Raw genomic sequence first — 56707 nt, 5'->3', positions numbered from 1 at the left:
GCCCCTCCCGTCGCCGTCGCCCTGGCCGCCGTCGCCGGTGCCGTCGTCGAGTCCGACGGTGTCGAGACAGCCGGCCGTCGCTCCCATCGACACCGCCGCACCTGCGCCAGCGAGTTCGAGCAGTGCCCGCCGATCTAGTTCCATATCTCTCACATTTGAAAACTCGTTCTTATAGTCGTGTCGATTCGTGTAATCTTCGGCCCGTGGAGAAGGAGTCTCTCGATAATAATATATTATCGACCGCGTACGCGGGCCGATCGCGCCACGGTTCGATCTCTGTGACGGCGACGCTGATTTCGTTCCCCCTCTCGCTGATGGAGATCCGCTGTCGACGATGCGGAGTCGCCCTCGGCGGCACTGTCGCAGACCGACTCTCCGATCGTCGCTCCGGTCTTCTCGTCGATGTCGTCGCCTCCAATTAGTGCGGTCTAGTCGCCATTACTACCTGCTAGGGCGTCACAAAAGTCGGTTTCGCCTGGAATCCAATTTGTCTGTGAAGAACGCCGTTCCAAGACGAGTACCGCGCTCCCCTCTTGCGGTAATACCGAATTACGTACTGTTGGGAAAAACGATGTATAAGACAGAAAGCTTATTACGGACTTGGCGAAAGACCCGGATACCCCTACCCGGTGTGGGCTCACCATCACGACGGTAATCTCGGTGGTTGGTCCACTCTCCAGGCGAATCGTGCGCGAACTACTCAACACGAAATAATCACACAACACATGACAAGCGAAACGACCTATCGCGAAAAGGGACGTGCCGCGTTCCTGGCCGCGCTTATGGTACTTTCCGTTGTCGCGATGACGGCCTCCTTCTCGGGTGCCGCCGTTGCGAGCAGCGATTTCGACACAAAACTCGACGCAGATAGTATCGACGAAGATGACGTCTGGGCTGGTCAAACAGTCAAAGTCACCAACCTAGAATCGCCCGCTGACCTCGTCCAGGGCGACGAAGTCGTCAAAAACCTCCGTGTCGAGAGCGGTTCTGCCAAGTTCGACACGACCGATCTTGACCCTGGTCGATACTCGATCGAGCACGGTGAGAGCGACACCCCTACCGGCACGTTCTGGGTGAACGAGCACCAGATCGATGCTGAATTCGAGAACGGCGTCGTCAACGGTGGCGAAGTTAACCTCACCTACGAGGACGTCAGTGACGTCCCACGAAATGGTGAGGATGTCACCCTCCACATCAGCGCTGAGTACGACAACGAGTCGGTCAGTGCGGACGACCTCGAAGACATCTTCGGCGACGATACGCAGGTCGAAGACATGGACAAGGTCGCAGTCACCGTCAACGATGCCGGTGAAGGCGACAGCGTCACCGCTGACTTCTCCAACAAGGAAGTTGGCGACTACGTGTTCACGGTCGAAGTTGCCGACACCACGGCAGAAGACACCGCTGAAATCACGAACTCTGACACTGACGCCACCGCGAACTTCGACTCGAACACCTACGAAGAGCAAATCGGTGACGTCGGCGAGTTCACCGTCGAGCACGAAGCGACTGACAACCTCTGGGTCAACGTCACCGACTCAGAAGACTACTACAAAGCCAACATCCAGGTCTCGGGTGTTGATGACACGGAAAACGTGACGTTCGAGTTCAACTCGTACGCAGCAGGTCACGATGGCGAGACTCTCGTCACTGCCGAGGACGACGAGGGTAACGACATTACCTCTGACGTAACTGTCACGGAGTACCTCGATGGTGACAAAGTTGACAGTTCCAACACCTGGACCGACACGCGTCTCCTCAACGGTGACTACGAACTGGAAGTCGGCGTTACGAACGGTGGTCCCGAAACGGACGCCGCGATCATGCTCTTCACCGAGCGATCGACCGGCGACATGACCACGTGGGTCGCACCGTCCGACATCGCTGACGCAGACGACCTCGACGCTGAGACGGTCGCCGACTCCGCCACGGAGCGCGACTACGTCGCAACGGGCGACTACCTGGTCACCGAAGTCGAAGCGTCCGGTATCTACGGCTACGCGTTCGACGGCGGTGACTGGACCGGTGACGAGGGTCTCGAGTTCAACTTCAACGACACCGCCACGCCGCGCTACGGCTCCGCAGACAGCTTCTCCCTCAGCGACGAGACGAGTGGTAGCTACGACATCGTCGTTAACGAAGACGAGGACACGTTCTACGTCCTCGTTCCGGTCAACACGATCGAAGGACCCGCCGGCGAAACGCTTGACGCTGGCGAGACGTGGAACGCCTCGTTCCACGTGACCGACGCTAGCGCGTACGTTGCTGACGGCGAGAGCGAAATGGCCAACGCAGAGTTCGATGTCGAACAGCGGAACATCGAACTGGCCGGTAGCTACAACGACGACGAGCGCCTCGTCGTTGGAAACAGCGCGGAAGAGCAGCTCACCGCCGAAACGAACGTTGCACCCGGCACGGAAGGTACCTTCCGCCTGCGTGCAACCGCAGACATCTACACCGCCGAGTCTGAAGTCGACGCCGACGGTGTGATGACCACGACGTTCGACCTCAGCAGCCACGAGGCTGGCGAGAACATCCGCACCGTCAAGGCGTCGGTCGACGGTGCAGAACACAGCACGGAAGGCGCCTTCATCGCTGGTGACAAGCCGAAACCGGCTGACCTCCAGTGGAGCGTCGACGCCCCCGAAACCGCGAAGCCCGGTGACGAGGTCACAGGGTCCATCTCGGTCGAGAACGGCGGCGAAGAGACCGGTAACGCGTCCTACGAGTTCACCTTCAACGGCGAGACCGTGGACAGCGGCGAGGTCGAACTCGAGGGTGGCGCGTCCAAGGACGTGGCCTCCTTCGCCTCCACGCTTGACGAAGCTGGTGAGTACAGTTGGGAACTGCTCGTCGACGGTGAAACCGAGAAGTCCGGTACCCTGACCGTCGAAGAAGAGAAGAAAGACGACACCGGCGACGACGGTGACGGCGACGACGGCACCGGCGACGACGGTGACTCTGAAGACGACACCGGCGACGACGACGGCGACGACACCGGCGACTCGGACGGAACGCCCGGCTTCGGCGCTGCTGTCGCTGCACTCGCACTGCTCGCAGCCGCCATGCTGGCACTCCGCCGCCAGAACTAAGCTGTAGAACTACCGGAATTCGTTCCGGCCCTTGCGATTTCATTTTTATCGGCGACTACACCGGCCAGCGACGGCCACGCCGCCCGCCACGATCGACGCTCCTCGACGCTCTTCGGCGCAACGAAGCGACTCGGCGCGAGGAACCGACGTCCCGTGACGACGATCGACGACCGGCCGTCCGATCGGCCGCGACCGACCGTCCATCGGAGGCGCCGACGGTCGATACGCTCGTGACGGCTCGGCAGCGATCGATCGGTTCGAACGGCCGTCCGGACGGAAGCGGCGGTCCCGCGGTTCGTGAAACGATCGTTTCACCGTTCAACAAGCTTATACCGATCTGCCCGAGAGTCGTGACAGACGGACTCTCAACACAATGACACCGGATCGGCAACGACGCTCAACCGTACGGAATCGCATCACGAACGGCCTGGACCGACTCGCGGCGGGCGTCCAGCGTCGATTCGAGATCGATCGGCGAGCCCTCGCGGCGTTTCGAATCGCGCTCGGCGCGTTGTTGCTCGTCGACCTCCTCCGACGGGCGCGGAAGCTCGAGACCTTCTACACGGACGCGGGCGTGCTCCCGCGCGAAGCGCTGTACTCGGACTACTCGCCGCTTTACTCCTACTCCCTGCACGCGATCTCGGGTGAGGCGTGGGTGCAGGCGCTCCTGTTTTGCGTCGCAGGAGTGGTCGCCGTCGCGCTGCTCGTCGGCTATCGAACGCGGATCGCGACGATCGTCTCGTGGGTCCTGCTGATCTCGCTGCACCTTCGAAACCCGATGATCATCAACGGCGGTGACGTGCTATTCCGGATGCTCCTCTTCTGGGGGATCTTCCTGCCCCTCGGGTCGCGGTGGGCGGTCGACGCGCGGCGGGTCGATCGGGATCGGCAGAGTCCGACCGTGGTGTCCGTGGGGACGATGGCAGTCCTCCTGCAGGTCCTCCTCATGTACGTGACCAACGCCATCCACAAGACCCAGAGTGACGAGTGGATGGCGGGAGAGGCGGTCGTCTACATCTTCCAGGCCGATCACTTCACGTTTCTGCTCGGGAACGTCCTCGCGGACCAGGTCCTGCTGTTGCGCGCCTTCACGTACGCGTGGATGGGGCTCATTCTCCTGTCCCCGCTGTTGCTCCTTCTGACCGGATTCGGGCGGGCGGCGATCGCGTCGCTGTTCGCCGGGATGCACCTCGGGATGCTCGTCACGCTCCGGATCGATCTGTTCCCCCTGATCGTCGTTGCGGGCCTGCTGCTGTTTTACCCGCCTCGCGCCTGGGACGGCGCCGTCGCCGTGTCGGCGCGACTCGGGATCGCTGCACCCCTTCGTCGGGCCCTTGAGCGACTCCAGACCACGGTACCCGTTCTCGCAGTCCCCGAATTCGACGTTCCGGACGTGGATCGTCCGCGAGCGCCGTCGCTCTCGGCCGTCGCCGCTCGCGGTCGCGTCCTGTTCGCGACGGTGATCCCGTGGCTCTTGCTCGTCCTCGTCGTTCTCTCGAACGGGGAGGCGGTCGGCTACACCGAAGTCCCCGATCCGGGAGCGGAGATCCTCGACACGCTGCAAGCCGATCAGAGCTGGCGGATGTTCGCGCCCAACCCGACCTCGACGGCACAGTGGCTCGTCGTTCCGGGTGAACTGGAAGACGGGTCGAAAGTCGACGTCCTGCACGACTCGGAAGTCGACTGGGATCGGCCCCCGAACGTCGACACGACCTACGACACCGCGCGCGAGCGAAAGTACGTGTCGAACATGCGGTACGCCGACAACGAGAACCATCGATCGTACTTCGCGAACTACCTCTGTGAGCGCTGGAATAGGACCCACGAGACGAACGTCGAGACCCTCACCGTCTACGGCATGTCGGATCGATCCGGCCCGTACGACGAAGCCCCGGACGTCACCGAGTACCAGCTGATCGAGTACGATTGTTCGGGCGAGTTCGTACAACGCGACACCTGACACCGGGCCCGTCTCCGCGTCGCACATCGATCGTCGACTCTTACGGACGCTCGCGGGGACTCTTACGATCGCTCGAGGGCTTGAGATACGATCGGAGCGCTCGTCCCCGTTCTCGGCGCCCTCCGTATCGCGGACCGGTGGTCGGGCCGCGCCGGATCTGGAGGCCCTCGAGTCGGCCGCGGGCGGCGCTCCTGATCGCGTGGCCGAGAGATCGATCACGACGCACTCGGTGTGCGGTCGCGATCAGTATACTGAAGCCTCGGGACGGCACACGTACGTCCGTGCTGGGTTGGCAGACCGATCCGATCGAGCGGGTGGTGGGATGAACGAACGGGCGGAACGAACCGTCAAAGCGCTCGGTATCGGGTTGCCGATCGGGGGGCTGATCGGTGTGGCGTTCGTGCTCGCGTTCGACGATCCCGTTCTCGGGGCGTCGTCCGCCCTGACCTTCGGCGTCGTGATCGCGGCGCTGCTCGCCGATCGCTGGACGGAGGAGTAGTCGGTCGTCGTCAGTCGTCTGCAGCGGCGGGCTCGGCCTCGCTGCTCGAACTCGCCCGTTCGAGGTCCTCGAGGTACTCGTCGGCGTCGAGTGCGGCCTTGCTCCCCATGCCGGCGGCGGTCACCGCCTGCTGGTAGTGGTAGTCGACGACGTCACCGGCGCCGAAGATGCCGGGCACGTCGGTCTCCGTCTGGCCGCCCCCGTCGCCGCCCTGGGTGCGGAGGTAGCCCTCCTCGTCCATCTCGACCCCGGTGCCCTCGAGGTACTCCGTGTTCGGCGTGTGGCCGATGGCGAGGAAGACGGCACCGACGTCGAACTCGAACTCGTTGGTCTCGGGGTCGTCCAGCCGATCGGTCGGGTGGCCCTTCTCGTTCTCGACGAGGGTCACGGAGTCGACGCCGGCCTCCTGGGAGCCGTGGAGTTCGATCAGTTCCGTGTTCTTCATGATCTCGATATCGCCCTCCTCGACCTTCTCGTGGACGCGATCGACCCAGTAGTCCTCGGCGCGGAACTCCTCGCGTCGGTGGGCGATGTAGACGGTGTCGGCGAACTTCGTGAGGAAGGACGCTTCCTCCATGGCGGCGTCGCCGCCGCCGACGACGAGCATGTCCTCGCCGCGGAAGAACGCGCCGTCACAGGTCGCACACGTCGAGAGGCCGTAGCCCATGAGTTCGTCCTCGCCAGGGATCCCGAGCGTCCGCGCGCTCGCGCCCGACGCGGCGATGAGTGCGTCGGCGGTGTAGACGTCGCCGTTGGTCAACTCGACGCGGAACGGCCGACACGAGGCGTCGACCGACTCGACGATTCCGTTCTCGAGTTCGGCGCCGAACTGCCTGGCCTGCTCTTTCATGTTGTTCACGAGGTCGGGACCGCTGATCCCCTCGGGGAAGCCCGGGTAGTTCGCGACGTCGGTCGTGAGGGTGAGTTGCCCGCCGGGTTCGTCGCCCTCGATGACCAGCGGCTCGTTGTTCGCGCGGCCGGCGTAGATCGCTGCGGTGAGGCCGGCGATCCCGGTTCCCGCGATGATCAGTTTTCGGTGTTCGACCTCGTCTCCGCTCCCGTCCGCGATGCCCAACTTCTCGTCGAGTTCGCCCGTCTCCTCGAGTTCGCAGGTGTCGTCCCAGCCGCCGATCAGTTCGTCGTCGATGAAGACCTCGGGAGCGGTCTTCCGGCCGTCGGCCCGCTCGACCATCTCCTCGAAGCGCTCGTCGTCGCCAGTGACGTTGTACTCCTCGTACTCGATTCCCTTGCTGTCGAAGAGGGACTTCGCCTTGTCACAATAGGGACAGTCGTCCTTGGTATAGATCTCGACGCGGGGCTGGTCGTTCATGCCCATGCATTGGGAAACTGGGCCTAAACCGCTTGCGTTCTCAGCAACCTCTCCCGATTGCTACGACGGGGTAGCGTCCCCGTCCGGGGACGTCGACCCCTCGACGTACTCGACGACCACCGAGACGGTGTGGCCGGTTCGATCCTCGAGCGCCGCTTCGAGGCTCGTCACCAGCGTCGGGTACGGCACGTCCGCGGGCCGTCGAACGACGATCGTCACTTCGGTTTCGTCGCTCGCTGTTCCCCCGTCGTGGAACTCGGTCCGGAGTTCGACGAGCGTGAGGTCGTCGTACACGTCCTCGTCGAGGACGGTCCGGACCTCGTCGTTGGCGGCGTTCTCGAAGGCGACGTGCTGCCCGAGGACGAGACCCCCACCGACGAGAACGACGGCCCCGAGGACGAGAACGACGGCGAGCGTTCCGATCCGATCGCGCGCGACGTTCGCCCGGAGGTTCCCGCCCATCCAGCCTTCCGGTCGGTAGCCGAGGTACCAGAAGACGGCGAGTCCGGCCAGCAGAATCGACGTCGCGTTGACCGCGAGCAGGACGAACGCACCCATCGCGACGCCGGCGTTGCCCCACGCCAGTCCGATCCCGACCGCTGCAGCGGCGGGAATCAGCGCGACAGCGATCATCACGCCCACCAGCGACACGGGGATCGCCGTCGCGAGTCCGAACGCGCCCGCAGCACCGGCGGCAGCGCCGACGAGCAGCGAGAGTACTTCCGGCGAGATCCGCTGTTGCACCTGGGCGATGGCCGTGATGTCGATCGTCACCGGGACGATCCCGCCGGAGCGAATCAGCCACGAGAACGCGAAGGCCCCGAGGACGGCGACGACGAGGCCGACTACCAGCGACGAGAGGCCGTCGAGGAACATCCGGCGATCGTTCAGGACGAGGCCGACGGTCCCGGTCAGTGCGGCGCTGACCTGTGGGGCGATCACCATCGATCCCACGACGATCGCGGGCGAATCGAGCAACAGACCGGCGGTCGCGACGAGCGCGCTCAACAGCGTCATCGCGTAGTAGGTGGGTCGGCCGGGCGTCATATTCATCGCACGCGAACGAATCTCCTCGGGTGCGATGCTGTCGTCGGCTTCCGTTCCGTTGACGAACCGTTCTTCGAGGGTCTCGATTTGAGGCGTGCGAGCGGTCTCGATCGAGGAGACGATCACGAAGTCGTCGTCGATGCCGACCTCGCGTAGCGACGTCAAAACGTGTTCGACGGCCTGCGTCGGGACCGGGAACGTGACGAGTTCGGCGTCGAGATCGTCGCTGTGTTCGTCCGTCCGGACGTAGTCGATGTCCTCGCGGTCCAGTGCCCGGAGCGCCTCGTCCCGTTTGCAATTCGGGACGAGCACCTGAATCAGTCGCATTCACGACCGGTACGTCGGCATGGCTGAAACCTATCCACCGGCTAAAGCGGGTTCGACAGTCACTGAGGAAAGTGCCCGGTCTCGACGACGGACTTACGGGGCTGACCGACGAGTGCCGAACATGGCCGCGGACATAGACGAGAAAACGGATCGCTACGGGCGGTTACTCGCGGAGGCGCTCGACGAAGCGACGATCGCACCACCCGAGGGAACGCCGATGGCGGCGGCGGCCGCCGACTGCCGGGAGATGGCCGAGTCTTACCTGTCCGACGGGAACCACTTCCGGGAGAACGACGACCTCGTCAACGCCCTGGCGTCGTTTTCCTACGGGCACGCCTGGCTCGATGCCGGTGCGCGCGTCGGCCTGTTCGACGTGCCGACGGACGGCCACCTGTTCACCGTAGACGGCTCCCCGTGAGTCACCGCCGGGACAATCTACACGATTAATACCAATATAACCAAAACATATATACCAACAAAGGCGAGTAGTTTATAAAGTAGGCGAAATCTTTATATGCCTTACGGCCTAACGATATGTTAGCTGAGGCGACCGGGTTTCTTCTGGTTACCCCACCCGGGAGCCCCGAGTAACCCACCCGATATACCATGACAGATACGACCATCAGAACCTATACGGACGAGGAAGAGGCGGACCGAGAAGAGGAAACGACGGCGCGGTCCACCGAGCAGGAGCAGTGCCCGGAGTGTGGCGGCCGTCTGGTCTCGGACTCGGAGCACGCCGAGACGGTCTGTGAAGACTGTGGTCTCGTCGTCGAAGAGGACGAGATCGATCGCGGGCCGGAGTGGCGCGCGTTCGACGCCGCCGAGAAGGACGAGAAGAGCCGCGTCGGGGCTCCCACGACGAACATGATGCACGACCAGGGGCTCTCGACGAACATCGGCTGGCAGGACAAGGACGCCTACGGCCGCGCGCTCTCGAGTCGCCAGCGTCAGAAGATGCAGCGCCTGCGCACCTGGAACGAGCGGTTCCGCACCCGCGACTCCAAGGAGCGCAACCTCAAACAGGCGCTGGGCGAGATCGATCGGATGGCCAGCGCGCTCGGCCTCCCCGAGAACGTCCGCGAGACCGCGAGCGTCATCTATCGCCGCGCGCTCGAGGAGGATCTCCTCCCGGGCCGGTCGATCGAGGGCGTCGCGACGGCGTCGCTGTACGCCGCCGCCCGACAGGCCGGTACGCCCCGGAGCCTCGACGAGATCTCGGCCGTCAGCCGCGTCGACAAGATGGAGTTGACCCGCACGTACCGGTACATCATCCGCGAACTCGGACTCGAGGTCAAGCCGGCCGATCCGGAACACTACGTTCCCCGGTTCGTCAGCGACCTCGACCTCTCGGACGAGACCGAGCGGATGGCCCGCGAACTGCTCGAGTCGGCCCGACAGAAGGGCGTCCACAGCGGCAAGTCGCCGGTCGGCCTCGCCGCCGCGGCGGTCTACGCCGCAGCCCTGCTGACCAACGAGAAGGTCACCCAGAACGACGTCAGCGAAGTCGCGAGCATCTCCGAGGTTACCATCCGCAACCGGTACAAGGAACTGCTCGAGGCCTCGGATACCGCCGCACCGGCCTAAAGGCCCGGTACTCCCGACACAGCAGGTCGTCTGTCATCCGATCGGCGGTAATTTTCGTGCCGTCACACTCGAACGCGCGACAAAGCTTTTGCCGTCCCGTGTGCACATCGATAACATGGACGAAACGACTATTCAACTGTTGTGTCCAGAATGTGCGAAAGATTGGCAGACTTCTCCGGACGAACTCCCCACGCCCGCCGAAATGTTTCACTGCCCGAACTGTCACGCCTCGCGCCGGACGTCCGAGTTCATGCGGACGGACCGTGACCTCCAGACGTTGAAACAGCTCGGCTAACCGCGTCGCCGATCACCGTTCCGTCTCGCTGTCGTTCCCAGGGTAGCGACGGTTTAACTCTCCGACGGTCCAGTGTCAGAAATTGCGGAGAAAGCCGACCTTACGAGAGTAATATCGGACTACAACGGCGACGTGACGGTCGATCAGTTCGGGTAGGTGGCCCCTTCGCTCGCTCCCGAGCGTTGACACACCAGTATTCGGAGAAAGGGGCCGTGTTAACGCGACTCAAGATAATAATATAACCCTGCAGTGGGTAGGATTGGATGGTTATGAAGAAGCAGGAGCTCATTCACCTTCACGGCCTTCTTGCGGAGGTATCGAACCAGTGTGCAGAGTGGAACGATTGTCAGATCGACCTCGACGAGTACGAGTCGCGCGGTATTCGACCGACATCGATTCACAAATCGAAAACTGATCACAAGGCTGCTGTTTTTGCACTCGCAGGGGGAATCACGACGAACATGCGAGAGGGGGAGCAGGAAGCCGTCGCCGCAACCGCAGACTGAGTCTACCGTCGTATCCTCCGGCCCGACACAGATCGGCGAGAGCCGTCTCTCTCACGCTGGGAATTGGATCTCCCGTTCGAATATCGCACCTCTGCTTGCTCCTGCCGAATATCGACCCGTCACCGGACACCGGTCGCCGGTCGCCGATCGTCCGTCGACGGGTGAGCCACGACAGTCGCCAGCGGTGTCATCGGATATCGTCGCCAGAGAACGTCACTGCAGATCCGTTCGCGAACGTGGAAACGACGGTGTCGTCTTGCCGTCTCGACGGGAGAACGAGCAGTTACTCGACGAGGTCTTCGAACTCGGGGAGGATCTCGTCGTCCTCGTCACCCTCGTCGTTCGACGCCGTTTCGTCGTCCTCGGAACCGGTGTCAGGGGTGTCGGTCGAGTCGGCGTCGGCTGACGACGTCGTCTCTTCGTCTTCGTCCTCGTCGTCTTCGTCCTCCAGTACATCGACTTGCGTCACCTCGAGCGGGATGTTTTCGAGCCGTTGACCGATCTCCTTGCGTGCGATGCGCGAGGCGTGTTCCTCGCGCTCGACGTTGAAGACGGTCATCTCGAGTTCGAGGGCGACGAGCGCCTCGTCCGCGGCGATGAACGCGGGCGGGAGTTCCTCTCCCGATGGAGCGGTCCGCTCGCCCATGTTGATCTCGACGTAGTTCAGGTCAGGGTTCAACATCTCGCCCGTCTTCGAGATGGCGATCCGAATCGCCTCGTCCTCCGTCTCGACGTCGAATACCGGCACGGCAGCTTCGACGACAACCCTGCAGTTCATGTATGGTTATTGTATCGCATCCGGTATGAAGGTTCGCCCCGTGGGATCGATCGTGTTCGGATACGCCGGTTCCGTGCTGGAGTCGGTCGGTTGCGTCCGGATCAACAGTTGCGTACAGCCGGCACCGCTCGTCGTCGAGTCGGATCACGGATTCGTCGACCGGATGTGACCCGGAGCGATCGGTATCGAGTTGTCGATCGGCCTGTGGACGCAGTTATGGACGGGTGGTGTCGCTTTTCGTCCAGCAAACCTCGGATTAATCTGGCCGATACCAGGACTGAGGCGTGCGTTTTCGGGCGCAAATCTCGTAGCGAACGTCACGCCGTACTCCGGCAACCGTCTCCGAACGCCGCCGTCGAACCGAGGCCAATATTCAAGGTCACGTGATCGAACTGTATTGATAGTATGAACGTGTCGCTCCCAACCGGGGTGGGGAAGCGGTGAGCGAGCAGCGGGAGATCCACGTCGGCGAGAGCGCCGTCGGAACCGATCTGTACCTCCCCGTCGTCGAGATTCTGACCGGTCGCGGATTCGTCACCGGGAAGTCGGGGTCGGGAAAGTCGAACACGGCCTCCGTCCTGGCCGAAGAGTTGCTCGACGCGGGATACCCCCTGCTGATCGTCGACACCGACGGCGAGTACTACGGACTCAAAGAGGAGTACGAGATGCTCCACGCGGGGGCCGACGAAGAGTGTGACATCCAGATCGGGCCGGAACACGCCGAACAGATGGCGACGCTCGCGCTCGAGGAGAACGTCCCCGTCATCCTCGACGTCTCGGGCTACCTCGACGAGGAGGTGGCCGACGAACTCCTCCGGAAGATCGCGCGACAACTGTTCGTCAAGGAGAAGAAGCTGAAGAAACCGTTCCTGCTGATCGTCGAGGAAGTCCACGAGTACATTCCGGAAGGCGGCGGCGTCGGCGAAACCGGAAAACTCCTGATCAAGATCAGCAAACGCGGACGCAAACACGGACTCGGGATCCTCGGGATCAGCCAGCGACCAGCGGACGTCAAAAAGGATTTCATCACGCAGGCGAACTGGCTCGTCTGGCACCGGCTGACGTGGGACAACGACACGAAAGTCGTCGGTCGGATCATCGACACCGAGTACTCGGAACTCGTCTCGGACCTGAACGACGGACAGGCGTTCGTCCAGACCGACTGGACCGAAGTCGACGTCCGAAAGGTGCAGTTTCGCCGGAAGCGAACGTTCGACGCCGGTGCCACCCCGGGACTCGACGACTTCGAACGGCCCGAACTCAAGTCCGTCTCCGACGCCCTCGTCGGGGATCTACAGGACATCTCCGAGCGGAAAGAACGGGAGGAAAACCGGATCGTCGAACTGGAAAACGAACTCGAAAAGAAAGAGAAACGCATCGAAACACTCGAGGACGAACTCGAGTCCGCGCGGGACGTCTCGAGTGCAGCGAAGCAGATGGCCGACGCACTGACGCGGCCCGAGACCGTCCAGACCCACCTCCCGAACACCGACCAGGATCGGCGCCGACTCCACGACGAACTGGCCGACCTCGAGGCGGAACGTGACGACCTCGAAGCCGAACGTGACGATCTCGAAGCGAAACTCGCCGATCGGGACGACCGGATCGACGACCTCGCAGCGGAAGTCGCTCGACTCAGTTCGGTGAACGAACGGCTTCGCGAGCGCCTCGACGAAGCGGAGCGTGACTCCGGGAACGGATCCGAATCCGCGCCGACCGAGGACAGGATCGTGCAGGCCGCCGGTGAGGATCACGAGTTCGGATACGCGAACGTCGACGAGTCGAACCCGGAGGGGGAGATCCTCGTCGCGGACGCCGACACGAACGGCCGCGTCGAATTCGGACCGACGTGGCTCGACGACAGGATCACCCGCGCCTGCGATAATTCGCAGTGTTCGAAGCCGACGGCGCGGGAAATCGTGACCGAACTCGCCCGATCGGGCCCGCTCGAGTCGGAAGCGGTCGCACGGAGCGTCGGCCGGTCGCCGGTCGCCGTCCAGAGTTTGCTCTCGGAACTCCGGACCGAGTCCGTCCTCGATCGGCCCGCCGAACGAACCTACACGCTGAGCGAGACGGCCCGATCGAAACTCAGGTCGGCCGTCGCCGGGGACTGAGGGGCCGCGATGGCGATCGCGCTCTCAGGGGAGTCGCTTTCCGACCGATTCGATCGTCGCCGGATCGACGTACTGGGAGACCGGGAGGACGACCTCCCGCGCCGACCGTGTCGCGGTGCTGTACTGCGAATCCGCGATCACGATCGGCGATAACCGCGGCCACGGCGTGACGTTCGAGACGCCACAGCGCTCGCGGCGTGGGAAGAATCGCCCGGGCTCCGTCACACGCACTGGAAAGACTTGCGGACAGATACCGGGAAACGGGGTCTCGTACGGGATTTCGACGCCGTCGCGTGATCGGAGAACCCGTCGCCACGCGAGGTAGTTGTCACGACGAGCGCGGCGAATTGCCAGCGGATCCGCGTCGTCGACCACGGACGCCGAGAGCTTCGACATGGGGGCTTCGCCGGCCTCGTATCGCTCCGCCGGTCCGGGAACCGGCGACGTCACGCTGTCCGGCAGGATCGCGTCGATCGATCCCCGGAGCCGGCCGTTGCGATCGAGCACGTCGAAGGCGAACGACTCGAGAACGTGCCGGCAGTCGGCCGCAGTGAGCCGATCGGAACGTCGATACAGCCACGACGTCGTGAGGGTCGTCGACAGACAGTATAGTGAACTGTCACCGGTATCGACAGGCACGGTCTAGCAGTCTCGCTGCGGCGATCTCGGCTGTCGGCGTCGAACGCGAAGCGAGATCATACACCGACTCCAAGCGGTTGCATAACAAAGCCCGAACGGACGCACCACCCGCCCATGGAACGTGCGACGGACGACGGCGACCTTCGGCTCCTCGTACTCGGGCTGGACGCCGGCTGTCGACCGGTACTCGAGCCGCTGTTCGAGTCGGGGGTGATGCCGACGGTCCGGCGGTTGTTCGACGGGGGGACGAGCGGCCCGCTCGAGTCACAGATTCCACCGTGGACGGCGAGCGCGTGGCCGTCGTTGTATACGGGGAAAAACCCCGGCAAACACGGTGTCTACGACTTTCTCTCGTTCGACGGCTACGACTGGGACGTCGTCAATTCGACGTACGTTCGGGAACGCGCGATCTGGGAACTGTTGAGCGACCACGGACACAGCAGCGTCGTCGTCAACCTCCCGGTCACTCATCCGCCACGCGAGTTCGACGGCGCACTGATCCCCGGACTGACGGCACCCGAGGAACCGGCCTGTCACCCCGAGGGCATCCTCGCGGAGGTCGAACAGGCCTGCGGCGACTACCGGGTCTACCCCCGGAGCGGTCCCGAACCCGACCGATCGCTCGAGAGCTACGAACGAACGCTCGCGGACCGCGGCGCTGCGTTCAGGTATCTCTGTGACCGGTTCGAACCGGACTTCGGGTTCCTCCAGTTCCAGCTCACGGATTCCGTCTTCCACGAACGACCCGGCGACAGGCGGGCGATCGAAGCGGTCTATAGCGAAGTGGATCGACAGATAGCCGACACGATCGCGGAGACGGACCCCGAGAACGTCCTGGTCGTCAGCGATCACGGAATGGGGACAGTCGACGGCCACGAGTTCCGGATCAACGAGTTCCTGCGGGAGCGGGGGTACGTCAGCGCCCGGAGCGGCGGTGACGGAATGCCGAACTGGTCGACGGCGTGGGAAAACGACCTCCTCGAGGGCGAGGAAGCGAGCGAACGGGATCAGGGCCCCCTCGAGCGAGCGATGAACGTCGCCGCGACGGTGGGGCTGACGACCCAGCGAGTCGCCGCCGCACTGGACCTGATCGGCCTGAAGGAACCGATCGGCACGCGCGTTCCGAACGACGTGCTCAGGGCGGCGAGCGAGCAGGTCGATTTCCCGAACTCGCGCGCGTACGTACGATCGAAGAGCGAACTCGGCGTCCGGATCAATCTCGAGGGTCGGGAGCCGAACGGGCAGGTTCCGCGAGCGGAGTACGATCGAGTTCGGGCGGAACTCGTCGACGAGCTATCGGCAGTCGAAACGCCGGCCGGCGAGGCGATGTTCGAGACCGTCGTCCCCAGGGAGACCGTCTTCCAAGGACCCCACGTCGACGAGGCCCCGGACGTCGTGACGGTACCGACCGATTTCGACAACGCGATCGCCGCCGACCTCGAAAAAGACCGGTTCGGCGAGCCGATGGAACCCTGGAACCACAAGCGGACCGGCGTCGTCGCTGCCGCCGGGCCGGCGTTCGACGAGTCGGTCCCGCTCACCGACGCGTCGATCTTCGACGTCGCGCCGACGATCTGTTCGGTCTTCGACGTGGCCGTCGACGCGGCGATGGACGGCGAACCGTTACCGATCGTCGACGGGAGTTCGACGACGGAGTATCCGGCCTACGACGCGGACGCGATCACGGCCACCGACGACGCGGCCGTCGAAGATCGACTGTCCGATCTCGGGTACCTGTAACGATGAGTGTCGAGGTAACAGTACTCGATCCGCGGCACGACGCGGCGGATTGGAACCGTTACGTCGAACGATCGGACGGGACGAACCCGTTCTACCGGGCCGAAGCGCTACGGTTGCAGGCCCAGGACACCGGCACCACGCTGCACCTCCTGGCCGGGTTCAAGGGACAGGAGGCCGTCGGACTCTTTCCGATCTTCGAGTACTCGAAGGGGCCGATCACCGGCGTGTTCTCCCCCGCACCGCGGTCGTGGTCGTGTTACCTCGGTCCGTCCGTCCTGAACGTCGCCAAACTCAAGCGACGGAAGGCCGATCGGCGCATCCGGCGGTTTCTCGACGGCTGTCTCGAGTGGATCGACGAGGAAATCTCGCCGCTGTACACCAAGTTCGTCGCCGCCGAGTTCGAGGACGTCCGTCCGTTCGTCTGGAACGAGTACGACGTCGAACCGGAGTACACCTACGTCGTCGACCTCGAGGGATCCGAGGACGACCTGCTCGACCGATTCAGCGGCGACGCCCGGAGTAACGTGCGCAACGCCGACGACGACGTCTACGCCATCGAAGAGGGTGACGTCGCCGACGTCGCACGGATCATCGAACAGGTCCAGCGCCGCTACGAGAACCAGGGCCGATCGTTCCACTTGAGCGCGGCGTTCGCCCAGTCGGTGTACGAAGCGCTACCCGACGGATCGATCCGGCCGTACGTCTGTCGCGTCGACGGTGACTTTCTCGGGGGGATCCTCGTCGTCGAATCCGATCGGACGCGCTACCGCTGGCAGGGCGGCGTCAAGCCGGACGCGGACGTCGACGTGGCGATCAACGATCTCCTCGACTGGCACGTCATGCGGGACGGGCTCCGAACGGGACTCGAGCGGTACGACCTCGTCGGGGCTGGCGTACCGAGCATCAACCGGTACAAGGCGAAGTTCAACCCGCGGCTCGAGACGAACTACACCATCACGTCCGGGTCGTTCGGGATCGATTTCGTGATCGACACGTATCGCAAGCGCCGGTGATCGGGAGTCCACCCTTCGCCTTCGTGTCCGGTGGAAATCGATTCTCGATCGGCCCGGTCACTTCTCGATCCAGTACTTGGACTGCCGGGCGTCGTCGAGACAGACCCGGCTGGCGACGAGGCCCTCGTCGTCGAGTTTGCCGAGCGCGTAGCGAACCGTCCGGGCACACAGCCGCGACTCCCGGGCGATCTCCTCCTGTGTCAGTTGCCCCTCGTACTCGAGGACCTTGTAGACGAGTTTCGAACTGGGCGGTAGCTCGCCGAGCGAGCGGGTCGGCGCGTTTCCCTCGGCGTCGGACTCGTGTTCGGACGTGCTCATCGTTGCTCCGATCGGCGAGGCCGATCGACGTCGGCGCGACTCGATCGGGACGGTTCACGTCGCGAGCGCGATCGGGCCCGACCCGTGCCGGAACCCGCGGTCGAGCGTGGGGGTGCTGCGGAATCCATGCGTACGAAACCGTGGACGACTGGGACGGTTATACGATAACGAACGTTCAAAAATATAGGTCGTGGCTAACGGGCGCGTGAACGATTTCTCTCACAGTAGCCGGTCATACCGTCGTCCTAAGCGCGCCGAAATTTCCTCCCGGAAGGCGAAAGTGTCGCGTACGGCCCCGTCGCTCGAGCACTCCTCGGGCGGGCCGGTAAGCACCGTATAGTAACGCGAGTGGAACGGGAAGCGGGTGGCATGTTTGGGACGAGTGGGATCCGCGGTCCGGTCGGGATCGAGGTCACCGCCGAACTCGCACTCGCGGTCGGGCGGGCAGTCGCCTCCGACGGGGCCGATCGCGTCGTCGTGGGACGAGACGTTCGTGACAGCGGTCGATTGCTCACCGACGCGGTCACCGCGGGACTCCGCGAGTGTGGAACCGACGTCGTCGACGTGGGAATCGAGGCGACACCGACCGTCGCGCGGTCGGTATCGAGGTTCGACGCCGACGCGGGCATCGTCGTCACGGCGTCGCACAACCCGCCGACCGACAACGGAATCAAGCTCTGGACGCCGAGCGGCAAGGCGTTCGGTCCGGACAGGCGGGACGCGATCGAACGACGGGTCCGCGACGACGAGTATCGACTGGCGAGGTGGGACGAACTGGGTGACCGGCGACACCGAGAGACGGCCCGGAGAAGCCACGCTACCCGGCTCGGGGATGCCGTCGACGTCACCGGATCACCGCAAATCGTCGTCGATCTCGGGAACGGTGCGGGGGCGATCACCGCGTCGGTGCTCGACGACCTCGGCTGTACGGTCCAGACGTTGAACGGCCACCAGGACGGGTCTTTCCCCGGACGGCCGAGTGAACCCACGCGGGAGACGCTCGAGACGCTCGAGTCGGTCGTCGCGAACACGGATGCCGCCCTCGGCGTCGCACACGACGGCGACGCCGATCGGCTGCTCGCCGTCGACGAGACCGGCCGCTTCGTCCCGAAAGACGTGCTGTTCGCGCTCTTTGCGAAGGGTGTGGCCGGCGAGGGAGACCGGGTCGCTGCACCCGTCGACACGAGCCTCGCCGTCGACGACGCGCTCGACGCCGTGGGTGCGTCGGTCACGCGGACCCGCGTCGGTGACGTCTTCGTCGCCGAACGGACGACCGAGGACGGCGTCGTTTTCGGCGGCGAACCGAGCGGCGCGTGGATCTGGCCCGACGAGACGCTGTGTCCGGACGGGCCGCTCGCGGCGTGCAAACTCGTCGAACTGGTCACCTCGGCGGGGTCACTCGCCGACCTCGTGGACGCGATCGAGCAGTATCCCATCCGGCGGACCTCGGCCGAGGTCACCGGCGAAGCGGCCGTGATGAACGACGTTCGGACACGGGTACACGAGCGCTACACCCGCGTCGAGACGCTCGATGGGGTTCGCGTCGAAACCGACGACGGCTGGTTCCTGATCCGTGCCAGCGGCACGCAACCGCTCGTTCGGGTGACTGCAGAAGGGCGAACGGCGGACGCCGCCGACGCGTTGTTCGACGCGGCGACCGAGTTCGTGACCAAATCGAGCGAGGCCGCGACGACCGACGGGTAACGATACGACGCCACTCCGAACCCCTGATTGTGTACTCCCCATCCCCCACCGTCACTCGTCCCGCACGAACTCGCCGGCGGCCGATCCGTTCGAACCCGACGAGGTCGCCGCGATCGCACGGTAGAGAGCAGACGATCCGAGATCCGTCGATCGATCCGCTAGCGGCGTTCTTTCGGAATGAAGTCGGACGTTTTCATCTCCCGGTAGGTCGCACACTCGGGACAGGCGTGGACCACGTCGCGGTTGTCTCCGAACACGCGGGCGAACTGGCGGGTAACCTGGTGCCCACAGTTGACACAGCGGGGGGCACTCGTTTGCTGACCTGACGTCATCGGCGTCCACTTGGCGTCGGTTGGTTCAGTCGACATCACCAACGCGTTGCCACAGAACGGTATTTAATATAGACCGCATAACTCGCGACGAGCAAGTTAGTGGAACATTTCAACCCGAATTAACCGGCGTTCGGGACAATTCAGAAAACGGTAGTATTACGGTTCACATCTCGAGAAATCCACCATTTATAGACAGTAACGCCGTGTTTAACGTCGGGTCGACGGGGTCTCGGCCCCGCTCGATCGACTGATCGGGAACCGGTCGAACTGCGCCGAACCGGGTCGGTCAATCCGAGGATGATCGATCGGATCCAGACCATACGCTGCGGAGCGGTCGTGGCGGATCGAGACCGCCCACGTCCGGGGATCGACGCCGGGGAGTAGTGGCTGTATAGTAATCCCTCCGATCGCCGTCACCCATCGGTATGCAAGCCGTCGTTCTCGCAGCAGGCCAGGGGACCCGGATCCGACCGCTTTCCGAGTCGCTCCCGAAACCGATGTTGCCCGTTGCGGACAGACCGCTCGCCGCGCACACGGTCGACGCCGCGATCGACGCCGGTGCGGACGAGATCGTGCTGGTCGTCGGCTACGAGCAGGGGGCGGTCCGGGACTACTTCGGGGCGGAACACCGCGGCGTCCCGGTCACCTACGCCGACCAACGCGAACAGGCCGGCACGGCGGATGCCGTCGAGGCCGCGAGCGACCAGCTCGATGGTCCGTTCGCGGTCCTGAACGGAGACAACCTGTACGACCCGGCCGCGATCGAACGCCTGTTCGACGCCTGTCCGGCGGTCTGTACCGTCGAAGTACCGGATCCGCGCAACTACGGCGTGCTCAGCACGACCGACGGGACGGTCACGGACATCGTCGAGAAACCGGCCGATCCACCGACGAACCTCGCGAACGCCGGCGCGTACGCGTTCCCCGAGCGGGCGACCGAGTGGCTCGACGTGCCGGCGAGCGAGCGCGGCGAACACGAGATCACGGACGTCCTCGCGACGGTGGTCGACCAGTTCGCCGTCACGCCGATCACCCTCGATCGGTGGCTCGACGTCGGCCGACCGTGGGAACTGCTGGAAGCGAACGAGTGGAAACTCGGCGAACTCGACCGGCGAATCGCCGGCGAGGTGAGCGACGCGGCCCACCTCGAGGGAGACGTCGTCGTCGAACCGGGTGCGACGATCGAACCGGGCGTCGTGATCGAGGGCCCTGCCCTGGTCCGATCGGGCGCGTCGGTCGGGCCGAACGCCTACGTTCGCGGGGCGACGCTGATCGACCGGAACGCGTCGGTCGGCAACGGCGTCGAAGTGAAAAACAGCATCCTCTCCCCGGGTGCCGCCGTCAACCACCTCTCGTACGTCGGTGACAGCATCCTCGGCAGGAACGTGAACTTCGGTGCGGGGACGACCGTCGCAAATCTGCGACACGACGACGGGGACGTCCGATTCACCGTGAAAGGAGACCGCGTCTCGACCGGCCGACGAAAGTTCGGTGTCGTCGTCGGTGACGGCGTCAAGACCGGGATCAACACCAGTCTCACGCCCGGGCTGAAACTCTCGGCCGGGTCGACGACCCGCCCTGGCGAGGTCGTCGACCGCGATCGGTAGCGATCGCCAGCGCGATCCGACATCCGAACCCCGCGATCGGTCGCGAGCCCGGTCGCGTGACTCGTGCTGGCATGGCCGTAGTTATCAAGTGTGGGGTTTATAAGATCCGGAATAGCTAGTCAAACTGGAGGGAATCGATCGGTACCACACGTTGTTCGATCGCCACTGCCCCTCCAGGTACGATTCCGAGGTCGTTCGAGTGCGAGTCGTCACCGGGGCCGTGTGGATCCGGGACTATGGGGGTGGTCCCGTGGTCCTTCGGCCTCGATGACTCGTCCTCGATCGGTATCCGAACCCGCGTTTCGCGCCGGTATCGGCCACGGATACGCGATGAGAGGGAACCGGGAGCCTTGGGAGCAGGGAGAATCGCACAAACCCTCCCGGACGATCGCTACTCGACGGTGACGCTCTTCGCGAGGTTCCGTGGCTTGTCGATCGGCCGATCGAGGAGATCCGCCGCGTGATACGACAGGAGCTGGAGCTGGACGTTCGCGAGCAGCCCGGCGAGGTCCGAATCCGTCTCGGGAATCCGAAGGTGGTCGTCCGCGACTGCGACCGCCCGATGGTCGTCGGGGCAGACCGCGACGACCGGCGCGCCGCGGGTCTGGGCCTCCTCGGCGTTCTTCAGGGTCTTCTCGTCCTCTTCGCCGGTGAAGATGGCGAAGACCGGGGTCTCCGGGGTCACGAGCGCGAGCGGCCCGTGTTTGAGTTCGCCCGAGGCGAATCCTTCGGCGTGTTCGTAGGTGATCTCCTTGAACTTCAGGGCCCCTTCGAGCGCGACCGGGAAGCCGAGTCCCCGACCGATGAAGAAGTACGACTCGCTGTCCGCGTAGCGCCTGGCGACCCGATCGGCCGCCGAAGCGTCGAGTACCGCGTCGATCCGATCGGGCATGGCGGCGAGTTCCGGGAGGAGCGCGTCGAGATCGGCCCGCGGCTCGCCACGGACGTCGGCGGCGAGTCGCTGGGCGAGCAACAAGAGCATGACGGCCTGCGAGGAGAACGTCTTGGTCGCGGCGACGCCGATCTCCGGGCCCGCACGGATGAAGAGCGCGTCGTCGGCCTCGCGTGCGGCGGTCGACCCGACGACGTTGGTGAGCGTGAGCGTTTTGGCACCGTCGGCGCCGGCCAGTCGAAGGGCGTTCAGGGTATCGGCCGTCTCGCCGCTCTGGGTGACTGCGATGACGAGCGTGTCGTCGTCGACCGGCGGTGCCGACACGCTGTACTCGTTCGCCAGTAGCGCGGTCGCCTGGACGCCGGCCCCGTTCAGGGCGAGCGATCCGTAGCGGGCAGCGTGGTAGGATGTGCCGCAGGCGACGAGCTGGACGCTCTCGATTCCCTCGAACGTTCCGGGTTCGAAGTCCTCCAGGGCGATCCGGCCGGTCCCGGGATCGATCCGGCCCTCGATCGCCTGGGCCAGCGCGGTCGGCTGTTCGTGGATTTCCTTGAGCATGAAGTGAGCGTACTCGCCCTTGCCGGCCTGTTCCGGGTCCCAATCGACGGTTTCCGGCTCTCTCGAGACGGGATTTCCGTCGAGATCGGTGAACTCGACGCCGTCCTCGTCGACGATCACGACGTCGCCGTCTTCCAGGTAAACGACGGTCTCGGTGTACTCGAGGAAGGCCGGCACGTCGCTCGCGAGGAAGTACTCGCCCTCCTCCATGCCGACGACCAGCGGTGAGCCCTGCCGTGCCGCGTAGAGAACGTGTTCGCCGGAGAGCATCGCTGTGATGGCGTAACTCCCCTCGAGGTCGTCGATCGCTCGCCGGAAGGCCGCCTCGTTCGGGAGCCCTTCGTCGAGATAGTACTGGACGAGATGCGGGATGACTTCGGTGTCGGTGTCGCTGGTGAACTCGTGGCCCCGGGTGACGAGCCACTCTTTCAGTTCGGCGTAGTTTTCGATGATCCCGTTGTGGACGACAGCCACGTCCTCGGTCCCGTCGGTGTGGGGGTGGGCGTTCTCGTCGGTCGGCGGGCCGTGCGTGCTCCAGCGGGTGTGCCCGATTCCGACCTCCCCCTCGATCGGGCGGTCGTCGATCGACGCTTTGAGTTCTTCGACCTTCCCGGAGCGTTTCTGGACGTCGATCCCGGAGCCGTTCTGGACGGCGACCCCGGCGGAGTCGTAGCCACGGTACTCGAGGTTCTCGAGTCCCGACAGGAGCGTCTCGATAGCGTTGCCGGTCCCCACCCGGCCGATAATTCCACACATCGGGACTTACCACCCGCCCGCCGTGGGGTCGGTGGCCCGTCGAGAACGGTCAGTTATCGAATCGAGATCGGCGCGTGGAGAGACGTGGAGCTGTCGATATGGAACCATCGCCCGTGACAATCGTGGTCGTGTCATGGTCAGTTGATCGTCCGTGACGAGCCGTCGAGACGGCAACCGGTACACGGACATGCTACAGGGAAGCAGGTACGAATCCATTACTATAGACGGGCTACCAGCGGCCGTAGCTACCGAGTAATACGGGAGATTCGCAGTCCCACCGGGCCGAAAACGAGACGGACACAGTGATACGTTCTAGCTAGTTTTCGGGCGAAACGTTCAGTTCTTCCCGAATTCACGCGACTATCTCGTCACTCGCGGTCGACAGTACGCAGTATGTTGTCCCAACGTTTCGCGTACGGACCGCCGAACGAGCGGTATCACCGGACGAACCGAAGATATGGGCGAAACACGGTGAGTCGAATCCATCCCGCCAGCGATTCGGAGGATCGATCGGCACGATCGATTCCGACCGATCGTTCCACCGTAGATGCACAAGCACTCACTTATTTTCGATTTTTCCCGGAAACACGACCAGTAGTCGCTACTCTTCGGGCGCATTCGTAGTGGATCACACACTGTGAGAGCCGGACGGCCATCGTCTGCCGACGAGTTCGCCGTTCGGACTCGTCGCGGAGGCCGTCGCGGCCGGGTTCGACCCGATCGGACTGGCGGGAACTCGTGGCGAGGCTTCGGGACCGGACCGACGACGACCGCACCCTCACCATCTCGCCGCGGTGGCGTCGGCTGGCACGGCGAACTCGACGACCACCCGAAGCGATTCGCCGAGTTGCCGCCGGAACCGACCATCGCGATCCGGCTACGACGGGGCGTCCCCGAGTTCGATCGGTAGCCCCGCAGTTCGCGTCGTCGGGCGGTGGCCGGTACTGCGGATCGGCGATCGGATTCGGACGTGGGAGAATCACAGAGCACTACCGAACCGGCACGCCTTTAGCGGTCGGGATTGCACGTGTCTGTATGGGTTTTGGTAGCTACGACGAGTCCGAACAACAGCAACAGTCGGCGGACGACGAGGACGACGTAGAGGCAGTCAACGTCCACGAGAACGACCACGATGGACAGATGTCCTTCGAGTCCGACGTCACCACGGACGAACTCGTCTCCAAGCTCGGCTCGATGAAAGACGACGAATCAGAAGACTAATAATTCGCGGACGCGACTCCGTCCCTGGTTTTCTGCCCCGACGGTCGTTCGTTTTTCGCTCGGATACGCACAGCCACACCGGACGGATCGTCGCAGATCGATCGCACAGGCGATTCGTCGCAGATCGGTCGCACAGAAGGACCGTCGCACGTCGCGACCGACGCGGGACAGCGTGGCGACGGTCTCGGTCTGGCCCGCGTGACGCGACAGTCTCGGTCTCGTTCCCCTCTCCCGTCTCGATCGGCTGACGATACGGAATCCGTTACCGGGTGGACAGCGACGACGCACAGAGCGCGCCGATCGCCCGCCGGAGTCGCTGGGAGACCGCCGACTTCGAGACGCCGAGCCGATCGGCCAGTTCGTCCTGCGAGATTCCCCGGGGAACGTCGAAGTACCCCTCCTCGTGGGCGACGGTAAGCAACTCCTGTTGTTTCTCCGTCAGGGCGACGACGCCGTCGTCCTGATCGTCGGAGACGCGCAGGTGTTCGACCGCGACCGACACGTCCTGGTCGCGGCAAAACCCGTTGAAGTCCACGAGTGCGTCCCGATCCGGGAACCGGAGTTGCACCAGCCAGCCGTCGCGGCTACTGCAACAGTCGAGGAGTCGCCCGTCGAACTCGGCGGTCTTGGACACGATACGGGTCGTTCGGTCGGCGAGTTCGACGCGGTAGATTCGCCTATCCGGGTAGCGATCGACGCAGACCGGATCGGAGACGGTCGGGTCCGTCTTGAGGCCGGTCTCGAATCGATCGAAGTCGCCGTCGGAACCGTACGCGGTGACGAAGACGAGCGTTCGGCCCGTCTCGATCGTGGTCCAGTAGTCCGGTTCGACCGTCACGTTCGGTTCCCGGCGAAGGGTCGGTTGCAGAAACAGTTCCGGGTGGTCGAGACGGAGTTGCGCGACGATGCCACCCTCGGCCACCGAACGGACCTCGGACCGTTCCGCCGAGGCGCTGTGCTCGGCGTCGACGATCTCGATGCTCACAGGAACATCCGCCGTCCGGATGAACGGCCGGTGTAAGACTGGCTTACCACGAACTCACTCATTAACTGCCCCTTTAGAGTCAGAGTACATGATCGTAGACGCTAGATACGGAATCGTTCACCGCACTGGCATCAATACCTATTCATCGGTCGACTATCCGACGCGTTACGACGCGGACGAAGCGCCGATTTCGACGCGGGGAAATCCCGACTTACCCCGCATTTCCGACCGGTAAGACGGTACTACTCGGACCGGATGCTGCTCTCCGGGGATCGACGAGCCCCTTTCTCCCGGTGGTCGTCTCGCCCAATTCCTCGACGGTGGCCGTCTCCCGAACGACTCTCCATCGGTGGCCGTCTCCTCGCTCACTCCCCGTCGGTGGGAGTCCCACCCAATTCCTCGTCGGTGGCCGTTCCATCCAGTTCCTCGAACAGGAGCGTGAACAGCTTCTGCTGTGCCAGCCGGAAGTGACGGCTAAACGTCGGCTGTGAGACCCCGAGGGAGTCGGCGACGTCCTCGCCGGTACTCTCCCGCGGCCACTCGAAGAACCCGCTGTAGTACGCCGTCTCCAGCGTTCGCAACTGTCGCTCGGAGAGCCGATCTCGGAGTTCGGCGTCGAACGACCGATCGAGACGCGTCACCCGGTCGTGTTCGCGACGCGCAGTCAGTTCCGCGCCCGAGAATTTCCGATCGAGCATGCCGACGAACGACCGCACGTCGACGGTACTCGAGAGATCGATCACGAGCCGTGATTGGGACTCGCTCGGCGAAATCGATCTGAGGATACCCCCGTGATCCGCGAGCGTCTCCGCGACGGTATCGCCGGAACAGACCAGTTCGACGAGTGCCTCGCGCGCCCGGTCACCGACGAACCGGGACCGCTCGACGGCGTCGATCTCGGCCACGGCGTCCCGGATCGCCGTCTCGTCCGCGTCCGCGATCGTACAGAACACCGTGATCCCACCGGACGAACGCGGGACGACGGTTCGGACGTCGATCCGGCCGTCGAGACGGTGGGCGAGCGACGTCAACGGATCCGATTCGGCGGGGACGGCGACGTCGAGTTCGGTGACACTGTCGCTGACAAGCGCACGCTTGCGTTCGATGGCCGTGATCACGTACCCGGCGACCGTCGCGAGGTGCTCGCAGATCGCTTGCGTTCGCTCGTCGAACGCTCCCGGCCGATCGGCGTACATCGTCACCGTCCCGTAATAGAACTCGTCGTACAGCAGCGGGACGCTCAGGACCGCGCGGAATCCGCGATCGAGCGCGAGCCGTTGCCACCGGTCCGGATCGCTCCCCTCGAGATCCTCGACGAGGGTCGACTCGCGGTGCGCAGCCGTCCGACCCGCCGGTTCCCCCGCCTCCGGATCGACCGCGAGGGAGAGGCCCTCGAGGTACGATCCGTCTCGTCCGGCCCACGTTCGCAGCGTCACCGCGTCGGTCCCGACGGCGGCGGCACCGATCCAGGCGAGTTCGATCGAGCCGGTTCCACCGGCCGTATCGAGCGCGACGAGGCCCTCCGCGAGTCGTTGCTCGACGGCCGTTCGCGTGTCCGCGGCGAACAGGTCCCGCTCGAGGTCCAGCACTGCGTCCGCTCGCTCGACGACTCCCTCGAGGTCTGCCCGGTCACGCTCGAGATCCCGGCGGTGGCTCTCCGCCGCGAGTCCGTCGAGCGCGATCGCAGCCATCGACGCGAGCGTTTCGATCGGAGCGAGGCCGAGCCCTTCGAACCCCGTCGGATCCGAACTGGTCGCGAGCAGAATTCCCTCCCCGTCGATCGGTACGGTGAGCGCTCGTTCGGCCCGGATTCCCGACCGCGAGAGAGCCGGGTCGAGTTCGTCGGGGTCGGTGACGACGGCCCCGTCGGTCTCGAGCATCCCCGCGAACGGGTCGTCACGGCGATCGATCGACGGCAGGTCAGCGTCAGTCGGGGCCGACGTGGCGACGGCCGCCGGTCGAATCACCGATTCGTCGACGCGGTACCAGACGACCACGTCGGCAGCCGAATACGACCACACCGCGTCGACGATCGCCTCGCGAACGCCGGATCGAGCCTCCGCTCGACGGAGTGCAGTAACCGTCTCCGCGAGCGTCGAGACGGCTGCAGACGGTGACCCGCGTCGATCGCGGACGACACAACACGTTCGATCGCGTTCGTCCGGTCCGAGCGCCATGACGGAGACGTCGACCGGCCGCTGGTCGCCGCCGATCTCGAGCGTGCCGGTGAGTGGCTCCATCCACCGCACGAGCGGCGACCCGGCTCGTTCCCGGATCGCCGCGGCGAGATCGTCGTCGACGAGCGTCCCGATATCGCGGCCGATGAGCGTCTCGGCGTCCGCGAGGTCGAACAGCGCGGGGTTCGCGTACGTGATGGTCGAGCCGTCCAGAACCGCGATCCCGTCCTCGAGGGCGTCGACGATCGCTTCGAACTGCTCGAGTCGCTCACGATCGGCTGCGGGTATCGCCGCTTCGGGACCCACCCGCGCGTACACGGATACGCCGCTCTCGGACGGATGTGCTTCGACCACGAGCCGATCGTCGTCGGCCGGATGGGTCGTTTCGAACTCGACGACCGCCCCCGTCGTCGCCGCCTCGCGAAGCCGATCGGCGAACTCGCCGCGGACGGCCTCGGGCAACGCGTCCCAGACGACGGTTCCGGGCTCCGGTTTCGCGGCCGTAAACAGCGCGTTCGCCGGCTCGTTGACGACCTGCAGCTCCCACTGGGAGCCGACCGTGAAGAACGCCGCGTCGAGCCGATCGATCGCGTCCGCGAGCGCGTCGTCCGCCACCCCGACCGGCGTGGCGTTCGTGACGGTCACGACGAGGCCATCGACGTTCGGGTCCGGCTGGCGGTTGACGACGGTGAGATCGGAGACGTGCCAGGTGCCGTCCGCGTGACCCAGCCGGAGCGTCGCCCGTGCGGTCCCACCCAGCGATTCGCCGGCCGCCTCCGCGAGGGTCTCGCGAGCAATCGCTCGATCGTCGGGGTGGACCAACCTGAACAGCGTCGTTCGTTCGAGTTCCGCCGGCGTGTACCCCATCCTGTCGTCGACCGCGGGGTTCGCGTAGTCGATCGCCCCCGCCTCGTCGACGACGCAGACGAGTGCGGTCGATCCCTCGAGAATCGATCGGTAGCGCCGATCCGTCGCCGCCGACGCGAGCCGATACCGCTCCGCGGCGTTCCTGACTCGAGTCGCGACGAGACGTCCCGGGGTGTCCGGATCGATCACGTCGGTGGCACCGGCCTCGAGCGCCTCCTCGGCCGACGACTCGTCGGCGACCGCGACGATCGGGACCTCGCCGTCCCCGTCTCGCAATCGCTCGAGCGGCGACCGATCGGCCCGCCGTTCGTACGCGCACACCAGACAGTGGACGTCGGTCGCCGCGAGTCGTTGCCGTGCGTCGGCGACCGTCCGTTCGCGCAGCAACGAGAGGGGTTCGAACGCCGAGGAGAGTGCAGACGCCGTCGCGTCGATCGGTTCCGATTCCCCGACGACGAGCACGCGAAGCACGTCGCCGACGACGGTGGCGGCCCCGTCGCTCACGGACCGGTCACCTCCGGGAGTGGATCGGCCCGCGGGCCACCGCCGGGCACCGACCCGATCGACCACCGCAGTCGTCTCCCCCGGACGTGCGACCCGTCGTCGATCGGGTGCCGGCACGCGACGCCGAGACGAACGGCCACGATAGCCGTGCTTGGCGGCCCGCGCCGTTAATTATCGATACCGTATTCGTGAGTAACACTGGCTTACGATCCGTCGGAATCGGCCAGTAACGGGTCCGGAACGCTGGCCGAGCCGGGTTCTCGACGCTGATCGGACGTTACTGAGACGTCTCTCGGACCGTCACGACGGGAACCGTGGCGTTGCGAACGACTTCTTCTGCGACGCTGCCGACGACCAGGTGATCGAGTCCGGTGCGCCCCACCGTCCCGACGACGATCATATCGATGGCGTTCGTCTCGGCGAAGTCGACGATCTGCTCCTGGGGAACGCCCTGGCGGAGGTTGGTCGTCGTCTCCACTCCCCGTTCCGACGCCGACTCCGCGGCGCGTTCGACCGCCTGGTGTGCTTCGCTCTCCGGATCCGACCGCATCTTGTCCTGTTTCTGCGTACTGTGAGGCCCTTCTTCGGAGACCGACAGGACGTGAAGCGTCGCGTCGAGTTGATCGGCGAGTTCGACCGCGTGATCGACCGCCCGTCGAGCACCGTCACTGTCGTCGGTCGCGATCAAAAGGTCCTGGTACATTTTTTCGATCGGCACTTCGACCGGGACCCCAATACATGCCAGACCTGCCCCTGCCGGGGAACGGAACGATCGACGGGAATCGATCGCTGGCCGTCCGTTCCGATCGGCAGGGCTCTGCGACGGTCTCCACGTACGGATTACGGGCGCGCCTCAGAAGACCACCGTCCAGGTGTTGCCGCAGTTTTCGCACTCGAACGTCCGTTCGAGTCCAGTCTCGGTGACTGCTCGATCGACTTCACACCCGGCCTGCTCCAGACAGTTCGGGCACCGTTGACGACTCACGATTTTGCTGTTTCCGAAGGTGAACTATAAACGCACCATCAACGGGTTTTGGGACGTCGGATCGATTCGTCCGGCCGGTTTCGGTGGCCGGACCGATCAGGAGCGCCGAACTCGCGGCTCGTGGAACACGAGCCGTCGAGGTGTCACACGAGCGTTACGGGTACTTCGATCACGTCGAGGACGACGACGGCGAGATACAGCTGTCCGATCCCGGCGACGATCATGACGGCACCGGCGAACCGTTCGAGCGTGGTGCTGTGGGCGACCAGCCGACCGGAACCCGCGAGCAGCCCCATTCCGGTCGCGACCGTCAGCGAAACCATGAGCAGGACGACGATTCCGACGTACGTGCCGACGACGAGCGCCGCCATCCCCGGCGGATACGACAGGGCCCGTCCGACCACGCCGATGAAAAGCGGTGCGACACAGCCGGCCGCAGCGAGTGCGTAGCCGGCGCCGAAGATCCCGAACCCGAGGACGTTCGATCGGCGCTTCGGGAGCCGAACGGACAGCGACGGCGCTCGATCGAGGACGACGAGCACGCCGAGGACGACGAGGATCGCACCGACGAGTGGCTCGAACAGGACGACGTTCGACAGCGTCGCGTGGCCGATCCAGTAGGCCGCCCCGACCAGGGCGACGAACGTGGCGAGAACGCCGACGCCAGCGACGACGCCACGGCTGACGGCACCGCCGAGCGACGCGTCCTCGCCCTCCGTCTGGCTCACGTAGAAGCCGACGTACCCGGGCAACAGCGGGAACGCACAGGGGGAGAAGAACGTCGCGACGCCCGCCGTGAGCGCGAACGCGAGCGTCGTCAGCAGCGCCGTGTCGGACACCAGCCCGGACAGCGCCGCGATCATTCCCCGTCCACCTCGACGGCGAGCGCCTGCTCGATTCCCGCGACGAGTTCGTCCGCCGACTTGACGCCCGAATCCGACCACTGGACCGTTCCCGTGGCATCGATCGCCGCAGCCGAGGGGTAACCGCCAGCCAGGTATCGTTCCGTCAGTTCCGCGCGGCGATCGAGTCCGAGCGTCCAGTTCCCCCCGTGTTCGTCCCACCAGTCGACGAGTTCGGCCTCGGAGATGCCGCGATTTTCGCCGACCGATTCGTTCGTCACCGAGATGAACAGGACCTCGTCCCCGATCCGATCGTGCGCCTCGGCGAGAGCCGGCATCTGCTCGATACACGGCGGACACCAGGTGCCGAAGATGTCGACGAACGTGGCTCGATCCGGCGACGGCACGAGCACCTCCCCGGCCTCACTGCCCGGCGCGTCGACGGTCTCGATCGTGAGCGGGTCGTCGCCCCCCTCGTCCGCCTCACCGTCGGCCGAGTCGGATTGCCCGGCCAGATCCTCGACGGAGGGAAGTCCGTAGATAGCGATCGCACCCCCGCCGACGACCGTTCCCACGCTGGCCACCCCGGCGAGGGCCTCTCGCCGACGCATTTCAGTCGGTCACCACCGTTCGAGCGTCTTCGACGATCGTCTCGATGCTGACTGCCTCGCGGTCCGCGATCGCGTTCGGGTAGGCCCGTTCGACGATCCCGTCCTCGTTGACGAGCGTGATCAGGTTGTAGTGAGTGAACGTGTACTCGCCGTGATCGTGGGTATCGTGCTCGCTGTCGGTCTCGTTCCCGTGATCGTCGCTGCCGTCCTCGTCCGCTTCTCCGTCGTTCGCGTCGTCGGTTCCACCCGCGAGTTCGTCCGTGTCCTCGATACGTTTGTATCGCATTCCGAACTCGTCGTAGATGACCTCCTTGGCCTCGTCCTCGCTCTCCGGGCGAAGGAAGTGCCAGTTCCCCGCGTCGAGGTCGACCCCCTGTTCGACCGCATACTGTTCGAGGGTCTCCGGCGTATCACGCTCGGGATCGAACGTCACCGCGAGGAGGGCAATATCGTCCTCGTAGCCCCGTTCGGCGGCGTCCTCTTGGACCCGACGCAGTCGCAAGAGCAGGGCCGGACAGGCACCGTCCGGACAGGACGTAAAGAAGTACGTCATCAGAAACGGTTTTTCGCCGACGAAGTCCTCGCGCGAGACCGTCTCCCCCGCGATCGGATCGGGGAGCGAAAACGGCGGGAACTCCTCGCCGTGAATCGGATGCGACGGATCACCTCGCTTCTCTTCGGGTGGATCGAGTACCGTGTTACTGTCGTCCGATCCGAGTCCCGAGAGTCCATCGCCGAGACAGCCGGCAACGCCGGCGAGGCTCGCGACGCCGAGTGAGCGCAGATAGGTCCGCCGTTCCATAGTATTACCCTAGGATTGCGTCGTCAAATGGCCATTGGTTCGATCGACGAAGGTGACGATTCCAATTATCCGGTCCGGTTCGAGGGTTCGTTCCGATCTCGGCGATCCGGGCCGGATTCGAGGGTTCGTTCCGCTTTCGACGATCGAACCGACAGGCGTTTTTTCAGCCACGACTAACCCGTCGGTAATGAACCGTCGAGGCTTTCTCCGGGGAGCGGCCGTCGTCGGTGGCGTCGCGACCGCCGGTTGTCTCGAGCGCCTCGGCTTCGAAGAGCAGTCCGCCTGGGCGAATCCACCCCTCGTCGAGGATCGACCCGACGTCGTCTACCTCCCGGCCGGCAGCGAGGAAATGGCCACCTACGGACGGGCGGTCGACGGCGACTACGCGCTCGAGGTGTCCTACACGATCCCACACCGGTTCTGGATCCCGGGCGAAGGCGGTAGTCGCGTCGACGTCGAACCCGACGACAGTCTCCACCTGATGCTCACCGTCTGGGATCGCGAGACGGACACCGTCCTTCCGGTGAACGTCCAGTACGAAATTCTCCGAGAGGGCGACCCGATCGACGGAGTCGGGAGTTCGCCGTGGCCGATGATCGCACAACGAATGGGATTTCACTACGGGGATAACGTCCCGTTACCCGAAGAAGGAGCGTACACGGTCCGCGCCAGGGTCGGCCCCGTCGACGCCGTTCGGACCGGCGCGTTCGAAGGCCGACTCGACACGACCGCGACGCTCGCCGTCGACTTCGAGTACGCCCGGTCGGACGTTCACGACATCGACGTCGAACTGGTCGACGAGGATCGACGGGGGACTCGAGACGCGCTCCCCCTGATGGATCACGGCGATCGTCACGCCGATTCCGGGGCCAGTGGCGATCACGACGTCGGCCCCGCACCGACGTCGCGGGGACCGCCGATCGAGAACCTCCCCGGCGACGTGCTCGGTACGGAGCGAAGCGGGGATGCGACTATTTCTGCCGTCGTAACCGACGACGATCGGTATTCCGATGGGTCGGCGTCGCTGGCGGTCTGTCCCCGGACGCCGTACAACGACGTTATCCTCCCGTTTACTTCGCTGTCCGTTTCGATCGAACGCGACGGATCGGTGGTTCAGGAGGCGGCGCTCGGTGAGACCCTCGACGACGAGTTCGGTCATCACTACGGGACCGGTCTCGATGGCCTCGAGTCGGGTGACGAGATCACGGTTTCGGTCGACACCCCGCCAAAGGTGTCGCGCCACGACGGGTACGAAACGGCGTTTTTCGACTTCGAAGACGTCACATATTCCGCTTGACATCCTCCCCGCCCTGACGGTCGAGGGTTCCCGAGCGTTGTGATAGTGTGGGTTACGACGTAGCCTGTTCTCGCGGTGCGAAGCGTCCGCTCTCTTGGTCGAGCAGGAACGCCGTTGGCTGTGCCAACCAGCCGTTACTCCTATCCTTGGACGGACTCGGAGATACTTTCTGCCGAATGTTCTCAGCACCGTTCACATCAGCGTTCGCCACCGTACCGCACTCATCACACACGTACAAACCCCGTTCAACACGGTTCACATCACTCTTCCGACCACAACACGAACACGACTTGGACGTTCCCGTGCTTGCCCCAGTTCTTCGCCTCGCCGTTCGCCTCGTCCGCGCGGATGCCGGAGAGGTTGCCCACCACAATCGTTCCAACTCCCTCGTCCACACATCGTCGGACGATGTGCTTGGAAAGCGTGTGGAAGTAGTGGGTGCGACGCGCCGACTTCTTTTGGGTCAACCGCGTGGCTTGCTCGGAGTCCGAGTCGTCACACTGGGCAGTATGCTTCTGAAGTAGTAGTCATCCTACTTCAGACAGTTCAGCGGGTACAACTTTCCGTAATCGACCGTGGCCGTCGCGCGTTCGGCCCGACCGGATACCCGGACGATCGACGCGCGAACGTCGGCTCGATCCGACACCTGATCGACGATCAGTGGGCCGCCGTTCAGAACAGTTTTCGCGAAGAAATGGCCCCGTAGAGCGAGGGAACGGTGAGAAATCGAACCCAAGGAACGGCGTACGCTTGCTATAACTAACGGGGAACGTCGATAACTCACGAGGCATGTCTCGTGCGAACCGATCAGGGATGACGATTGGTTGCCCGGAGTGCGATACGGACGTTTCCACGACCGTTCCACCCGGACCCGGGATCGGAGGCGAAACCGACTCCAATCGATTGCAGGGGAAAGAGGCCACCTGTGGAAACTGCGGCCACGAACTCGAACTCTATTACTACTGAATCACACGGGGTGTGTGCCGGCCGGTTCTTTGCGGGGTCGTCGCTGCCACTGGTTCTTTGCGGGGTCGTCGCTGTCACTGGCTGATTCCGGGCACGCACGAAGGGAACCGATCGGGTGAGACCGCCCCGGTTCGGGTGAGCGGTACTCGATTCACGGGGGATTTTTGGGCGGGTTGCCGCCCTCGATCGGCGGGAGCGACACGTCGCATTTTCGGACTCACGAGTTCCGGTCTCGGAACTGGGCGCCGGTTTCCCACCCGCGCGGTGAGTCGTTCAGCCGTTCGACGCCGTCGGCCGTCACGACGACCAGATCCTCGATCCTGACGCCGAACTCCTCGGGCAGGTAGACTCCCGGTTCGACGCTGAACACCGTTCCGGGTTCGAGTTCGCGCTCGCTGTCCGCGACGATGTACGGTGGCTCGTGGACCTCGAGGCCGACGCCGTGGCCGGTCCGGTGGACGAACGCGTCCCCGTACCCGGCGTCCGCGATGACCGATCGGGCCGCTCGATCGATTTCGCCCGCAGTGACGCCCGGTTCGATGGCGTCGATCGCGGCCGACTGTGCCTCGCGAACGACCTCGTGTACGCGCTCGTACGCGGCCGACGGGTCACCGGCGACGATCGTTCTGGTCTGATCGCTGGGATACCGTCCGGTTCCGCCGTCAACGTCCGCGTCGACGTACGTCCCGAAGTCCAGGACGACCGGATCACCGGCTTCGATCTCGCGCGGGCCGCTGTGGTGGTGGGGCAGTGCGGCGTTCGGTCCCGACGCGACGATGGTGTCAAACGCCGTGTCGTCGCCGCCGTACGCCTCGAGGAGGTCCTCGATCTCGGCTGCGAGTGCCGTCTCGCTCGTTCCGATCAGGCCGGTGCCGCGCGACCGAATCTCGACCGACACCCGGTCGGCGATCGACGCGGACCGCCGGAGTGCGTCGAGTTCCACGTCGTCTTTCCGAATCCGCAGGGCCTCGATCGCGGTGCTCAGGAGGTCGAACGTCGCGGCTGGCAGCACGTCCCGGAGATCGTGCGTAAACGTCGCCCACATGCGATCGTCCACGAGGACGGTCGCCGTGTCGGCTGGTGTCGGTTCGGTCGATCGACCGGTCGCCTGGACACCCCCGATATCGAGGTCAGAAACGACGGTCGCGAGGACGTCCAGCGGATCGTCCTCGTCGGCCCACACCCGCAGGTCGTCGATCGGACAGGCGCGGAGTTGTTGCTCGTACAGTTCCGGCGCGACGAGTGTCGGCGCACCCGTTCTCGGGACGAACAGTAGCAGGTGTCGTTCCGACGGTGAGTCGTCGAACCCGGTGAGGTAGGTCAGGTTCGGACCGGGAAAACAGACCGCGAGATCGGCGTCCTGTTCGTCGAGTCGGCGCTGGAGGGCACTCACCCGTGCCCCGAGGACGGAACTCATAGGTGGCGTTCGACCGTTCGGGAAAAGAACGTTTCGTGTGTCTCGCACGGCTGGCGTTTCGTGTGGCGGAGTCGAGGAGTCGGGGGATTTCGTCCCCACGAGTTCACGCGTCTTTCCCGGGTGATCGATCGTCGTCGGTCACCGAATCCGAACGGTATCCCGTTGCTGACCGCTGGTAGGGGGTATTAAACCCCCATGCGGATGCAGGCGACGAATCAACCGGTGGCGAGGCTGTCTTGACGTAGCGAATGCGAGTTCCCGAGGAGAATTTGTCGTCGACGACGGTGCATAATCGACAACTGCGGTCCGACGGCGGCGGCAGACCCACGGCCACGGGGGCCGACGGACCGACCTGTCCGGGGAAGTTGATCGTCGTCTCGAACCGGCAGCCGTACCGCCACACGTACGATTCAGACACCGAGACGGACGACCCCCGATCGGGGACTGTGAACTCACAACCGACCACCGGATCCGTCCCGCGTCTCGACGGCGCTGTCGAACAGCCGATCGAGGACCGATCGATCTCGGTCGACGAACCGACCGGGGGACTGACCGCCGGACTGGATCCGGTCGTCCGGCAGACCGACGGGACGTGGATCGCCTGGGGCGACGGCGACGCCGATTTCGCGGTGACCGACGAGCAAAACTGCGTGGCCGTCCCGCCCGGCGAGGCGGCGTACACCCTCCAGCGAATCTCCCTCTCCGACGAAGCGGTCGACTCCTACTACCGCGGGTTCAGCAACCGCGTGCTCTGGCCGCTCTGTCACGGCTTTCCCGACCTGGTAACGGATCGATCGAACGACTTCGAGTGGTACCGGACCGTCAACGAGCGGTTCGCAGATGCGACGATCGACCACGCGACGGCGGACTCGGTGATCTGGGTCCAGGACTATCACCTCGCGCTCGCACCGCGACTGATCCGGGAGGTCGTGCCGCCGTCGGCGACGGTGGCCCAGTTCTGGCACATCCCGTGGCCGTCGACGGCGACCTTCCGACACTGCCCGGCCGGTAGACGGATTCTCGAGGGGCTGCTCGGCAACGATCTGCTCGGGTTCCACGTCGACCGGTACGTCGATCACTTCCTCGACTGCGTCGATCGATACCTCCCCGGGTCAGACGTCGACTGGCGGACTCGAACCGTCGACTACGACGGCGGAACGACGCGGGTCGTGGCGACGCCGATGGGCGTTGATGCCGAGTCGTACGCCGAGAACGCCCTCGCCGCCGACGACGATCGATCGTCCCTGTACGAGTCGCTCGGCATCCCCCGCGGAACTACGCTCGGCCTCGGGGTCGATCGACTCGACTACACGAAAGGGATCCCGGAACGGCTGGCGGCGATCGAGCGGTTCTTCGAACGGAACCCGTCGTGGAAGGGCGAGTTTACGTTCGTCCAGAAGGCGACGCCGTCCCGGACTGAGATCGAGACGTACGAACGGTACGGCGAACTGGTCAGAAGCGAGGTCGAACGGATCAACTGTCGGTTCGAACGGGACGGATGGCAGCCGGTCGTCTACACGGAGGAGTACCTGGACACCGAAACCCTCGCGGCGCTCTACCGGCACGCGGACGTGATGGTCGTGAGTCCGCTGCTCGACGGGATGAACCTGGTTGCCCAGGAGTTCGTTGCCGCCAGCGTCGACGCCGACAGTTGCTTGCTGTTGAGCGATCGGACCGGGGCTCACGATCGACTCGGGAGCCACGCGCTGTCGATCGATCCGACCGATACGGCGCAGTTCGCCGACCAGATCGACCGCGCGCTCACGATGCCGGCGTACGAACGACAGCGGAGCATGAACACACTGCGCGCGCGGGTGTTCGACGGCGACATCGAATCGTGGATGCGAACGCAGTTCGACTGGATCAGGCGGGTACGCGACGGGACGGACGGCAGTGACGCTGGCCCGGATCACGACCGTAATTCACGCGAGCGTACGCCCCCCGTGTAACGGATGCACGCACAGACCCCACCGGTCCCGTTCGACGAGGCGATCGATCGTCTTCGCCGAGCGGTTCGGGACGCCTCGAAGCTGTTGCTCTGTCTGGACTTCGACGGCACGCTCGCACCGATCGTCGAGGACCCGGACGACGCCGGCGCGACGCTGGCGAACGAGGCTGCGGTGGCAACGCTCGCGGCGGAACTGCGCGTCACGACGGCCGTCGTGAGCGGCCGCGCGCTCGCGGACGTCCGAGAACGGGTCGACGGGCCGGACATCTACGCCGGCAATCACGGTCTCGAACTCGAACGGGAGGGAACGATCGCCGTCCACCCGGTCGCCCGGAACCGGGCGGCCCGACTCGCACGGCTCTGTTCGCTCCTCGAGCGGACCGTCGGGACCGTTCCGAACTGTCGAATCGAGAACAAGCGATTGACGGGGACGGTACACCTTCGATCGGTCCCGGAGGCCGTACGGCCCTTCGTTCGCCGGCGGACGCGGGCGCTCGTCGATCGATTCGGGGGAGACGGCCTCGAGCTATCGACCGGGAAACGAATCCTCGAAATCGGGCCGGCCATCCCGTGGGGGAAGGGGAACGCGGTGGAGTTGATCGAGGCGGACCTGCCCGGCGAGACGGTGTCGGTCTACGTCGGCGACGACGTCACCGACGAATCGGCGTTCCGGGCCGTCGAACCGGACGGGTTCGGTGTCCGCGTCGGCGATGACGAACCGTCGGCGGCGTCCCTGCGAGTCGAGTCACCCGACGACGTCGCGGTCACGCTCGAGTGGTTCGGATCGATCGGTGTCGAATTGCTCGACCAGTAGGCGTCCCGATCGTCGGCGATCGAACCGTCCGTGCGATCTATCGATCCGGTGTGGCGCGTCGGAGGCGAACGAACCGAACCCGGCCGGTGACTCGACCGATCCGGTCCGGCGGGACGGCAGCGAACCTGCCAGATAAATATATCCTAAATCCAACTATTCTAGAACCGATCACCATCCCAAATCTAAGGAACTGATTCGAAAGAATTAGTCACCACTGGAAATATAGTGATGTAGGGGCGTGACCGAACGTGAAATTACGTCAACCGACCGACTTCTTGATCCTCGAAGAACTCGAGGACAAGGGGCGAAACGTCGCAACGAATCTGGCTGAGCACACGGGCAAGAGTCGAAAGAATATCAACACCAGACTGCCGGTCCTCGAGGACTACGGCCTAGTCTCCAAGATCGGTCCCGCAGAGCGCTCCGGACTCTACGAAATCACCTCGATGGGGAAAGCCGCTCTCGTTTACCGGGATCAGTACGACGACGTGGACGACTTCGAGTCACTCATCGAAGGCCCTAACGCCGGTACGACGACGGAGGCAGAGCAGCGAGCCAATTTCGCCCGCGGCGATACCGACAGGGACGACGAGAATTGACATCTTCCCCGCCCTGAAGGGCGAGGATTCCCGATCGCCGTTGGGATATTGTAGTTTACGACGTGACCTGTTCTCGAGGCGCGAACGCGTCAGTTTCCTCGTCAAACAAGGACGTCGAAGGCTGTGCCAACCAGCCGTTGCTCCTATCCCCGGACGGACTCGGAGAGAGGTTCTGTCGAATGTTCTCAGCACCGTTCACGTCCGCATTCGCCACCGTACCACACTCGTCGCACACGTACAACCCGCGTCCAACGCGATTCGCTTCACGTTTTCGACCACGGCACGAACACGACTTCGACGTACCCCGCTCAGACACCCGTTCGACCGTGATGCCTTCTGGTTCGGCCTCGTAGGTCAGCAGATTTGTCAAGCGGTCAACGCCCACGAGCGAAGGTCGAGGTTCCCGTGTTTGCCCCAGTTCTTCGTCCCACCGGTCTCCTCGTCCTCACGGATACCAGAAAGGTCGCCAACCACGATGGTCCCCACCCCTCGTCAACACGTCGTTCAACGATGTGCTTGGAGAGCGTGTGGAAGTAGTGAGTACGATGAGACGACTTCTTCTGATTCAACCGAGTCGCCTGCTCTGAATCGGAGTCGTCACAGCTAGCGATGCGCTTCTGAAGTAGTAGGCTGACTTGACCGAGAATGCAGGTCATCGTAGCGTTCGTGGGACTTGAGGTAGGTGGGGAGTTCGTTCTGACCGGGGATGTGCCCGATTTCTGACCACACTCGATCGCAGACCCGCCGTCCGACGTTCCAGAGTGTCGACGCGGCGAACCCGAGGGCGTCAAGGTCGTCCGAGACACCACACGAATCGACCGGCGACGGCGTCTCACAGTGGTATCGTGTGCGCTGTTCTCGACGACGGGGGCAGGCCTACTCGGGAGGGAGGCCACGGGTGGTGCATTCGAGACGAGGGTCGTCGTCTCCGTTCGTACCGTACGAGTTCCGTTTGCGGCACTGAAACCGATCGCCTCGCGTCATCGGAAGGGACGCTTTCGAGCGATTCCGAACATACCGCCCCGTCACCCGGTGAAACTCCCGCTGTAGTTCTCCAGTTCTCGACGGGTACAGGCCGAAAACACGAGGCTGAGCTTTCGATCGAGACCCTCCGGATCCGGATAGGTCGTGCCACACGAAGACTCGTCGGCGTCGAACGGCGGTGACCAGGCGTAACTACTGAGCATCGGGGTCGCCACGATGGCGTCGCCGTACCTGTAGGCGACGCCGTGATCGTGGTGCAAACCGAGCGCGTGACCGATCTCGTGGACGAGCACCTGCATCGTCCGCGTCGGCGGCGTGTTCGGGACGATCTTCCGGCGTCTGTCGGCCGCGGGCACCGACGCGAACAACTCGTCGAACGGTGGGAGTCGGGCGATGTGTCGGGCACCACCGACCGACGCGACGTGTCGAACGCCGTATCCCGTCGGTGCGTCGGTCATCTGGCCGTCCGTGACGAGCAGGTTGACGTCGGACGCCGGCTCGAGGTCGCGTCGGCCGATCGCCCCAGCGGCGATGGCGCGGGGCCACTCACCCTGGTTGGTGACGCGCGCGCCGTCCTCGGTCGAGACGGGCACGACGCCGCCGATCGAGAGGTCCAGCGACCAGTGATTGAGGTCGAGAATCCGGCCGAGATAGCCGCTGACACGGGTCGCGACCGCATCGTACTCGTCGGCTCGCTCCGTGAACCACACCCGGACTTCGAGGCGCTCGACGGGGTCTCGCGTCGCGTACCCGATGGTGCCGAGTGACGCGATCGAACCGAGGGCCCCCAGGAAGACGCGCCGGTTCACGACCGCGGTTTCCGAGCGAATCGACGTGTAACTGCTGGTTAATCTGTGCCGATCTTATATATTGTCGGGATCGATCCTCGCTGGCTGTCCGGTACCGGGTCGTGGCCCCTCGGACGGTCTGCCCGTTTGTCGCCGGGTCTGCGCGACGCCGGTGGGAATCCTTGACGAATAACCGTGCTGGACAGGGGCTTTACGAGTCGGGACCGTAGTCCGGGTGATGACTCGGTCCACTACACGCGGTCACGACGCGGGACCAGTGCGACGGAAGTCGACACTGTACTGCCCGGAGTGTGACCACGCGAACGCGATCGACGGCGACTGGACCCGCCGCGTTCGGGGCGAGACCGTCGAGTACGCCTGCCCGGCGTGTGGAACGGCGATCACCAGACGGCCGCGATCGAGCGAGGCTGACCACCGCAAGACGCCGACGACGGCGTGGGGACGAGCCGTCCGGCACTCGATCGGCGTCTGGCGGGCCACCGTCGATGCGAGTGTCCTGGGCGTGCGTGCGATGACGAACCTGACCGAGAGAGCCCGGTAATCTCTCAGGGTACTGACGACGTGATCGCCGGCCCGACTGTCACCGGTTCGGCCGATCGGAATCGTTCCGGACTGGTGACGATCGCGACGGACCCGACGTAGCGCCGGTCACGATCGTCGACGAGACTTTTGCGGTCGGCCGTCGCGAAGCTCATCCCATTATTGTCCAATTTCGAGCCCGGCTCTTCTCACGTCGTCAACCACGGGCCGTCTAACCACCCTTAATTATACAACAAATGCACAATTCTAATCGCTTATGGAGTATATTCGCCCACAACAGCAGAGCTTTAATAGTGGATGCCGTTGACTGCATCGAGTAGAAGATGACGGATGGGAACCTGACTTCGGCAGAAGAGAACGTGATCGAACGAATCGAGGCTGCGGACGTCGACTTCCTCAGACTCCAGTTCACAGACATTCTGGGGACGGTCAAGAACGTCTCGGTGCCGGCCCGCCAGGCCGAGAAGGCCTTCACCGAGGGGATCTACTTCGACGGCTCCTCGATCGAGGGCTTCGTGCGTATCCAGGAATCGGACATGCGTCTCGTCCCGGATCCGGAGACGTTCGCGATTCTCCCGTGGAGACGCACCGAAGACAGTGCAGCGGCCCGGATGATCTGTGACGTCTACGACACCTCGACGGGCGACCCCTTCGAGGGCGATCCGCGCTACGTGCTCAAACAGGCGCTCGAGCGTGCGGACGACCTCGGGTATACGGTCAGTGCGGCTCCCGAACCCGAGTTCTTCATGTTCGAGGAGGACGAAGACGGCCGTGCGACGACGGAAACCGCGGATCACGGCGGCTACTTCGATCTCGCCCCGAAAGACCTCGCCTCCGACGTGCGCCGGGACATCATCTACGGGCTCGAGGACATGGATTTCGAGATCGAGGCCAGCCACCACGAGGTCGCTCGCGGCCAGTACGAGATCAACTTCGAGTACGACGACGCGCTCACGACGGCGGACAACGTCGGCACCTTCCGCACCGTCGTCCGCGCCATCGCGGCCGAACACGACCTCCACGCGACGTTCATGCCCAAGCCGATTCCGAAGATCAACGGCTCGGGGATGCACACCCACCTCTCGCTGATGACTGAGGACGGCGAGAACGCGTTCCACGACGAGGGCGACGAGTTCAACCTGAGCGAGACCGCTCACTCGTTCCTCGCGGGTATCCTCGAACACGCGCCCGCGATCACCGCGGTCGCGAACCCGACGGTCAACAGCTACAAGCGCCTGGTGCCGGGCTACGAGGCACCCGTCTACGTCGCCTGGTCCGACCGGAACCGATCGGCGCTGATCCGGAAGCCGGCCGCCCGCGTCCCGGCGGCCTCCCGGATCGAACTCCGCTCGCCCGATCCGTCCTGTAACCCCTACCTCGCCATCGCCGTCATGATCCACGCCGGACTGGACGGCATCGAGAAGGACCTCGAGGCCCCCGATCCGGTCCGCGAGAACATCTACGAGTTCGACGAACAGAAACGCGAGGAGTACGGCATCGAGACGTTGCCGTCGAACCTGGGCGCGGCCGTCGACGCCCTCGAGGAAGACGAGGCCATCTACGAGGCGCTCGGCGACCACGTCGCACCCAAGTTCGTCGAGGCCAAGCGCCAGGAGTTCGAGGAGTACCTCGTCGACGTCTCCCAGTGGGAACTCGACCGCTACCTCGAGACGTTCTGAGCCGGCTGCGGTTTCTCCACTGCGGCGTCGGGATCGTCCCCTTTTCGTTCACCGATCCGTCACCCGATGACGACGTACGACTCGTCGCGTTGCTCGACGTACCCACCGCTCGACAGGGCGTTGAGCAGACTCAGAACGGAGATTTTCTTCATCGCTAGCGTGCGGCTCAGATCTTCGACAGTCGATCCACCCGTCGCCGCGAGATAGAGGTACACGAGCTTCGCCTGTGCCGAGTCGAGGTCGTCGGGCACCGGTTCGATCTGTTCCGGAGCGAGACGCTGTTGGTGTTCCTCAACTATCATTACTCGCACTACAGCACCACGTTCCGATATATAAATCTACGACTCGATTGAGTTTAGCTTACATTCATCGTATTAATATGTCGTGTGGTACCAATCGACGATCGATCCGCGACGGGGCGTACGCCATCCCACCACGAGACGCGCTCCGCGGTGCGCCGGGAAGCGAAGGACGGAGTTTTACCGTCGTCGACCCAATCGGAATCCAGGATGGACCCAGGCGATCGACCGACGCCGCCCGACGTCCTCGACGACGACCTCCGGGCGTTTCTCGAGGCGCTCGAGGACGAAGACGTCGATACGATCCGGTGCGTCGCGGAGTACGTCGACGGCCTCGCCTCGTGGGCCGAGACCCGGGCCGAGCACGACGAGGGACGAGCAACCGCTGGCACGGCCAGCACGGCCGTCGACGCTGACAGTATCGATCCTGTTGACGGCGACGGACCAACCGACGGCGACGGATCCGGTGGCGTCCCGACCTCTGAGGCGATTCCAGTCCCCGAGGACGTCCCAATTCCCGAGGACGTCCCGGACACGGCGAGCGTGTCGGTGGAGGAAATAGCCGGCACGAAATACTACTACTACCAGTGGCGCGAGGGCGACGAGATCCGATCGAAGACCGTCACACGGTGATGGTCGTTCCGGTCTCCATCCGCGTCGGTCAGTTCGACGGCGTAGTCGTCGCAGGAGACGTGGGTCGATTCCTCGATCAGGTCGTCGGCGTAGACGTCCGCGTCGAGTCCGCCGTCGATCGGTTCGATCCCGAGCCGGTACGTTTCGAGTGATACAGGCCGGACTGTTCCCGGCCCGGTGATGGCCATTCGGCTTATATACGCTTGCGATGCGCTCGCTCACGTCCAGCGACGGAGTCGGTCGATCACCCGAGTCGCTCGTACGCGTCCGGGTCCTCGCCGGGAGAGAGCGACCGCGTTTCGATCCGCCTGACGTCTTTTACCGTCCGCGGGCCTCGCGTCGCGTCCGAGACGAACCGCGATTCGTACTCCGCCGCGGCGGCGAGGGGGATCCCGTTTCTGGCGATGGCGACGAGTCCCGCGAGCGCGGCCTCGACGTCGACACAGACGCGGTAGCCGTCGGTCGATTCGACGAGTAGGTGGGTCGTCTCCGCCGGAACCGAAGCGCGCTCGAGCAGGTCGAGGACGGGAACGCCCTGCCAGCGATCGGTGTATCGATCGCCGGAGTCACAGACGATCTCGATCTCGCGACTGCGGATCGGACCGTCGGGGAGCACGGTCACGTGTTCCTCGGCGACGATCCGAATCGGCGAGGAAAGCGACTGGACGATGCGGTCGTGATCGTGATCGGTCATGGGAGGCTCGTGTTCCAGACGACGGTACACGCTCGGCCAGGGACGTCCGTGCGAGCCGTCTGTTGGTCGACGATCGAACGCGACGCCCCTAATGCGTGCCCTCGATTCCCAGTGAGTGGGGTCGTCCCCGGGACCGGACCCGTTCCGGGCCAGTCGTCAGACCGATCGGTAGGGGCCGAGCCGCGTTCCGTCGAGCAGGTAGGCCTCGCCGTCGGCCAGTCCGTCCGGGAGAAACGGCGCGAGAAACGACTGCCCGGCGACGTTGATCCACGTCCCGCCGACGAGGTCGTTGAACGCCGGCACGACTACCAGCCGTGGCGGTTCCGGGCCGTCGTCCCCGAGCCACGACAGGCCGTCGTAGGCCGATCGGTCGCGAAAGACGGTCGGCTCGATCCGACCGCGGAGCCACGCTCGTTCGACGTGACTGCCGCCGACCTCGTCTTCGAGCCGTACGCAGGGATGCTCGTGTCCCAGACAAACGACCTCGCACTCGAGGACCGACGGGGCGGGCCAGGTGTGGCCGTGACAGACGCCGACGTCGCCCAGCGCGACGCCCTCTCCCGGAACGACGGTCGCGTCCGCGAGCCAGTCCTCGATCCCGCCGTCGTGGTTCCCCTTTACCACCGTGACGTCGATCCCTGTCGAAACGTGGTCGAACAGGACCTCGAGTTCGCCGCGTTCGGCGCCGCCCGGATCGCCGATCGAGTGCATGAGATCGCCGAGGACGACGAGTCGCGATGGGACGATCCGCTCGATGAGTCCCAGCAACCGCTCGCGTCGATCGGGCGCGTGGCTGGGGACGTCGACGCCGCGCTCGTAGCGGAGACCGGCCTCGTAGCCCGCGTGGTAGTCGGCGACGAGCAGGGTTCGTTCCCCCTCGATCGTCGCCGTCGCCGCCGGTTCTCCGGGAACGGGTTCGACGTGGACCGGCGTCGATCGCCGCGAGTCGTCGGCCATCGCCGTCAGATCGGTTTCAGCGTCTCGTCGTCGGGTTCGTAACACTGGCCGCCCATCAGCGCGTCCTGGATGGCGTCCTCGACCTCGTTCTCGTCGGCACCGGTCTCGTCGGTGACCGTCTCGACGAGCGTCGTCCGATCGGCGCCGTCACCGTCGTCCAGTTCCGCCATGGTGTCGACGACGTACGCCTCGAGGTCGACGTCCTCGGCGGGTTCGTCCGCGTCCGTGGTGTCGACGTCAGAATCGTCCGCTTCGGCGGAGTCGTCCTCCTCGGCATCGTCGGCGGCTTCGGTGTCTGCCGTCGTGTCGGCGGCTTCGGCGTCGTCGGCAGTCCCGGCGTCGTCGGTGGGTTCGCGTTCGTCGTCGGCCGAGGGGACGTCGATGTCCGACTCGCCGGGGTCGTCGACGTCCGCTCCCGTCGTGAACTCGGTGCCGAACTCCTCTTCGATCTGTTCGCGTTCCGCCTCGTCCATCTCGTACATACCCTCGCCGGCGTCGCCAGCGTCGAAGTCGCCGAGTTCGCCGTCGTCGACGCCGATCGCCTCGTCGTCTCCGTCGGGTTCGCCACCGGACTCGGCGTCGACTGCGGTCGACCCCTTCGCGTCGAAGTCACCGAGGTCGTCCGATCCCGAGTCGGCGTCCGGTGCTGTCTCGGAGTCGACGTCCGTCTCTCCGTCGTCCGCCTCGATCTCGACGGTCGTTCCCGACGCGCTCGCCGTCACCGTCGCCTCGTCGTCGGCGTCGGGTTCGGACGCCGCGCTTGCGTCGGTGCTCCCGGTGCTCCCGTCCGATTCCAGCCGCGCACTCGCCGTGCCAGCGGCGGATCCGGTTCCGGGGTCGCCCGTCCCGGTCGATCCAGCCTCGCTCGCCGTCTCCGACTCGGCGGCCGGGTCGGCTGCTGCAGCACCGATCGACTCGGCCGCGTCGGCGTCGGACTCGATCGAATCGAGGGCGGCGAGATCCACGTCGGTGAGGGCGGCGAGGGCGCCGAACGACGTCTCGATGGCGGTGCTCGTTCCCTGGGGGGTGAGATCGAGAGGACTGACCTGCTCGCGGTCGCCCGCGACGACCTCGACGGCCTCGGTCGCACGGTCGCGCAGCGCGGCGAGATAGTCGGCCGTGGTTCCGTAGTGGTCCAGCGCGATCGGGAGGCCGGACGCGAGTCCGTTTTCCACCCCGCTCTGCTCGAGTGCGCGTGCCAGCGTCTCGCCGCTGGCGTCGGTCTCGGCAGCGGCGGCGTAGGTCCCGACGCGATCGAGCGTCTGTTCGGCGGCGTTGACGACCCAGCGATCGCGGGTGTCCGCGTCGACCGTCGCGATAGACTCCGGTCGGATCGAGGTGTAAACCCGGTCGGAGTCGTCCGGCTGGAACGTTCGTGCCTTGCCGGTCACGGCGACGAACGCGGGCGGATCGAGCTGTTCGAGGGTGGCCAGCGCGTCGGGCTGGTACTGCCCGGCGTAGACGACGAACGCGCCGGTCGGATCGACGACCCGGGCGCGAACCATCTCGTCGTTGACCGACGTCACCTCGGTGAGCGTCCCGACGGCGAACAGGCGGTTGAGTCGCGCGCCGGTCGGGGTTATCACGTAGTTCGGGGCACGCTCCTCGTCGCTTTCCGCGTACGACAGATCGGCGTCGTCGTACTCCGCGGCGAAGACACGATAGGCGATCTCGCGGCCCGGAATCTCGTCGTCGCCGTCGTCGCTCGCGCTCATGCGTCCACCTCCTCGAGGAAGGCCGTCGCGCGCGCGGCCGGATCGTCGTCGCTCTCCTCGAAGCGCTCGGCGTCCAGGTTCGCGCCGTACTCGTCGACCGAGAGGTGACCGCGGACGCGGTACTCGCGGCCGACGATTCGCTCGCGGATCGTGTCCGCGACCACTTCCTGGTCCATCGCCTCGCGGGCCTGCTCGAGGGCGTCTTCCAGAGTGCCGTCGTAGACCTGCTCGGTCAACTCGTCGTCCAGGACGACCGTGACGGTGCCGGTGCCGTCGTCGAGGATCGCCTTCACTCGCAGGTCGTCGATGCCGTCCACGTCGCCGTGGGTGCGACATTGTCCCTTCTGGATGACGCGGTAACACTCCGGACAGCGCTGGATCAGCCCGGATCCGTCGCGCACTGCGAGCACGTTCCCGACGAGTTCGACGTCGTAGATGCCGCCGGTCCGCACGGCCTCGCCGATCGCCATCGTCGTCGCGTCCGCGCCGACCTCGATCTCGCTATCGATCGCCGAGACGGTCGAGAACTCGGAGACGTTGATCTCGGGTACTCCACGGAACTCCTGAACGTAGGCGTTCTCGATGCGGACGGGGCCGCCCTCCTCGATCGCGGGTGCGGGATCCCAGTTCGTGAAGGGCAATCGGCCGCTCTCGTCGCCGAAGACGCCGCTCAAGATGTCCGTCTCGCCGTCTCGGCCGTCGATCGTTCGCCGTTCGCACTCGACGACGGCGACCTCGACGTTCACTGCACGGTCGCCCGTCTGGAGATCGGCGAGTTGCGCGTCGCCGCCGATCTCGCCTGCGGCGTCGATCGATTCGTCGACGAACGACAGCGACGTACTCTCGCCGAGGTTGAGTTCCGGTTCGCCGTCCCACTCGCGGACGCCGGCGTTGCCCGCGGTGATCGTATCGCCCGGCGAGAGTCCGAAGTCTTCCCACGCCGTGTAGTCGATGACGCCGGTCTCGTCGGCGAGTCGACCCTCGACGATGACGTGGTCGTCGCCCTGGTAGCGGATCGATCGTTTGCCCGCCGTGAGGACGACGCCGGTGACGGTCACGTTGCCGTCGTCGGTCGTGATCTCGCCGATATCCGTGGCGGACGGCGTGCCGCCACCGCCGCCGCCCCCGTCGCCGTACTTTCGGCGCAGGCTCTGTTTGGCCTCGTTCACCGGGACGCTGTACTCCACCAGGTTCTGCAGGTCTGCTTTGACCTCCTCTTTGTCGACACCGAGGTCGGAGGCGAGATCCTCGGCATGATCTTCGAGTTCCATCACCGGCAATTCGTGCGGGGGCTTAAAAAGCGTTCCCGCGGCGGAGTGGAAGTGAAGCGCCAGTTCCGGCAGCAGGTTCTTTTCGTCCCTGGTCGAACTGGTCGTATGGACCGCATCGGCGCTGCGCTCGGTGGACTCGCCTTCGTTGCGTTGATCTTCGGTGGCCTCGTGGTCGTTCGAATCCTCACGCGGGCGCTGTACGCGGCTGTCTGGTTCGCCGAGACCGTCGCGACGTTCGCGTTCGCACTGCTGATCGGCTATATAGTCTATCGGATCCTGCGCGGATCGAGCGACGACCCGCGTCGAACTGGCTAACGCGTGTCGTCGGTTCGTCGACTCGACGGGTGTCGGCGATCGGTTCCACTCCCTCCATTCACGGCTCGAGGAACGGGCCTGGCGGGACGCGACGGTCACAGGGCGAGACGATACCTCCGGTCGGGCCGCGAATCGACGCGAACGTAGTCGCCTGCCCGCAGTTCGGACATTCTGGCGATTCGTTCCCGTCGACAGTGGAACGGACTCCCGTGGGGACCGTCTGACGCGGACTTTTAGTTCGGATGGCGCGAACGTCCGGTAATGGATAACGAACGCCTCCGCAGCCAGGCCAAGCGACTGATCGTGTGGCTCGTCGCTGTCGGGATTTTCGTCTTCGTGGGCGTGGTGGTGTACTTCGGGACGCCGTTTCACGGGACGGCGGCCAGTATCGCGGGGGTTCAGGAGAACCCCGATGTGACGGTCACACAGCGGGGCGAAACCTACGTCCTCGAACCGTCGACGGGTGATTCGGCGGCCGGGGACGATTCGACGGTCGGCCTCGTCTTCTATCCGGGCGGGCGCGTCCACCCGGACGCCTACCTCGCCTCACTCGCGCCGCTCGCCAGTGACGCCGACGTGACCGTCGTCGTCCCGAAACTGCCGCTAAACCTCGCCGTCCTCGACCAGGGTGCAGCCTCGAGGTACGTCTCCGAGTCGTCGATCGAGGCCTGGTACGTCGGCGGCCACTCGCTGGGCGGCGCGATGGCCTGTCGGTATGCGGAGTCCAACCCGGCGAGCGTCGACGGCGTCGTCCTCTTCGCGTCGTACTGCGACAGGGACATCTCGGGAACCGAAATCGACGTCCTGAGCGTGACCGGGAGTGCGGATACGGTCCTCGATCGCGACGCCTTCGATTCGAACCGTGCGAACCTCCCACCGGACGCGACGGTTCGGGAACTCCCGCTGAATCACTCACAGTTCGGGGCCTATCGGGGCCAACCTGGCGACGAACCGAGCGGTCTCGACTACGACACCGCCCACGAGCGACTGGCCGACGTGACCGTCCCGTGGTTCGTTCGCGAGGCTAACTCGGCTACCCCGTCGGATCGATCCTCGAGTGTATCGTGTGCGGCGGAGTACTGCCGGATCGGTCCCTGAGTTCGATCGCGTCTCGAACGGTCCGATTGCGATCGTCATATCAGACGCGGCGTCGGCCTCGGTGTCTTCTTTACGCCCGCTCACACAGTGTGGGTATGCACGTCGTCGTCAACGCCGCCACGAGCGCGGACGGCAAACTCTCCTCGCGCCGCCGCGAACAGATCGCGATCAGCGGCGATGAGGACTTCGACCGCGTCGATCGACTTCGGGCCGAGGGCGACGCCGTCGTCGTCGGCGTCGGCACCGTCCTCGCGGACGATCCACACCTGACCGTGAAAGACGAGGCCCTCCGTGCGGAGCGCCGGGCGGACGGCCGATCGGCCAACCCGGCCCGCGTCGCCGTCGATTCGAAGGCCCGAACGCCGCCCGACGCAGAGATCCTCGACGACGCGGCGACGACCTACGTCTGCGTGAGCGAGGCCGCACCCGTCGACCGGCGCGTGGAACTCGCCGATCACGCGGAACTGGTGACCGCGGGGGAGAATCGCGTCGACTTGTTGCGCGCGTTTGCCGCGTTGGAGGACCAGGGACTCGATCGGATCATGGTCGAGGGCGGCGGCGAACTCATTTTTTCGCTGTTCGAGGCCGGCCTCGTCGACGAACTCCGGGTGTTCGTCGGGCCGACGATCATCGGCGGGCGCGACGCGCCGACGCTGGTCGACGGCGAAGGGTTCGTCGAGGACTTCCCGACGCTCGAACTCGCGGCGGTCGAGCGACTCGACGATGGAGTGTTGTTGACGTGGCGGACGGGAGAGTAGCGCCGGCGAGAAACCGACTCAGGCCCGTTCGAGTTTCGCGTCGAACTTCTCGCGGACCTTCTCGACTTTCGGCGCGGCGTGCATCCGGCAGTAGGCGTCCTGCGGGTTCTTCTCGAAGTAGTCCTGGTGTTTGTCCTCGGCCCGGTAGAACGTCTCCAACGGTTCCAGTTCGGTGACGACGTCGTCGTCGTACTCCTCGTCGAGTGCGTCGATGTACGCCTCGGCCTGCTCGCGTTGCTCGTCGGACTCGTAGAGCACGATCGATCGGTACTGCGTGCCGACGTCCGGTCCCTGCCGGTTGCGCTGTGTCGGATCGTGGACCGCGAAGAACACCTCGAGGAGGTCGTCGTATCCGATCTCGTCGGGATCGAAGGTCACGCGGACGACCTCGGCGTGACCGGTCGTCCCGGAACAGACTTCCCGGTAGGACGGGTTCTCGGTGTGGCCCCCGGCGTATCCGGAGGTGACGGACTCGACGCCCTCGAGTTCCTTGAACGCCGCTTCGACACACCAGAAACAGCCGCCGCCGAACGTCGCGCTGTCGGTCATACGCTCCGGTTGGCACCCGAATCGTATGTATTTGACGCGAATCGGTCTCCGTACCGGAACGGTTCTCTCTTTGTCGACCTGCGTCCACCTGTTACCGGGAAAACACCGCTGTGTCGCAGGGAAGGATATCGACGAACGTCATTTAGTCGGGACAATCGATTGACCAGTAAACGACCCGTCCTCGTCTCAGGAGCGATCGATGCGCCCGGACGGCGCGGGGAACGCGTCGAAACCGACGTGTTGCTCCTCGAATGCAAGCGACGACGGGCGGACGGGGCGCTCAGAACTCCTGCGTTACGTTCGACCAGAGACCCAGGGAGTGGTGGGTCGACCGATCGATGTCGACGCGAAACTCCAGTTCGTCGTCCAGACCGACCGAGATGCGATCGAAATCGACGACGTACCGCGACTTGTGGTGGCGTCCGCGTCGAACTCCGGTGGTCTCGGTAGCGAGCCGCGCCTCGGTCAGGCGATCGAGTTTGCGATAGGTCGACGAGAGGGGGAGATCCGCTGCCTCGGCGATCTCCGGCACCGTCATCGGTTCGTCGAGCACGGAGATAATCGTCCGACAGTCCTCGTCGTCCAGGACGGTGATGACGTCCCGGAACGGAGGTGCATCGTCGGTCGAAGAGAACTCGAGTGGCATCGAACGCGAACACGTTAGGGCTGAAGCCTAAAGACACGTTTGGTTGTAGTGGGGGCGTCCATCGCCGCTCGGACGACGGTGGTCGATGTCCTATCTACAAATACGTCGGGGCCGACGGCTCCCGTATGAGCGAGGATCAGCCTCCGGAGTCGACGATCGGCGACACGCCCGGCGAGGGTCGATCGCCCGAGGCGGAACCGATCGAACCGGCCGCACCCGACGAGTTCGGCCTCGTTCAGGTGTGGTGGGGCGACGGCAAGGGGAAGACGACGGCGACGCTCGGGCTGGGGATGCGGGCCGCCGGCCACGGTTACCGCGTGCACGTGCTCCAGTTCATGAAAGGCGGCGCGTCGAGCGTCGACGCAGTGCGCGGCGAGTACAACGCGATCGCGGCCCTGCCGGGGATCAGTTACGAGAACGTCGGCCACTACGGCTGGCACGGGATGGCCGACGGGACCGACGAGGCGGCTCACGAGGCGGAGGCCCAGGCCGGCCTCGAGCGCGCCCAGGAGTTGCTCGAGGCGGCCCGGGCGGCGGACCTCGACGAGCCGATCCCGCTCGACGCCGATCCGGACGCGGGAATGCACATGCTCGTGCTCGACGAGGTGCTGTACGCCGCCGATCGGGGGCTCGTCAGCGAGGCCGACGTGCTCGACCTGATCGACGCGAAACCCGACGGGCTGGAACTCGTCCTCTCGGGCAGTCACACCGACCCCGACTACCTCTCGGAGGCCGCGGACCTGATCACGAACGTCCGCAAGGAGAAACACCCGATCGACGAGGGCCAGCGGGCGCGCCGCGGGACGGAGTTCTGAGGGGCTGCCGATCGATCGATCTCGAAAATCTACGGCTCGCTCCGAAGCGGTCGGGTTTTTCGTGCTGTTCGCGCTCCCCCATACCGTTCGAACCGATCGATTCGGACGGGACGACGAAACTGTCAGGAGTCTCTGTGAGTGACCGACGCCGATCACCGCGTACGACGAAGACGACTCTCGGATGCCGATCGAGGTGTGCGGCACCGAAGTCGGGCGTCGAATCTCTCGGGAACTCCGTGCGAGAAACGGATCGGCCGCCAGCACAGTTATTACAGATCGATCGAAAGTCGCGACCACTGATGGGTGTCGTCAACGTGACGGGGCTGCGGAAGTCCTACGGTTCCGTGAACGCGCTGAACGGACTGTCGTTCGCGATCGACCGGGGCGAACTGTTCGGTTTTCTCGGCCCGAACGGGGCCGGAAAGACCTCGACGATCCGGATCCTGACCGGACAGATCGAACCGGATGCGGGAGCGGTTCGGGTGCTCGATACCGATCCGACGGCGGAGCCGATCGAGACGCGCCGCCGGGTCGGCATCTTGCCCGAACAGGGGTCGCCGCCGAGTTTCCTCACGCCACGGGAGTACCTCGCGTTCGTCGGCGAGATCCGCGATCTCGAACCGGATCGGGTGGCCCAACGGACGGACCTGTGGGCGGAACGACTCGGCTTCCGGAACAAACTCGACACGCTCAACACCGACCTCTCCCGGGGCCAACAGCAGAAGGTGATGATCGCACAGGCGTTCGTCCACGAACCCGACGTCGTCTTCATCGACGAACCGCTCGCGAACCTCGATCCGCTCGTCCAGGAACAGGTCAAGGAGTTCCTCGTCGCCTACGCGGCCGAAGATAACGCGGTCTTCGTCTCGACGCACGACATCGACGTCGCCGAGGAGATCTGTACGCGCGTCGGGATCGTCGCAGACGGCCAACTCGTCGCCGGACGATCGCTCGAGGGGGACGCCGACCCGTCGTTGCTGGCACTGTTCCTGGATCGCGTCACCGACGAAGCGGCTCGCGATCTCCCCGCGGGTCCGGCAGTATGAGTCGATCGACAGCCTCGTGGCGGTCCAGCTGGACGCTGTTTCGCGTCCTCGCCCGCGAGGAGTGGCGACTCCACACCCGGCTGTTCGGCGGCTGGCGGTTCGTGCTCTTTCCGGTCGTGATCGCGCTCCTGGCCGGACTCGGCGGAGTCGCGCTCCTCGCGAACGGAACTACCACGACGACGGTCGTGGCCGGCCTGCACGTCCTCGCGCTCGGATTCGGACTCTACAGCGGGACGGCCGGCTTCGTCGGCTCGGACATGCTCGAGAACGTCTTCGGGGATCTCTCGCTCGTCCTCTCGTCGTCGACGACGCTCCCGATCGGTCGGCAGCACCTACTCGGGCTCTTCCTGCTGAAAGACGCACTCTTCTACGGGGTGGTCTTCGTCCTCCCGACGGCGATCGGTGCCGGGCCGCTGCTCGGGCTGACCGCGGCGACGCCGAGTACCGTCCTGGCGCTGTGGCTGTCCCTCTCGATCGTCTTCGCCGCGGGAATGGCCGTCACCGTCGCGCTGATCGCCTGCCGGACCCGTGGCGTTCCCGCGTGGGCGATCGTGGCCGCGATCGGCGTCGCGGCCCTCGCGGCGTGGGCCACGGGCCAGTCCAGTGCCGTCGCAACCGCGCTCGTGCCGCTCGGATCGCCGGCGGTCGCCGGTGCGCTCGCGGTCGCGACGCTCGTCGTCGCGACGTCCGCGCTCGCGGTCTACGATCCGACGTACGGCCGCCCCGCTCGCACCGCCAGCGACCGGTTCGCCCGGACGAGCGACGTGGTACCGTTCACGGGCGATCCGCTGGTCAGGAAGACGCTGCTCGATCTGGCCCGATCGTCCGGCGGCGTCTGGAAGCCGATCGTCTCCGCGGGGATCCTGCTCGCGCTCGTCGCGGCGCTGGTCGGCGTCGTCGATTCGATCACCGGCATCGAACCCGCGCCGGGGATCTTCTTCGGCGGCGTCCTCGGCCTGTCCGCGTTCACGACGTACAACTGGCTCACGCAGTTCGACTCGATCGAGTCCTACCTCGCGTATCCTGTCTCGATCCGGGGCGTGTTCCGGGCCAAACGCGTCGCGTTCGTCCTCGTCGGGGGACCGACGGTCGTCGGTCCGTACCTCGCGGCCGTCAGCTGGTTCGACGCGACGGCCCTCGACGCGATCGTCGGGGCGATTCTGCTCGCCGGCTACGCGCTGTACTACTACGGGCTCACGGTCTTTCTCGCCGGCTTCGATCCGAACGAGTTCCTGTTCGACGCCGTCCGGTTCTCGCTGTTTACCGTCGGCGTCGCCGTCCCCCTCGTCCCGACGCTCGTGGTTGGGTTCGTCGTCGTCCCGCCGACACTCGCGATCGGGGCCGCGCTCGCGGTCTCGGGGGTCGGATTCGGGACGATCGGCTGGGTGCTCTCGAGTCGCGCGGGGCCGCGCTGGGAGCGGCGGTATCGACGGGAGTGACGACCAGTCGTCGGAGACCGCCGACCCCGCGTCGGTTCCCGTCGGCCGGCGAACCGACAGGACGATAGCCCAGGATACGCGAGTAGCGTGCACGCGGATGACACGGACCCTCCTCGTCGCCGGCACTGCGAGTCACGTCGGCAAGTCGACGGTCGCCGCCGGCCTCTGTCGCCACCTGGCCGATCGGGACATCTCGGTCGCCCCGTTCAAGGCACAGAACATGAGTAACAACGCCCGGGTCGTCGTTCGCGCCGGGCCGGCGTCGAACGTGGACGGTCCGGGTGCGGACGAAGACGCGACCGCTGGACGCGACGCCGCGGCCGACGACCGCTGGGGGGAGATAGGAGTCTCACAGTTCGCACAGGCCCGTGCGGCCCGGTTGACGCCGACGACCGATTGCAACCCGGTCCTGCTCAAACCTCGCGGCGAGGGGGAGAGCCAACTGGTGTTGCAGGGGCGGGCCCACGAGCACGTCCCGCCGGGAACCTACTACGACGAGTACTGGGACGACGCGCGAGCGGCGGTCGAGGAGTCCTACCGTCGGCTGGCGGCCGATCACGACGTGATCGTCGCCGAGGGTGCGGGCAGCATCGCGGAGATCAACCTGCACGACCGTGACCTCGCGAACGTCGAACTGGCTCGCATCGCGGACGCCGAGATCCTCCTGCTGGTCGACATCGAGCGGGGCGGCGCGTTCGCGAGCCTCTACGGGACGATCGAACTGCTGCCCGACGATATCCGGGAGCGGATCGTCGGCGCGGTCGTCACGAAGTTCCGCGGCGATCCGTCGCTCCTCGACTCCGGCATCGAGGAGATCGAATCCCGGACCGGCGTCCCGATCCTCGGCGTACTCCCGTACGACGATCCTGGCCTGCCGGAAGAGGACAGCGTCGGCTTGCCCGCGACCGGCGAGAGAGCCGTGATCGGCGAGGACGACCGCGTCCCGGCCGATCGCCGCGTGACGATCGCGGTCCCGCGACTGCCACGTCTCTCGAACGCAACCGATCTCGAGGCACTCGCGGCGGAACCGGGCGTCTCGGTGGCGTACGTGCCGGTCGATGCCGACGTCGGCGACCCGACCGATCGACTCTCGAACGCGGACGCGGTCGTCCTTCCGGGGACGAAGAACACCGTCGACGATCTGCTCGCGCTCCGAGCGGCGGGGTACGACGACGCGCTCGAGGCGTTCGACGGACCGATCGTCGGCCTCTGCGGTGGCTACCAGTTGCTGGGCGATCGGCTCACCAACGCGGCGCTCGAGGGAACCGGGGCCGACGACGTCGTCGACGGGTTCGGCTTGCTGCCGGTCGAGACGCGGTTCGAGGGCGAGA

Annotated in this window: 52 protein-coding genes and 2 pseudogenes (2 of these 54 only partly in view); 28 read left to right on the top strand and 26 right to left on the bottom strand. The window is 65.1% G+C overall.

Going from position 1 to position 56707, the window contains the following annotated elements; genetic code table 11:
• Positions 1 to 144, bottom strand: partial view of a hypothetical protein gene (locus MUG98_RS13515; RefSeq protein WP_265107972.1) — the start only. 1080 nt of this gene lie to the left of the window's left edge; the window shows 144 of its 1224 coding nt (coding positions 1-144); the start codon lies at positions 142 to 144; its stop codon lies beyond the left edge, outside the window.
• 581 nt (positions 145 to 725) lie between these two features.
• On the opposite strand from MUG98_RS13515, the gene MUG98_RS13510 reads away from it, so the two are divergent.
• The 3 genes from MUG98_RS13510 to MUG98_RS13500 all read left to right on the top strand — a co-directional run bounded on the left by MUG98_RS13510 (position 726) and on the right by MUG98_RS13500 (position 5551).
• Entirely contained in the window at positions 726 to 3092 is a 2367-nt protein-coding gene (locus tag MUG98_RS13510) for a BGTF surface domain-containing protein (RefSeq protein ID WP_265107971.1), read from the top strand.
• A 373-nt stretch (positions 3093 to 3465) separates the two neighbouring features.
• On the top strand, positions 3466 to 5052 hold the full coding sequence (locus tag MUG98_RS13505; protein ID WP_265107970.1) for an HTTM domain-containing protein: 1587 nt from the start codon (positions 3466 to 3468) through the stop codon (positions 5050 to 5052).
• A gap of 322 nt (positions 5053 to 5374) precedes the next feature.
• Positions 5375 to 5551 (top strand): hypothetical protein, encoded by a 177-nt coding sequence (locus MUG98_RS13500; RefSeq protein WP_265107969.1) that lies wholly within the window; start codon positions 5375 to 5377, stop codon positions 5549 to 5551.
• A gap of 10 nt (positions 5552 to 5561) precedes the next feature.
• On the opposite strand, the gene grxC is transcribed toward MUG98_RS13500, so the two are convergent.
• On the bottom strand, positions 5562 to 6881 hold the full coding sequence (gene grxC / locus MUG98_RS13495; RefSeq protein WP_265107968.1) for a glutaredoxin 3: 1320 nt from the start codon (positions 6879 to 6881) through the stop codon (positions 5562 to 5564).
• A 60-nt stretch (positions 6882 to 6941) separates the two neighbouring features.
• Positions 6942 to 8255: a TIGR00341 family protein gene (locus tag MUG98_RS13490; RefSeq protein ID WP_265107967.1), complete on the bottom strand. Its 1314-nt coding sequence runs from the start codon at positions 8253 to 8255 to the stop codon at positions 6942 to 6944.
• A 121-nt stretch (positions 8256 to 8376) separates the two neighbouring features.
• On the opposite strand from MUG98_RS13490, the gene MUG98_RS13485 reads away from it, so the two are divergent.
• The 4 genes from MUG98_RS13485 to MUG98_RS13470 all read left to right on the top strand — a co-directional run bounded on the left by MUG98_RS13485 (position 8377) and on the right by MUG98_RS13470 (position 10643).
• The gene (locus MUG98_RS13485) at positions 8377 to 8673 is read left to right on the top strand and encodes a DUF357 domain-containing protein (protein ID WP_265107966.1); all 297 of its coding nucleotides are present in this window, start codon (positions 8377 to 8379) and stop codon (positions 8671 to 8673) included.
• A gap of 188 nt (positions 8674 to 8861) precedes the next feature.
• Positions 8862 to 9842 (top strand): transcription initiation factor IIB, encoded by a 981-nt coding sequence (locus tag MUG98_RS13480; RefSeq protein ID WP_265107965.1) that lies wholly within the window; start codon positions 8862 to 8864, stop codon positions 9840 to 9842.
• 115 nt (positions 9843 to 9957) lie between these two features.
• On the top strand, positions 9958 to 10137 hold the full coding sequence (locus tag MUG98_RS13475) for a DUF7836 family putative zinc-binding protein (RefSeq protein ID WP_265107964.1): 180 nt from the start codon (positions 9958 to 9960) through the stop codon (positions 10135 to 10137).
• A 269-nt stretch (positions 10138 to 10406) separates the two neighbouring features.
• Complete coding sequence (locus MUG98_RS13470; protein ID WP_265107963.1) at positions 10407 to 10643, top strand: UPF0058 family protein; 237 nt, start codon at positions 10407 to 10409, stop codon at positions 10641 to 10643.
• A gap of 283 nt (positions 10644 to 10926) precedes the next feature.
• Here the strand turns inward: MUG98_RS13470 and MUG98_RS13465 are convergent, their stop codons facing one another.
• Entirely contained in the window at positions 10927 to 11421 is a 495-nt protein-coding gene (locus MUG98_RS13465) for a DUF555 domain-containing protein (protein WP_265107962.1), read from the bottom strand.
• Positions 11422 to 11446: 25 nt separating this feature from the next.
• On the opposite strand from MUG98_RS13465, the gene MUG98_RS13460 reads away from it, so the two are divergent.
• Entirely contained in the window at positions 11447 to 11590 is a 144-nt protein-coding gene (locus MUG98_RS13460) for a hypothetical protein (RefSeq protein WP_265107961.1), read from the top strand.
• 271 nt (positions 11591 to 11861) lie between these two features.
• Positions 11862 to 13535, top strand: a complete 1674-nt coding sequence (locus tag MUG98_RS13455; protein WP_265107960.1) for an ATP-binding protein — start codon at positions 11862 to 11864, stop codon at positions 13533 to 13535.
• Positions 13536 to 13559: 24 nt separating this feature from the next.
• On the opposite strand, the gene MUG98_RS13450 is transcribed toward MUG98_RS13455, so the two are convergent.
• The gene (locus tag MUG98_RS13450; protein ID WP_265107959.1) at positions 13560 to 14174 is read right to left on the bottom strand and encodes a hypothetical protein; all 615 of its coding nucleotides are present in this window, start codon (positions 14172 to 14174) and stop codon (positions 13560 to 13562) included.
• A 114-nt stretch (positions 14175 to 14288) separates the two neighbouring features.
• Between MUG98_RS13450 and MUG98_RS13445 the strand changes: the two genes are divergently transcribed.
• A complete protein-coding gene (locus MUG98_RS13445) occupies positions 14289 to 15914 on the top strand; it encodes an alkaline phosphatase family protein (protein ID WP_265107958.1) in 1626 nt (541 codons plus the stop codon).
• Between the two features lie 2 nt (positions 15915 to 15916).
• Complete coding sequence (locus MUG98_RS13440) at positions 15917 to 16927, top strand: lipid II:glycine glycyltransferase FemX (protein ID WP_265107957.1); 1011 nt, start codon at positions 15917 to 15919, stop codon at positions 16925 to 16927.
• A gap of 57 nt (positions 16928 to 16984) precedes the next feature.
• On the opposite strand, the gene MUG98_RS13435 is transcribed toward MUG98_RS13440, so the two are convergent.
• On the bottom strand, positions 16985 to 17245 hold the full coding sequence (locus tag MUG98_RS13435) for a transcription initiation factor IIE subunit alpha family protein (protein WP_265107956.1): 261 nt from the start codon (positions 17243 to 17245) through the stop codon (positions 16985 to 16987).
• Between the two features lie 369 nt (positions 17246 to 17614).
• Between MUG98_RS13435 and glmM the strand changes: the two genes are divergently transcribed.
• Positions 17615 to 18949, top strand: a complete 1335-nt coding sequence (glmM, locus tag MUG98_RS13430; RefSeq protein ID WP_265107955.1) for a phosphoglucosamine mutase — start codon at positions 17615 to 17617, stop codon at positions 18947 to 18949.
• Positions 18950 to 19107: 158 nt separating this feature from the next.
• Here glmM and MUG98_RS13425 read toward each other — a convergent pair whose 3' ends face one another.
• Positions 19108 to 19317, bottom strand: coding sequence for a DUF7563 family protein (locus tag MUG98_RS13425; protein WP_250142577.1), 210 nt, complete (start codon positions 19315 to 19317; stop codon positions 19108 to 19110).
• 389 nt (positions 19318 to 19706) lie between these two features.
• Here MUG98_RS13425 and glmU point away from each other — a divergent pair, with 389 nt between their 5' ends.
• Complete coding sequence (glmU, locus tag MUG98_RS13420) at positions 19707 to 20888, top strand: bifunctional sugar-1-phosphate nucleotidylyltransferase/acetyltransferase (protein WP_265107954.1); 1182 nt, start codon at positions 19707 to 19709, stop codon at positions 20886 to 20888.
• Positions 20889 to 21279: 391 nt separating this feature from the next.
• Here glmU and glmS read toward each other — a convergent pair whose 3' ends face one another.
• Positions 21280 to 23094, bottom strand: coding sequence for a glutamine--fructose-6-phosphate transaminase (isomerizing) (gene glmS / locus MUG98_RS13415; protein WP_265107953.1), 1815 nt, complete (start codon positions 23092 to 23094; stop codon positions 21280 to 21282).
• A gap of 1035 nt (positions 23095 to 24129) precedes the next feature.
• On the opposite strand from glmS, the gene MUG98_RS13410 reads away from it, so the two are divergent.
• Positions 24130 to 24315: a DUF5786 family protein gene (locus tag MUG98_RS13410; protein WP_265107952.1), complete on the top strand. Its 186-nt coding sequence runs from the start codon at positions 24130 to 24132 to the stop codon at positions 24313 to 24315.
• Between the two features lie 262 nt (positions 24316 to 24577).
• Here MUG98_RS13410 and MUG98_RS13405 read toward each other — a convergent pair whose 3' ends face one another.
• From MUG98_RS13405 to MUG98_RS13380, 6 genes are all read right to left on the bottom strand, one after another.
• Positions 24578 to 25300, bottom strand: a complete 723-nt coding sequence (locus MUG98_RS13405) for a helix-turn-helix domain-containing protein (RefSeq protein WP_265107951.1) — start codon at positions 25298 to 25300, stop codon at positions 24578 to 24580.
• A gap of 365 nt (positions 25301 to 25665) precedes the next feature.
• Positions 25666 to 28848: a bacterio-opsin activator domain-containing protein gene (locus MUG98_RS13400; RefSeq protein WP_265107950.1), complete on the bottom strand. Its 3183-nt coding sequence runs from the start codon at positions 28846 to 28848 to the stop codon at positions 25666 to 25668.
• Positions 28849 to 29125: 277 nt separating this feature from the next.
• The gene (locus MUG98_RS13395; protein WP_265107949.1) at positions 29126 to 29551 is read right to left on the bottom strand and encodes a universal stress protein; all 426 of its coding nucleotides are present in this window, start codon (positions 29549 to 29551) and stop codon (positions 29126 to 29128) included.
• A gap of 425 nt (positions 29552 to 29976) precedes the next feature.
• The gene (locus MUG98_RS13390) at positions 29977 to 30696 is read right to left on the bottom strand and encodes a cytochrome c biogenesis protein CcdA (RefSeq protein ID WP_265107948.1); all 720 of its coding nucleotides are present in this window, start codon (positions 30694 to 30696) and stop codon (positions 29977 to 29979) included.
• On the bottom strand, positions 30693 to 31286 hold the full coding sequence (locus tag MUG98_RS13385) for a TlpA family protein disulfide reductase (protein WP_265107947.1): 594 nt from the start codon (positions 31284 to 31286) through the stop codon (positions 30693 to 30695). Before MUG98_RS13385 ends, MUG98_RS13390 begins: the two co-directional genes overlap by 4 nt.
• A 1-nt stretch (position 31287) precedes the next feature.
• Positions 31288 to 32088 (bottom strand): SCO family protein, encoded by an 801-nt coding sequence (locus MUG98_RS13380; RefSeq protein ID WP_265107946.1) that lies wholly within the window; start codon positions 32086 to 32088, stop codon positions 31288 to 31290.
• Between the two features lie 187 nt (positions 32089 to 32275).
• Between MUG98_RS13380 and MUG98_RS13375 the strand changes: the two genes are divergently transcribed.
• Positions 32276 to 33385 (top strand): DUF7350 domain-containing protein, encoded by a 1110-nt coding sequence (locus MUG98_RS13375; protein ID WP_265107945.1) that lies wholly within the window; start codon positions 32276 to 32278, stop codon positions 33383 to 33385.
• Between the two features lie 52 nt (positions 33386 to 33437).
• Here the strand turns inward: MUG98_RS13375 and MUG98_RS13370 are convergent.
• Positions 33438 to 33953 (bottom strand): annotated as a pseudogene (locus MUG98_RS13370) (zinc ribbon domain-containing protein); the annotation flags it as partial.
• 615 nt (positions 33954 to 34568) lie between these two features.
• Positions 34569 to 35768 (bottom strand): M24 family metallopeptidase, encoded by a 1200-nt coding sequence (locus tag MUG98_RS13365; RefSeq protein ID WP_265107944.1) that lies wholly within the window; start codon positions 35766 to 35768, stop codon positions 34569 to 34571.
• A gap of 248 nt (positions 35769 to 36016) precedes the next feature.
• Here MUG98_RS13365 and MUG98_RS13360 point away from each other — a divergent pair, with 248 nt between their 5' ends.
• The 3 genes from MUG98_RS13360 to MUG98_RS13350 all read left to right on the top strand — a co-directional run bounded on the left by MUG98_RS13360 (position 36017) and on the right by MUG98_RS13350 (position 39129).
• Positions 36017 to 37717 carry an alpha,alpha-trehalose-phosphate synthase (UDP-forming) gene (locus MUG98_RS13360; protein ID WP_265107943.1) on the top strand — a complete coding sequence of 567 codons (1701 nt, stop codon included), beginning with the start codon at positions 36017 to 36019 and terminating at the stop codon, positions 37715 to 37717.
• Between the two features lie 3 nt (positions 37718 to 37720).
• Positions 37721 to 38530, top strand: coding sequence for a trehalose-phosphatase (gene otsB / locus MUG98_RS13355; protein WP_265107942.1), 810 nt, complete (start codon positions 37721 to 37723; stop codon positions 38528 to 38530).
• A 248-nt stretch (positions 38531 to 38778) separates the two neighbouring features.
• A complete protein-coding gene (locus tag MUG98_RS13350; RefSeq protein WP_265107941.1) occupies positions 38779 to 39129 on the top strand; it encodes a winged helix-turn-helix domain-containing protein in 351 nt (116 codons plus the stop codon).
• A gap of 55 nt (positions 39130 to 39184) precedes the next feature.
• Here MUG98_RS13350 and MUG98_RS13345 read toward each other — a convergent pair.
• Positions 39185 to 39749: pseudogene (locus tag MUG98_RS13345) on the bottom strand (RNA-guided endonuclease TnpB family protein); the annotation flags it as partial.
• Between the two features lie 405 nt (positions 39750 to 40154).
• A complete protein-coding gene (locus MUG98_RS13340) occupies positions 40155 to 40922 on the bottom strand; it encodes a zinc metalloprotease (protein ID WP_265107940.1) in 768 nt (255 codons plus the stop codon).
• Positions 40923 to 41139: 217 nt separating this feature from the next.
• Between MUG98_RS13340 and MUG98_RS13335 the strand changes: the two genes are divergently transcribed.
• Positions 41140 to 41463: a DUF8106 domain-containing protein gene (locus MUG98_RS13335; protein ID WP_265107939.1), complete on the top strand. Its 324-nt coding sequence runs from the start codon at positions 41140 to 41142 to the stop codon at positions 41461 to 41463.
• Positions 41464 to 41785: 322 nt separating this feature from the next.
• On the top strand, positions 41786 to 43141 hold the full coding sequence (gene glnA / locus MUG98_RS13330; protein WP_265107938.1) for a type I glutamate--ammonia ligase: 1356 nt from the start codon (positions 41786 to 41788) through the stop codon (positions 43139 to 43141).
• 59 nt (positions 43142 to 43200) lie between these two features.
• Here the strand turns inward: glnA and MUG98_RS13325 are convergent, their stop codons facing one another.
• Positions 43201 to 43443: a helix-turn-helix domain-containing protein gene (locus tag MUG98_RS13325; protein ID WP_265107937.1), complete on the bottom strand. Its 243-nt coding sequence runs from the start codon at positions 43441 to 43443 to the stop codon at positions 43201 to 43203.
• A gap of 207 nt (positions 43444 to 43650) precedes the next feature.
• On the opposite strand from MUG98_RS13325, the gene MUG98_RS13320 reads away from it, so the two are divergent.
• A complete protein-coding gene (locus MUG98_RS13320) occupies positions 43651 to 44073 on the top strand; it encodes a hypothetical protein (RefSeq protein ID WP_265107936.1) in 423 nt (140 codons plus the stop codon).
• Here the strand turns inward: MUG98_RS13320 and MUG98_RS13315 are convergent.
• The 5 genes from MUG98_RS13315 to MUG98_RS13295 form a co-directional block, all read right to left on the bottom strand.
• The gene (locus MUG98_RS13315; RefSeq protein WP_265107935.1) at positions 44022 to 44261 is read right to left on the bottom strand and encodes a hypothetical protein; all 240 of its coding nucleotides are present in this window, start codon (positions 44259 to 44261) and stop codon (positions 44022 to 44024) included. The genes MUG98_RS13320 and MUG98_RS13315 overlap by 52 nt on opposite strands.
• A 56-nt stretch (positions 44262 to 44317) precedes the next feature.
• Complete coding sequence (locus MUG98_RS13310) at positions 44318 to 44767, bottom strand: molybdopterin-dependent oxidoreductase (RefSeq protein WP_265107934.1); 450 nt, start codon at positions 44765 to 44767, stop codon at positions 44318 to 44320.
• Positions 44768 to 44923: 156 nt separating this feature from the next.
• On the bottom strand, positions 44924 to 45724 hold the full coding sequence (locus MUG98_RS13305) for a metallophosphoesterase (protein ID WP_265107933.1): 801 nt from the start codon (positions 45722 to 45724) through the stop codon (positions 44924 to 44926).
• A gap of 5 nt (positions 45725 to 45729) precedes the next feature.
• A complete protein-coding gene (locus MUG98_RS13300) occupies positions 45730 to 47439 on the bottom strand; it encodes a hypothetical protein (protein WP_265107932.1) in 1710 nt (569 codons plus the stop codon).
• The gene (locus MUG98_RS13295) at positions 47436 to 48710 is read right to left on the bottom strand and encodes a Single-stranded DNA binding protein (RefSeq protein WP_425601051.1); all 1275 of its coding nucleotides are present in this window, start codon (positions 48708 to 48710) and stop codon (positions 47436 to 47438) included. Before MUG98_RS13295 ends, MUG98_RS13300 begins: the two co-directional genes overlap by 4 nt.
• A 105-nt stretch (positions 48711 to 48815) precedes the next feature.
• Between MUG98_RS13295 and MUG98_RS13290 the strand changes: the two genes are divergently transcribed.
• The 3 genes from MUG98_RS13290 to MUG98_RS13280 all read left to right on the top strand — a co-directional run bounded on the left by MUG98_RS13290 (position 48816) and on the right by MUG98_RS13280 (position 50881).
• Entirely contained in the window at positions 48816 to 49025 is a 210-nt protein-coding gene (locus MUG98_RS13290) for a hypothetical protein (RefSeq protein ID WP_265107931.1), read from the top strand.
• 261 nt (positions 49026 to 49286) lie between these two features.
• Complete coding sequence (locus MUG98_RS13285; RefSeq protein WP_265107930.1) at positions 49287 to 50123, top strand: alpha/beta fold hydrolase; 837 nt, start codon at positions 49287 to 49289, stop codon at positions 50121 to 50123.
• A 95-nt stretch (positions 50124 to 50218) separates the two neighbouring features.
• Positions 50219 to 50881, top strand: coding sequence for a 2,5-diamino-6-(ribosylamino)-4(3H)-pyrimidinone 5'-phosphate reductase (locus tag MUG98_RS13280; RefSeq protein ID WP_265107929.1), 663 nt, complete (start codon positions 50219 to 50221; stop codon positions 50879 to 50881).
• 18 nt (positions 50882 to 50899) lie between these two features.
• Here MUG98_RS13280 and msrA read toward each other — a convergent pair whose 3' ends face one another.
• Positions 50900 to 51430: a peptide-methionine (S)-S-oxide reductase MsrA gene (msrA, locus tag MUG98_RS13275; protein WP_265107928.1), complete on the bottom strand. Its 531-nt coding sequence runs from the start codon at positions 51428 to 51430 to the stop codon at positions 50900 to 50902.
• A 280-nt stretch (positions 51431 to 51710) separates the two neighbouring features.
• Positions 51711 to 52076 carry a winged helix-turn-helix domain-containing protein gene (locus tag MUG98_RS13270; RefSeq protein ID WP_265107927.1) on the bottom strand — a complete coding sequence of 122 codons (366 nt, stop codon included), beginning with the start codon at positions 52074 to 52076 and terminating at the stop codon, positions 51711 to 51713.
• A 125-nt stretch (positions 52077 to 52201) separates the two neighbouring features.
• Between MUG98_RS13270 and MUG98_RS13265 the strand changes: the two genes are divergently transcribed.
• The 4 genes from MUG98_RS13265 to MUG98_RS13250 all read left to right on the top strand — a co-directional run.
• On the top strand, positions 52202 to 52891 hold the full coding sequence (locus tag MUG98_RS13265) for a cob(I)yrinic acid a,c-diamide adenosyltransferase (RefSeq protein ID WP_265107926.1): 690 nt from the start codon (positions 52202 to 52204) through the stop codon (positions 52889 to 52891).
• A 299-nt stretch (positions 52892 to 53190) separates the two neighbouring features.
• Positions 53191 to 53937, top strand: coding sequence for an ABC transporter ATP-binding protein (locus MUG98_RS13260; RefSeq protein WP_265107925.1), 747 nt, complete (start codon positions 53191 to 53193; stop codon positions 53935 to 53937).
• Positions 53934 to 55376, top strand: a complete 1443-nt coding sequence (locus MUG98_RS13255) for a hypothetical protein (protein ID WP_265107924.1) — start codon at positions 53934 to 53936, stop codon at positions 55374 to 55376. The genes MUG98_RS13260 and MUG98_RS13255 overlap by 4 nt, the downstream gene beginning before the upstream one ends.
• Before the next feature lie 97 nt (positions 55377 to 55473).
• Positions 55474 to 56707, top strand: partial view of a cobyric acid synthase gene (locus tag MUG98_RS13250; RefSeq protein ID WP_265107923.1) — the 5' portion only. It continues 374 nt past the right edge of the window; only the first 1234 of its 1608 coding nucleotides appear in the window; its start codon is at positions 55474 to 55476; its stop codon lies off the right edge, out of view.

Source organism: Halosolutus halophilus (assembly GCF_022869805.1).
Lineage (GTDB): Archaea > Halobacteriota > Halobacteria > Halobacteriales > Natrialbaceae > Halosolutus > Halosolutus halophilus.
The sequence above is the reverse complement of the archived record's forward strand: the minus strand, read 5'-3'. Positions and strand labels throughout refer to the sequence as shown.

Excerpts from the sequence above, each read along its gene's own strand:
- glmS (WP_265107953.1), bottom strand. The coding sequence starts at position 23,094 with ATGTGTGGAATTATCGGCCGGGTGGGGACCGGCAACGCTATCGAGACG.
- glmM (WP_265107955.1), top strand. The coding sequence starts at position 17,615 with ATGTTTGGGACGAGTGGGATCCGCGGTCCGGTCGGGATCGAGGTCACC.
- MUG98_RS13445 (WP_265107958.1), top strand. The coding sequence starts at position 14,289 with ATGGAACGTGCGACGGACGACGGCGACCTTCGGCTCCTCGTACTCGGG.
- msrA (WP_265107928.1), bottom strand. The coding sequence starts at position 51,430 with ATGACCGACAGCGCGACGTTCGGCGGCGGCTGTTTCTGGTGTGTCGAA.
- MUG98_RS13385 (WP_265107947.1), bottom strand. The coding sequence starts at position 31,286 with ATGCGTCGGCGAGAGGCCCTCGCCGGGGTGGCCAGCGTGGGAACGGTC.
- MUG98_RS13505 (WP_265107970.1), top strand. The coding sequence starts at position 3,466 with ATGACACCGGATCGGCAACGACGCTCAACCGTACGGAATCGCATCACG.
- MUG98_RS13490 (WP_265107967.1), bottom strand. The coding sequence starts at position 8,255 with ATGCGACTGATTCAGGTGCTCGTCCCGAATTGCAAACGGGACGAGGCG.
- MUG98_RS13255 (WP_265107924.1), top strand. The coding sequence starts at position 53,934 with ATGAGTCGATCGACAGCCTCGTGGCGGTCCAGCTGGACGCTGTTTCGC.
- MUG98_RS13460 (WP_265107961.1), top strand. The coding sequence starts at position 11,447 with ATGAAGGTTCGCCCCGTGGGATCGATCGTGTTCGGATACGCCGGTTCC.
- MUG98_RS13315 (WP_265107935.1), bottom strand. The coding sequence starts at position 44,261 with ATGGCCATCACCGGGCCGGGAACAGTCCGGCCTGTATCACTCGAAACG.
- MUG98_RS13465 (WP_265107962.1), bottom strand. The coding sequence starts at position 11,421 with ATGAACTGCAGGGTTGTCGTCGAAGCTGCCGTGCCGGTATTCGACGTC.
- MUG98_RS13260 (WP_265107925.1), top strand. The coding sequence starts at position 53,191 with ATGGGTGTCGTCAACGTGACGGGGCTGCGGAAGTCCTACGGTTCCGTG.
- glnA (WP_265107938.1), top strand. The coding sequence starts at position 41,786 with ATGACGGATGGGAACCTGACTTCGGCAGAAGAGAACGTGATCGAACGA.
- MUG98_RS13480 (WP_265107965.1), top strand. The coding sequence starts at position 8,862 with ATGACAGATACGACCATCAGAACCTATACGGACGAGGAAGAGGCGGAC.
- MUG98_RS13485 (WP_265107966.1), top strand. The coding sequence starts at position 8,377 with ATGGCCGCGGACATAGACGAGAAAACGGATCGCTACGGGCGGTTACTC.
- MUG98_RS13325 (WP_265107937.1), bottom strand. The coding sequence starts at position 43,443 with ATGATAGTTGAGGAACACCAACAGCGTCTCGCTCCGGAACAGATCGAA.
- MUG98_RS13295 (WP_425601051.1), bottom strand. The coding sequence starts at position 48,710 with ATGGAACTCGAAGATCATGCCGAGGATCTCGCCTCCGACCTCGGTGTC.
- grxC (WP_265107968.1), bottom strand. The coding sequence starts at position 6,881 with ATGAACGACCAGCCCCGCGTCGAGATCTATACCAAGGACGACTGTCCC.
- MUG98_RS13475 (WP_265107964.1), top strand. The coding sequence starts at position 9,958 with ATGGACGAAACGACTATTCAACTGTTGTGTCCAGAATGTGCGAAAGAT.
- MUG98_RS13310 (WP_265107934.1), bottom strand. The coding sequence starts at position 44,767 with ATGACCGATCACGATCACGACCGCATCGTCCAGTCGCTTTCCTCGCCG.
- MUG98_RS13375 (WP_265107945.1), top strand. The coding sequence starts at position 32,276 with ATGAACCGTCGAGGCTTTCTCCGGGGAGCGGCCGTCGTCGGTGGCGTC.
- MUG98_RS13435 (WP_265107956.1), bottom strand. The coding sequence starts at position 17,245 with ATGAGCACGTCCGAACACGAGTCCGACGCCGAGGGAAACGCGCCGACC.
- MUG98_RS13390 (WP_265107948.1), bottom strand. The coding sequence starts at position 30,696 with ATGATCGCGGCGCTGTCCGGGCTGGTGTCCGACACGGCGCTGCTGACG.
- MUG98_RS13265 (WP_265107926.1), top strand. The coding sequence starts at position 52,202 with ATGAGCGAGGATCAGCCTCCGGAGTCGACGATCGGCGACACGCCCGGC.
- MUG98_RS13335 (WP_265107939.1), top strand. The coding sequence starts at position 41,140 with ATGACTCGGTCCACTACACGCGGTCACGACGCGGGACCAGTGCGACGG.
- MUG98_RS13320 (WP_265107936.1), top strand. The coding sequence starts at position 43,651 with ATGGACCCAGGCGATCGACCGACGCCGCCCGACGTCCTCGACGACGAC.
- MUG98_RS13305 (WP_265107933.1), bottom strand. The coding sequence starts at position 45,724 with ATGGCCGACGACTCGCGGCGATCGACGCCGGTCCACGTCGAACCCGTT.
- MUG98_RS13440 (WP_265107957.1), top strand. The coding sequence starts at position 15,917 with ATGAGTGTCGAGGTAACAGTACTCGATCCGCGGCACGACGCGGCGGAT.
- MUG98_RS13290 (WP_265107931.1), top strand. The coding sequence starts at position 48,816 with ATGGACCGCATCGGCGCTGCGCTCGGTGGACTCGCCTTCGTTGCGTTG.
- MUG98_RS13510 (WP_265107971.1), top strand. The coding sequence starts at position 726 with ATGACAAGCGAAACGACCTATCGCGAAAAGGGACGTGCCGCGTTCCTG.
- MUG98_RS13280 (WP_265107929.1), top strand. The coding sequence starts at position 50,219 with ATGCACGTCGTCGTCAACGCCGCCACGAGCGCGGACGGCAAACTCTCC.
- MUG98_RS13270 (WP_265107927.1), bottom strand. The coding sequence starts at position 52,076 with ATGCCACTCGAGTTCTCTTCGACCGACGATGCACCTCCGTTCCGGGAC.
- MUG98_RS13395 (WP_265107949.1), bottom strand. The coding sequence starts at position 29,551 with ATGTACCAGGACCTTTTGATCGCGACCGACGACAGTGACGGTGCTCGA.
- MUG98_RS13365 (WP_265107944.1), bottom strand. The coding sequence starts at position 35,768 with ATGAGTTCCGTCCTCGGGGCACGGGTGAGTGCCCTCCAGCGCCGACTC.
- MUG98_RS13285 (WP_265107930.1), top strand. The coding sequence starts at position 49,287 with ATGGATAACGAACGCCTCCGCAGCCAGGCCAAGCGACTGATCGTGTGG.
- MUG98_RS13470 (WP_265107963.1), top strand. The coding sequence starts at position 10,407 with ATGAAGAAGCAGGAGCTCATTCACCTTCACGGCCTTCTTGCGGAGGTA.
- MUG98_RS13500 (WP_265107969.1), top strand. The coding sequence starts at position 5,375 with ATGAACGAACGGGCGGAACGAACCGTCAAAGCGCTCGGTATCGGGTTG.
- MUG98_RS13425 (WP_250142577.1), bottom strand. The coding sequence starts at position 19,317 with ATGTCGACTGAACCAACCGACGCCAAGTGGACGCCGATGACGTCAGGT.
- glmU (WP_265107954.1), top strand. The coding sequence starts at position 19,707 with ATGCAAGCCGTCGTTCTCGCAGCAGGCCAGGGGACCCGGATCCGACCG.
- MUG98_RS13360 (WP_265107943.1), top strand. The coding sequence starts at position 36,017 with ATGCGAGTTCCCGAGGAGAATTTGTCGTCGACGACGGTGCATAATCGA.
- MUG98_RS13380 (WP_265107946.1), bottom strand. The coding sequence starts at position 32,088 with ATGGAACGGCGGACCTATCTGCGCTCACTCGGCGTCGCGAGCCTCGCC.
- MUG98_RS13300 (WP_265107932.1), bottom strand. The coding sequence starts at position 47,439 with ATGAGCGCGAGCGACGACGGCGACGACGAGATTCCGGGCCGCGAGATC.
- otsB (WP_265107942.1), top strand. The coding sequence starts at position 37,721 with ATGCACGCACAGACCCCACCGGTCCCGTTCGACGAGGCGATCGATCGT.
- MUG98_RS13410 (WP_265107952.1), top strand. The coding sequence starts at position 24,130 with ATGGGTTTTGGTAGCTACGACGAGTCCGAACAACAGCAACAGTCGGCG.